49 protein-coding genes and 10 tRNA genes (1 of these 59 running past the window's edge) are annotated in these 57,671 nt (G+C 43.8%); 38 read left to right on the top strand and 21 right to left on the bottom strand.

Annotation, left to right across the window (positions count from 1 at the left end; translation table 11 throughout):
* Positions 1-440 precede the first annotated feature (440 nt).
* The 19 genes from AC1HDP_RS05525 (at position 441) to AC1HDP_RS05435 (ending at position 10,631) form a co-directional block, all read left to right on the top strand.
* The gene (locus AC1HDP_RS05525) at positions 441-2,495 is read left to right on the top strand and encodes a prolyl oligopeptidase family serine peptidase (protein ID WP_479639830.1); all 2,055 of its coding nucleotides are present in this window, start codon (positions 441-443) and stop codon (positions 2,493-2,495) included.
* 128 nt (positions 2,496-2,623) lie between these two features.
* Positions 2,624-3,022, top strand: a complete 399-nt coding sequence (ybgC, locus tag AC1HDP_RS05520) for a tol-pal system-associated acyl-CoA thioesterase (protein ID WP_140932851.1) — start codon at positions 2,624-2,626, stop codon at positions 3,020-3,022.
* Entirely contained in the window at positions 3,012-3,704 is a 693-nt protein-coding gene (gene tolQ, locus AC1HDP_RS05515) for a protein TolQ (RefSeq protein WP_479637964.1), read from the top strand. Before ybgC ends, tolQ begins: the two co-directional genes overlap by 11 nt.
* Positions 3,701-4,141, top strand: a complete 441-nt coding sequence (gene tolR / locus AC1HDP_RS05510) for a protein TolR (RefSeq protein WP_140932849.1) — start codon at positions 3,701-3,703, stop codon at positions 4,139-4,141. Before tolQ ends, tolR begins: the two co-directional genes overlap by 4 nt.
* Positions 4,138-5,160, top strand: a complete 1,023-nt coding sequence (gene tolA / locus AC1HDP_RS05505; protein ID WP_479637963.1) for a cell envelope integrity protein TolA — start codon at positions 4,138-4,140, stop codon at positions 5,158-5,160. Before tolR ends, tolA begins: the two co-directional genes overlap by 4 nt.
* A gap of 9 nt (positions 5,161-5,169) precedes the next feature.
* Entirely contained in the window at positions 5,170-6,498 is a 1,329-nt protein-coding gene (gene tolB, locus AC1HDP_RS05500; RefSeq protein WP_140932847.1) for a Tol-Pal system beta propeller repeat protein TolB, read from the top strand.
* Between the two features lie 31 nt (positions 6,499-6,529).
* A complete protein-coding gene (gene pal / locus AC1HDP_RS05495) occupies positions 6,530-7,066 on the top strand; it encodes a peptidoglycan-associated lipoprotein Pal (protein WP_479637962.1) in 537 nt (178 codons plus the stop codon).
* 17 nt (positions 7,067-7,083) lie between these two features.
* Complete coding sequence (gene ybgF / locus AC1HDP_RS05490) at positions 7,084-7,863, top strand: tol-pal system protein YbgF (RefSeq protein WP_479637961.1); 780 nt, start codon at positions 7,084-7,086, stop codon at positions 7,861-7,863.
* A 259-nt stretch (positions 7,864-8,122) separates the two neighbouring features.
* Positions 8,123-8,198 (top strand) — tRNA-Lys (locus AC1HDP_RS05485).
* Between the two features lie 37 nt (positions 8,199-8,235).
* Positions 8,236-8,311 (top strand) — tRNA-Lys (locus AC1HDP_RS05480).
* 37 nt (positions 8,312-8,348) lie between these two features.
* Positions 8,349-8,424 (top strand) — tRNA-Lys (locus AC1HDP_RS05475).
* Positions 8,425-8,461: 37 nt separating this feature from the next.
* Positions 8,462-8,537 (top strand) — tRNA-Lys (locus AC1HDP_RS05470).
* 37 nt (positions 8,538-8,574) lie between these two features.
* Positions 8,575-8,650, top strand: a tRNA-Lys gene (locus tag AC1HDP_RS05465).
* Between the two features lie 37 nt (positions 8,651-8,687).
* Positions 8,688-8,763, top strand: a tRNA-Lys gene (locus AC1HDP_RS05460).
* A gap of 37 nt (positions 8,764-8,800) precedes the next feature.
* Positions 8,801-8,876 (top strand) — tRNA-Lys (locus tag AC1HDP_RS05455).
* 37 nt (positions 8,877-8,913) lie between these two features.
* Positions 8,914-8,989, top strand: a tRNA-Lys gene (locus tag AC1HDP_RS05450).
* Between the two features lie 37 nt (positions 8,990-9,026).
* Positions 9,027-9,102: transfer RNA gene (locus AC1HDP_RS05445), tRNA-Lys, on the top strand.
* 37 nt (positions 9,103-9,139) lie between these two features.
* Positions 9,140-9,215 (top strand) — tRNA-Lys (locus AC1HDP_RS05440).
* Between the two features lie 264 nt (positions 9,216-9,479).
* Positions 9,480-10,631 carry a DcaP family trimeric outer membrane transporter gene (locus AC1HDP_RS05435; protein ID WP_479637960.1) on the top strand — a complete coding sequence of 384 codons (1,152 nt, stop codon included), beginning with the start codon at positions 9,480-9,482 and terminating at the stop codon, positions 10,629-10,631.
* Positions 10,632-10,677: 46 nt separating this feature from the next.
* Here the strand turns inward: AC1HDP_RS05435 and AC1HDP_RS05430 are convergent, their stop codons facing one another.
* The 3 genes from AC1HDP_RS05430 to acs all read right to left on the bottom strand — a co-directional run bounded on the left by AC1HDP_RS05430 (position 10,678) and on the right by acs (position 14,871).
* A complete protein-coding gene (locus tag AC1HDP_RS05430; RefSeq protein ID WP_479637959.1) occupies positions 10,678-10,935 on the bottom strand; it encodes a GrxA family glutaredoxin in 258 nt (85 codons plus the stop codon).
* Between the two features lie 52 nt (positions 10,936-10,987).
* The gene (gene radD, locus AC1HDP_RS05425; RefSeq protein ID WP_479639829.1) at positions 10,988-12,712 is read right to left on the bottom strand and encodes a DNA repair helicase RadD; all 1,725 of its coding nucleotides are present in this window, start codon (positions 12,710-12,712) and stop codon (positions 10,988-10,990) included.
* A 203-nt stretch (positions 12,713-12,915) separates the two neighbouring features.
* On the bottom strand, positions 12,916-14,871 hold the full coding sequence (acs, locus tag AC1HDP_RS05420; RefSeq protein WP_479637958.1) for an acetate--CoA ligase: 1,956 nt from the start codon (positions 14,869-14,871) through the stop codon (positions 12,916-12,918).
* A gap of 185 nt (positions 14,872-15,056) precedes the next feature.
* On the opposite strand from acs, the gene AC1HDP_RS05415 reads away from it, so the two are divergent.
* From AC1HDP_RS05415 to AC1HDP_RS05395, 5 genes are all read left to right on the top strand, one after another.
* Positions 15,057-18,476, top strand: a complete 3,420-nt coding sequence (locus AC1HDP_RS05415) for a hybrid sensor histidine kinase/response regulator (protein WP_479637957.1) — start codon at positions 15,057-15,059, stop codon at positions 18,474-18,476.
* A gap of 71 nt (positions 18,477-18,547) precedes the next feature.
* Positions 18,548-19,357 carry an alpha/beta hydrolase-fold protein gene (locus AC1HDP_RS05410; RefSeq protein ID WP_479637956.1) on the top strand — a complete coding sequence of 270 codons (810 nt, stop codon included), beginning with the start codon at positions 18,548-18,550 and terminating at the stop codon, positions 19,355-19,357.
* Positions 19,358-19,457: 100 nt separating this feature from the next.
* Positions 19,458-20,723 (top strand): APC family permease, encoded by a 1,266-nt coding sequence (locus AC1HDP_RS05405; protein ID WP_479637955.1) that lies wholly within the window; start codon positions 19,458-19,460, stop codon positions 20,721-20,723.
* A gap of 119 nt (positions 20,724-20,842) precedes the next feature.
* Positions 20,843-21,445 (top strand): NAD(P)H-dependent oxidoreductase, encoded by a 603-nt coding sequence (locus AC1HDP_RS05400; protein WP_479637954.1) that lies wholly within the window; start codon positions 20,843-20,845, stop codon positions 21,443-21,445.
* Positions 21,442-23,343 (top strand): monovalent cation:proton antiporter-2 (CPA2) family protein, encoded by a 1,902-nt coding sequence (locus AC1HDP_RS05395; RefSeq protein ID WP_479637953.1) that lies wholly within the window; start codon positions 21,442-21,444, stop codon positions 23,341-23,343. The genes AC1HDP_RS05400 and AC1HDP_RS05395 overlap by 4 nt, the downstream gene beginning before the upstream one ends.
* Before the next feature lie 6 nt (positions 23,344-23,349).
* Here the strand turns inward: AC1HDP_RS05395 and AC1HDP_RS05390 are convergent, their stop codons facing one another.
* The 4 genes from AC1HDP_RS05390 to ppsR all read right to left on the bottom strand — a co-directional run bounded on the left by AC1HDP_RS05390 (position 23,350) and on the right by ppsR (position 26,934).
* A complete protein-coding gene (locus AC1HDP_RS05390) occupies positions 23,350-24,009 on the bottom strand; it encodes a response regulator (RefSeq protein WP_479637952.1) in 660 nt (219 codons plus the stop codon).
* A gap of 215 nt (positions 24,010-24,224) precedes the next feature.
* Positions 24,225-24,647: an acyl-CoA thioesterase gene (locus AC1HDP_RS05385; RefSeq protein WP_479637951.1), complete on the bottom strand. Its 423-nt coding sequence runs from the start codon at positions 24,645-24,647 to the stop codon at positions 24,225-24,227.
* A gap of 175 nt (positions 24,648-24,822) precedes the next feature.
* On the bottom strand, positions 24,823-25,896 hold the full coding sequence (locus AC1HDP_RS05380) for a 3-deoxy-7-phosphoheptulonate synthase (RefSeq protein WP_479637950.1): 1,074 nt from the start codon (positions 25,894-25,896) through the stop codon (positions 24,823-24,825).
* 225 nt (positions 25,897-26,121) lie between these two features.
* Positions 26,122-26,934: a posphoenolpyruvate synthetase regulatory kinase/phosphorylase PpsR gene (gene ppsR / locus AC1HDP_RS05375; protein WP_140932835.1), complete on the bottom strand. Its 813-nt coding sequence runs from the start codon at positions 26,932-26,934 to the stop codon at positions 26,122-26,124.
* 125 nt (positions 26,935-27,059) lie between these two features.
* Here ppsR and ppsA point away from each other — a divergent pair, with 125 nt between their 5' ends.
* The 4 genes from ppsA to AC1HDP_RS05355 all read left to right on the top strand — a co-directional run bounded on the left by ppsA (position 27,060) and on the right by AC1HDP_RS05355 (position 33,890).
* Positions 27,060-29,429: a phosphoenolpyruvate synthase gene (ppsA, locus tag AC1HDP_RS05370; RefSeq protein ID WP_479637949.1), complete on the top strand. Its 2,370-nt coding sequence runs from the start codon at positions 27,060-27,062 to the stop codon at positions 29,427-29,429.
* Positions 29,430-29,608: 179 nt separating this feature from the next.
* Complete coding sequence (gene ydiJ / locus AC1HDP_RS05365) at positions 29,609-32,671, top strand: D-2-hydroxyglutarate dehydrogenase YdiJ (protein ID WP_479637948.1); 3,063 nt, start codon at positions 29,609-29,611, stop codon at positions 32,669-32,671.
* Between the two features lie 206 nt (positions 32,672-32,877).
* Complete coding sequence (locus AC1HDP_RS05360; RefSeq protein ID WP_479637947.1) at positions 32,878-33,297, top strand: MarR family winged helix-turn-helix transcriptional regulator; 420 nt, start codon at positions 32,878-32,880, stop codon at positions 33,295-33,297.
* Between the two features lie 149 nt (positions 33,298-33,446).
* Positions 33,447-33,890, top strand: coding sequence for a PliI family lysozyme inhibitor of I-type lysozyme (locus AC1HDP_RS05355; RefSeq protein ID WP_479637946.1), 444 nt, complete (start codon positions 33,447-33,449; stop codon positions 33,888-33,890).
* A 73-nt stretch (positions 33,891-33,963) separates the two neighbouring features.
* On the opposite strand, the gene AC1HDP_RS05350 is transcribed toward AC1HDP_RS05355, so the two are convergent.
* Both AC1HDP_RS05350 and AC1HDP_RS05345 read right to left on the bottom strand, forming a co-directional pair.
* Complete coding sequence (locus AC1HDP_RS05350; RefSeq protein ID WP_479637945.1) at positions 33,964-34,314, bottom strand: hypothetical protein; 351 nt, start codon at positions 34,312-34,314, stop codon at positions 33,964-33,966.
* Between the two features lie 247 nt (positions 34,315-34,561).
* Complete coding sequence (locus AC1HDP_RS05345) at positions 34,562-35,593, bottom strand: Leu/Phe/Val dehydrogenase (RefSeq protein WP_140932827.1); 1,032 nt, start codon at positions 35,591-35,593, stop codon at positions 34,562-34,564.
* 276 nt (positions 35,594-35,869) lie between these two features.
* Here AC1HDP_RS05345 and AC1HDP_RS05340 point away from each other — a divergent pair, with 276 nt between their 5' ends.
* Complete coding sequence (locus AC1HDP_RS05340; RefSeq protein ID WP_479637944.1) at positions 35,870-36,319, top strand: DUF4826 family protein; 450 nt, start codon at positions 35,870-35,872, stop codon at positions 36,317-36,319.
* A 126-nt stretch (positions 36,320-36,445) separates the two neighbouring features.
* Here the strand turns inward: AC1HDP_RS05340 and AC1HDP_RS05335 are convergent, their stop codons facing one another.
* The 6 genes from AC1HDP_RS05335 to AC1HDP_RS05310 all read right to left on the bottom strand — a co-directional run bounded on the left by AC1HDP_RS05335 (position 36,446) and on the right by AC1HDP_RS05310 (position 42,235).
* On the bottom strand, positions 36,446-37,576 hold the full coding sequence (locus AC1HDP_RS05335) for a ribosomal protein uL16 3-hydroxylase (RefSeq protein WP_479637943.1): 1,131 nt from the start codon (positions 37,574-37,576) through the stop codon (positions 36,446-36,448).
* 92 nt (positions 37,577-37,668) lie between these two features.
* On the bottom strand, positions 37,669-39,036 hold the full coding sequence (purB, locus tag AC1HDP_RS05330) for an adenylosuccinate lyase (RefSeq protein ID WP_479637942.1): 1,368 nt from the start codon (positions 39,034-39,036) through the stop codon (positions 37,669-37,671).
* Positions 39,037-39,066: 30 nt separating this feature from the next.
* Complete coding sequence (hflD, locus tag AC1HDP_RS05325; RefSeq protein ID WP_140932823.1) at positions 39,067-39,684, bottom strand: high frequency lysogenization protein HflD; 618 nt, start codon at positions 39,682-39,684, stop codon at positions 39,067-39,069.
* Positions 39,685-39,690: 6 nt separating this feature from the next.
* Positions 39,691-40,803, bottom strand: coding sequence for a tRNA 2-thiouridine(34) synthase MnmA (gene mnmA / locus AC1HDP_RS05320; RefSeq protein WP_479637941.1), 1,113 nt, complete (start codon positions 40,801-40,803; stop codon positions 39,691-39,693).
* A 256-nt stretch (positions 40,804-41,059) separates the two neighbouring features.
* Positions 41,060-41,515, bottom strand: coding sequence for an NUDIX hydrolase (locus AC1HDP_RS05315; protein WP_479637940.1), 456 nt, complete (start codon positions 41,513-41,515; stop codon positions 41,060-41,062).
* Between the two features lie 3 nt (positions 41,516-41,518).
* Positions 41,519-42,235, bottom strand: a complete 717-nt coding sequence (locus AC1HDP_RS05310) for a pseudouridine synthase (RefSeq protein ID WP_479637939.1) — start codon at positions 42,233-42,235, stop codon at positions 41,519-41,521.
* Positions 42,236-42,475: 240 nt separating this feature from the next.
* Between AC1HDP_RS05310 and AC1HDP_RS05305 the strand changes: the two genes are divergently transcribed.
* Positions 42,476-44,698: an NADP-dependent isocitrate dehydrogenase gene (locus AC1HDP_RS05305; RefSeq protein WP_479637938.1), complete on the top strand. Its 2,223-nt coding sequence runs from the start codon at positions 42,476-42,478 to the stop codon at positions 44,696-44,698.
* 81 nt (positions 44,699-44,779) lie between these two features.
* On the opposite strand, the gene cspD is transcribed toward AC1HDP_RS05305, so the two are convergent.
* Positions 44,780-44,986, bottom strand: coding sequence for a cold shock domain-containing protein CspD (gene cspD, locus AC1HDP_RS05300; RefSeq protein ID WP_140932819.1), 207 nt, complete (start codon positions 44,984-44,986; stop codon positions 44,780-44,782).
* 193 nt (positions 44,987-45,179) lie between these two features.
* Between cspD and clpS the strand changes: the two genes are divergently transcribed.
* Both clpS and clpA read left to right on the top strand, forming a co-directional pair.
* Positions 45,180-45,488, top strand: coding sequence for an ATP-dependent Clp protease adapter ClpS (clpS, locus tag AC1HDP_RS05295; RefSeq protein ID WP_140932818.1), 309 nt, complete (start codon positions 45,180-45,182; stop codon positions 45,486-45,488).
* A 47-nt stretch (positions 45,489-45,535) separates the two neighbouring features.
* The gene (gene clpA / locus AC1HDP_RS05290; RefSeq protein WP_479637937.1) at positions 45,536-47,794 is read left to right on the top strand and encodes an ATP-dependent Clp protease ATP-binding subunit ClpA; all 2,259 of its coding nucleotides are present in this window, start codon (positions 45,536-45,538) and stop codon (positions 47,792-47,794) included.
* A 205-nt stretch (positions 47,795-47,999) separates the two neighbouring features.
* Here clpA and infA read toward each other — a convergent pair whose 3' ends face one another.
* The 3 genes from infA to aat form a co-directional block, all read right to left on the bottom strand.
* On the bottom strand, positions 48,000-48,218 hold the full coding sequence (infA, locus tag AC1HDP_RS05285) for a translation initiation factor IF-1 (protein WP_026959988.1): 219 nt from the start codon (positions 48,216-48,218) through the stop codon (positions 48,000-48,002).
* A 116-nt stretch (positions 48,219-48,334) separates the two neighbouring features.
* Positions 48,335-49,042, bottom strand: a complete 708-nt coding sequence (locus AC1HDP_RS05280) for an arginyltransferase (RefSeq protein WP_479637936.1) — start codon at positions 49,040-49,042, stop codon at positions 48,335-48,337.
* On the bottom strand, positions 49,032-49,742 hold the full coding sequence (aat, locus tag AC1HDP_RS05275; RefSeq protein WP_479637935.1) for a leucyl/phenylalanyl-tRNA--protein transferase: 711 nt from the start codon (positions 49,740-49,742) through the stop codon (positions 49,032-49,034). The genes AC1HDP_RS05280 and aat overlap by 11 nt, the downstream gene beginning before the upstream one ends.
* 53 nt (positions 49,743-49,795) lie before the next feature.
* Here aat and AC1HDP_RS05270 point away from each other — a divergent pair, with 53 nt between their 5' ends.
* Entirely contained in the window at positions 49,796-50,263 is a 468-nt protein-coding gene (locus AC1HDP_RS05270; protein ID WP_479637934.1) for an outer membrane lipoprotein, read from the top strand.
* 223 nt (positions 50,264-50,486) lie between these two features.
* On the top strand, positions 50,487-51,239 hold the full coding sequence (locus AC1HDP_RS05265) for a Nif3-like dinuclear metal center hexameric protein (RefSeq protein WP_479637933.1): 753 nt from the start codon (positions 50,487-50,489) through the stop codon (positions 51,237-51,239).
* 23 nt (positions 51,240-51,262) lie between these two features.
* On the opposite strand, the gene AC1HDP_RS05260 is transcribed toward AC1HDP_RS05265, so the two are convergent.
* Positions 51,263-52,792 carry a DUF3612 domain-containing protein gene (locus AC1HDP_RS05260; RefSeq protein ID WP_479637932.1) on the bottom strand — a complete coding sequence of 510 codons (1,530 nt, stop codon included), beginning with the start codon at positions 52,790-52,792 and terminating at the stop codon, positions 51,263-51,265.
* Positions 52,793-52,917: 125 nt separating this feature from the next.
* On the opposite strand from AC1HDP_RS05260, the gene AC1HDP_RS05255 reads away from it, so the two are divergent.
* Positions 52,918-53,418, top strand: coding sequence for an aldolase/citrate lyase/malate synthase family protein (locus AC1HDP_RS05255; RefSeq protein ID WP_479637931.1), 501 nt, complete (start codon positions 52,918-52,920; stop codon positions 53,416-53,418).
* 148 nt (positions 53,419-53,566) lie between these two features.
* Here AC1HDP_RS05255 and metG read toward each other — a convergent pair whose 3' ends face one another.
* Entirely contained in the window at positions 53,567-55,588 is a 2,022-nt protein-coding gene (gene metG / locus AC1HDP_RS05250) for a methionine--tRNA ligase (RefSeq protein WP_479637930.1), read from the bottom strand.
* 224 nt (positions 55,589-55,812) lie between these two features.
* On the opposite strand from metG, the gene apbC reads away from it, so the two are divergent.
* The 3 genes in view from apbC to dcd are tightly spaced (at most 29 nt apart) and all read left to right on the top strand, a layout consistent with a single transcriptional unit that may run on beyond the window.
* The gene (gene apbC, locus AC1HDP_RS05245) at positions 55,813-56,925 is read left to right on the top strand and encodes an iron-sulfur cluster carrier protein ApbC (protein WP_479637929.1); all 1,113 of its coding nucleotides are present in this window, start codon (positions 55,813-55,815) and stop codon (positions 56,923-56,925) included.
* Positions 56,926-56,935: 10 nt separating this feature from the next.
* Positions 56,936-57,574, top strand: coding sequence for a uridine kinase (gene udk / locus AC1HDP_RS05240; RefSeq protein WP_140932810.1), 639 nt, complete (start codon positions 56,936-56,938; stop codon positions 57,572-57,574).
* Positions 57,575-57,603: 29 nt separating this feature from the next.
* On the top strand, positions 57,604-57,671 hold the 5' end (the start) of the coding sequence (gene dcd, locus AC1HDP_RS05235; RefSeq protein WP_140934097.1) for a dCTP deaminase. Its footprint extends 514 nt past the window's final position; only the first 68 of its 582 coding nucleotides appear in the window; its start codon is at positions 57,604-57,606; its stop codon lies off the right edge, out of view.

The following is a 57,671-nucleotide window of genomic DNA, read 5'->3' as shown; positions in this document are numbered from 1 at the left end:
CTTTTATAACAATAAATTAGGTAGTTACTCAGATTTAATGCATAAGTAAGCTTTACTGCGCTCATGCTTGGTTGCGTTAATGTTAGGTTGGTTGTCGCGGTAGCCCTTTAGTGAAACACTTTATGACACAAAACTGTTATTGCTATCAGCATGACGCTTAGTATAGTAATGCCAAAGTGCGACTTAAGTGCGGGTTTGATGTTGATTTGTGACTGTGACCAGCGTTAGTTAAATGTAGCCAAGCACTCAGTACTCTTTTGTGTAGCCAATACGCTCAAGTAACCCTAACTACCGGCCTTGAAGAGCCGAATTAGCATAATACAGGATGCAAGATGAAATCACCTTTGTGGGACCGACCGAGTGTCTTAGCGCTGACATTGGCCGTGGGATTAACGGCTTGTCAGCAAGTACCATCAACCTCAACTGATACCGCCAGCACTATGACGTATCCGCTCAGCAGCCGCGAGGACATAGTTGATACTATTCATGGCGTGCAAGTGGCCGACCCGTATCGCCACTTAGAAGAAAACACGCCTGCGACCAGTGCATGGGTGAGCGCCCAACAAGCCTTTGGAAATGATTATCTCGCCGCTATCCCGAATAAGCAGGTGATTAGCCAGCGTATTACTGAGTTATGGGATTACGAGAAAATTGCCGCCCCATTTGAGCATGGCGATAATCAATTTCAATTTAGAAACGATGGTTTGCAGTCACAATCGGTACTGTTTGTGACCCCTAAGCATGGTGAAATGCGGGTATTGCTCGATCCGAATCAATTATCTACGAACGGTACCGTGGCGTTATCTGGCGTTGCCGTAAGCCGTGATGGTAAAACCTTAGCGTATGGCGTGTCGAAATCCGGTTCGGACTGGCAAACCTGGCACTTTTTAGATGTCGCCAGCGGTAAGAAACTGGCAGACAACTTAGAGTGGATTAAGTTTTCAAGTGCCAGTTGGGATAATGACAATCAAGGCGTGTATTACTCGCGCTATGATGCGCCAACAGGTGGCGATGCCTTAGCCGACGTCAATTTTAATCAAAAAGTCTATTACCATAAAATTGGCACTTCTCAAGCTGATGATAAGTTAGTGTATGAGCGCCCGGATCATAAAGAGTGGGGCTTTGGCGCAGAAGTATCTGATGATGGTGACTATTTACTACTGTCGATTTCCCAAGGAACCGATCCGCGTAATCGCGTCTTTTACCAACCCTTAAAAAAGGCCAATGCGGATTTTGTGGAGTTGTTACCTAAGCTTGACGCTGAATATGCTTTCTTAGGCAATGATGGCGAGCGCTTTTACTTTAAAACCGATCTTGACGCCCCTAATGGCAAAGTTATCGCCATCGATATCAATCAACCAGAGCGTCAACATTGGCAAACTATCATTGAGGAATCATTCGATCCTATCGCTAGCGTCGCTATTATTAATGATCACTTAGTGGTGAGTTCATTGCATGACGTGTTAGGCCAAGTGACTATCTATAGTCTGTCTGGTCAAATGCGTAAGCAACTGCAATTACCAGGAAAAGGCGCTATTGCTGGTCCTTATGGTAAGCGCTCAAATGATTATTTTTATTACAGTTATAACAGCTACATTCAAGCACCAAGTGTTTATAAGTATGATTTTAAACAGCAAACATCGAGCCTAGTGGCTGAGGCAAAAGTCGCCTTTGACCCTAATGATTATGTTTCTGAACAAGTATTTTATAAGAGCAAAGATGGTACCTCAGTACCTATGATGATTTCCTATAAAAAGGGACTCGTTAAAAATGGCGCTAATCCAACCATGTTGTATGCCTACGGCGGTTTTGCGATTTCAATGACGCCAAGATTTAACCCTGCCAACATAGCATGGATGGATTTAGGCGGTATTTATGCGGTGCCAAGCTTAAGGGGCGGCGCTGAATATGGCGAAAATTGGCATCAAGCCGGGATGTTAGATAAAAAGCAGAACGTGTTTGATGATTATTTTGCGGCAGCGGAATATCTGATTAATGAGAAATATACCTCTGCTGATAAAATGGGCGCTTATGGCCGCAGTAATGGCGGTTTATTAATGGGCGCGGCTTTAACTCAGCGCCCTGAGCTATTTGCGGCGGTATTACCCGCTGTTGGCGTGCTCGATATGCTGAGATTCCAAAAGTTCACTATTGGCTGGGCATGGGTCAGTGAATATGGCAGCAGCGATGTTAAAGAGCAGTTCCCTACGCTATTGGCATATTCCCCGTACCACAATGTCAGTGAGCGTTCGTATCCAGCAACTATGGTGATGACAGCGGATCATGACGATCGCGTGGTGCCGTTACACAGTTTTAAATTTGCCGCTATGATGCAAGCTAAGCAGCAGGGCAGTGATGCCATTATTATGCGGATTGAATCGAATGCCGGTCATGGCGCCGGAAAACCCACGGCAATGAACATTGCTGAACAAGTCGATATCTATGCTTTCTTATGGCATAACTTCGGTTTGACCTTACCTACTGAGCTGAAGTGATTTAGTTGTAAACGCTGGGAAAATAGCATTTTTCCCAGCGCGTTAATCTTTTATCTGTGACCATTCACAAGCGCAAGTTGGACAGGTATAGTAGGCCGCAATAAATCCTAATATTTTGTATTTTATTTATGTTTATTTGGCCTATATCCGTTTATTACGAAGATACTGACGCCGGTGGTGTTGTGTATCACGCCAACTATCTTAAGTTTTTTGAACGGGCCCGCAGCGAATGGCTCGCAAACATTGGTATATCGCAAACTCAATTGCTGAATGAAGATATGGCATTTGTAGTCAAGCACGTATCAATGGACTTTAAACGCGCCGCGCGTTTTGAACAGAAATTAACAGTGCATTCTGAAGTGGCTTCAATGTCAGGCACTTCCATTAAATTTATGCAGCGATTGTGTGATGATCAACAAGCCTGTTATTGCGAGGCAGAAATAGTCGTTGTCTGTGTTCAGTTATCAAAAATGCGCCCCCAAGGTATCCCATCATTTATTAAGCAGGAGTTGTTAAGTGCACGCTGATATGTCGTTTATTGGGTTGTTTTTACAAGCTAGCCTTTTGGTTAAATTCGTCATGCTGACTTTGTTGGTGTTGTCGATTGCCTCTTGGGGCGTGATCTTCCAACGTCGCGCCTTATTGGCGAAGACGCGCGAACTGTCGTTGCAATTTGAAGACAAATTTTGGTCTGGGGTTGATCTTGGCCGTTTGTATCAAGAAATGTCGAGTCGCGACACGCCTGAACTGGGTTTATCTAACTTATTTGTCAGTGGCTTTAAAGAATACTCGAAATTGCGCGGTCTCAGTAATCGTGTGCCAGAAGCTGTGATGGATGGTACTTATCGCGCCATGCGCGTGAGCTTAAACCGTGAACTCGAAAAACTTGAAAGTCATTTATCATTGCTGGCGACCATAGGTTCAACCAGTCCATACATAGGCCTATTTGGTACTGTATGGGGGATTATGAACGCCTTTATCGCCATTGGTACGGTAGAAAACGCGACATTAGCCATGGTGGCGCCAGGTATTGCAGAAGCCTTGATTGCAACCGCCATGGGCTTATTTGCCGCAATTCCAGCCGTTATTGCTTTTAACCGCTTTACTGCCCAAGTTGAAAAACTGGAAATGCTTTACGCCAACTTTATGGAAGAATTTACCAGTATTTTACATCGTAAAGCATACAGCGAGCGAGACAGTCAGCAATGATGCAAGCATATCAACGTAAACGGCGTCGCCCCGTTGCTGAGATCAACGTGGTACCTTATATCGACGTAATGTTGGTACTACTTATCATCTTTATGGTGACGGCGCCGATTGTGACCCAAGGGGTAAAGGTTGAACTGCCACAAGGTAAAGCGGAAACGCTGCCGGCTGACAGTAAACCGCCCGTGGTGGCTTCAATTGATGCTGATGGTGAGTACTTTTTAGATATTGGCGCTAGTCAGAATCGCGAGCCACTGGATTTAGAAGAAATAGCGATAAGAGTTGCTGCGATTATCCAGTTAGAGCCGAAGCGGCCGATTGTGGTAAAAGCGGATAAAAATATTCCCTATGAACGAGTTATTCAGTTAATGGTGACGTTACAAGGGGCAGGTGTACCTGCAGTAGGTTTGATGACAGATCCCGTGGAGGCAAGTAAGTGACCTCGAAATCTAGTCTGAGATTACCTATGGTAGTGTCGGCGGGCATACATATTACGGTTATTGTGATTTTAATTATTGGGGTTAAGTTTGAGACCAAACCTAACTTACCCCCGCCAAGTAGCACGCAAGCGCTACAAGCTGTCATGATAGATCAAAAACAAGTCACGGCTCAGGTTGAAAAAATAAAAGAGCAAGAGTTAGCGACTAAACGTGAGCAACAACAAAGGCAACGAGACTTAGAAAAGCAAGCCACATTAGCTCGACAAGAACGTGAGCGTGAGCAGCAAAAGATAAAAGAGTTGCAGCAAGAACGAGTTCAAAAGGAAAAAGAAACTCAGTTGGCGCAGCAGCAAGCAAAAGCGGCTCAAGTAAAGCAGCAACAAGAGAATGAAAAAGCTAAACAAGCGGAAGCTGTGCGAGTGGCCAAAGAAGCTGAGCGCAAAGTTGCAGAAGAGGCTGTAGCCAAAGCGCAGCAAAAGCAGAAAGAGCAAGAAGTTGCCGCTAAAAAAGCTGAAGCTGAGCGTAAGCAGAAAGAAGACGCTGCCGCTAAAAAAGCCGAAGCTGAGCGTAAGCAAAAAGAAGAAGCCGCCAAAAAAGCCGAAGCTGAGCGTAAAAAGCAATTGGAAGCTGAGCGGAAACGTAAGGCTGATGAAGCCGCCCGTTTAGCGCAAGAGCAACAGATGCAAGATGCATTAGCAGCAGAGCAGGCATCGTTATCACAAACGCGTAATCGCCAAGTGATGTCAGAGGTAGATCGCTTTACCTCTATGATCAAAGCTACCATTCAACGCAATTTAGCGGTGAATGATAGTATGCGAGGCAAGAGTTGTACGGTTTATTTGCGTTTAGCCAATGATGGTTTTGTAACGGCCAGTAAGACAGTGGGGGGAGACCCTCAAGTATGTCGAGCAACTGAGGCCGCTATTAATAAAGCAGGGCGTTTACCTGTATCATCACAAGCGGATGTGTATAACAAGATGAAAGAAATTAATTTGACAGTACAGCCGGAATTTCAGTAAGGGAATCTAATGAAACGTTTTTCTCAACTAGTTGTTCTCTGGGCACTTTTGCTGGTATCTCCAGCCAAAGCTGCACTAGATATTGTGATTACTGAAGGGGTGGATGCCTCGCGACCTATCGCCATTATGCCATTTGTGTGGCAGGGACAAGGGCCAGCGCCACAAGCGATTGCGGATGTAGTGACAGCTGACTTGGCCCGCAGTGGCAGTTTTAAACCATTAGATGTACGCAGTTTACCGCAGCAAAACATTAGTCAAATTGCTGAGTTTACGCCGAATTTATGGGCAAACGTTGGTGCTGAGGCTTTGCTCATTGGGGCGATTAAACCTTATGGTAATAATCAGTACCTCGTGAGTTTTGAGCTGATTGATTTGTTAAAAGCGCAGATGCAGCAGTCTGGTGCTAATTTAAACAAAGCAGATTTATTAATGGATAGCCGTGAAACCGTCATTAGCGAAGCGCAGTTTCGTCAATACGGTCACAGGATCAGCGATATCGTTTACGAGAAACTGACCGGTGTGCGTGGCGCGTTTTTAACTCGTATTGCTTATGTGGTCGTTAATCATAAACAGTCGGCACCTTATCAGCTAATGATTGCTGATTATGATGGCTATAACGAACAGATGTTACTGCGCTCACCTGAGCCATTAATGTCACCTTCCTGGTCACCTGATGGTCGTCAATTAGCCTATGTGAGCTTCGAGAACAAGCAAGCCGAGATTTTTGTGCAAGACATCTATAGTCAGCAGCGCAAAAAGGTCACTAGTTTCCCTGGTATTAACGGTGCGCCAGTATTCTCACCGGATGGTAAACAGTTAGCCGTGACTTTATCTAAAGATGGCCAACCTGAAATTTATACCGTTACCATAGCCACAGGCGCAGTCAAGCGAGTCACTAATCATTACTCTATTGATACTGAGCCGTCATGGTTCCCTGATGGTCAATCGATATTGTTTACTTCTGAGCGCGGTGGGCGCCCACAAATTTATAAGGTAGATTTGGCCACAGGCAAAGTGAACCGCATGACATTTGAAGGCGAGTGGAATTTAGGTGGAACTATTACTCCAGATGGTCGCAGTATGGTTTTTGTAAACCGCACCAATGGTAAATACAATATTGCTCGAATGGATTTAGATACTCGCTTTATGCAAGTTCTGACATCTACTCGTTTGGATGAGTCACCAAGTGTGGCGCCAAACGGCAGCATGGTCATTTATGGCACGACGCATAATGGTCGCCAATTATTAGCGGCAGTGTCCATGGATGGTAGATTTAAGGCAAGGTTACCGGTGGGAGAAGGGGACGTTAAATCACCTTCTTGGTCGCCGTTTCTTTGAATAAATAATAATTGACAACAAGGAATAATAAATGAAATTAACTACTCTGTTAAAAGCTATGGCTATTAGCATCCCGTTACTGACATTGGGTGCCTGTAGCTCAACTGACTCTGATCTGGAATCAACCGGTTCTGAAGAGTCTGGCTATGAGTCTGGTACTGATAACTACGGTGTTCAAACTGGTGGTGTTGGCGCTATGCTGAGCCCAGAAGAGCAGCAAAGACAGAAAATGGAAAACCTGCGTAAAGAAAACATTATTTACTTTGATTTCGACCGCAGTGACATTCAACCAGAATACGCTGAAATCATTCAGGCACATGGTGAGTACTTAGTCGCTCATCCAAATGTACGCGTATTGATTGAAGGCCACTCAGATGAGCGTGGCACCCCAGAGTATAATATTGCACTGGGTGAGCGTCGTGCTCAAGCGACCGCTAAATACTTACAAGGTATGGGCGTTCAACCAAGCCAAATGTCTATCGTGAGCTATGGCGAAGAGAAACCATTGGATTTCTCAAGCACTGACGATGGCTTTAGCAAAAACCGCCGTGCGGTAATGGTGTATTAAGACAAAGGATGAGTGCAATGAAAAAGTCGTTAATTGCCGCTTTGATCTGTGTCAATTCAAGTGTTGCTTATGCCGCACCTGCGCCTGTGGAAGATTTAGGTTCGGGTTCGAGCGATCAACGTTTGCAGCGAATTGAGCGAGTGGTTAAAGCTAAACAACAAACTGACTTTGCGTTACAGCAACAAGTTGACCGTTTACAGCAAGAGGTTCAAGACCTTAGAGGCTTGATTGAGCAGCAAAACTATCAGTCGGAGCAGATGTTGCAGCGCCAGCGTCAGCTCTATGATGATATTGCTAAGTTACAACAAGCTCCTGTAGCACCACCTGTGGCGAGCATTGCACCTACTGCATCTACTGGAGTCGCTACCCCAAAAGTAGTGGCTCCGGCAACCACTGAGACTGTGATTAATGACACCACTACGCTAAGCGAAACGGCAAGTTATGAAAATGCGGTCAATCTGGTGTTAAAGCAGCGTCAATATGATCAGGCAATACCGGCCTTCAAAGAGTTCATTGCGACTTACCCGCAATCCACTTATGCGGCGAATGCTAATTATTGGTTAGGGCAGTTGTTATTTAATAAAGCTGAGCTCAATGCGGCCAAAGTTGCATTTGATACTGTGGTGACTAAATTCCCTGATTCGAACAAGCGTCCAGATAGTTTGGTGAAGCTTGGCTTGATTGCAGAGAAAACCAATCAAGCTGCTTTAGCAAAAACTTTATATACTCAAGTACGTAAAGAATACCCCGAATCGTCGGCGGCAAGAATTGCCGCTCAACAGTTAGCGGGTTTATAAATTTATCGCAGTTCTAGGGCTGCGATTTTTCGTTATAATTCTGAATAAGTTTTATCACTTCTGTGGCAAATTCCTATATTTATTAACTAATGTAGATGCTAAACATATAAAAAATAAACTGTTAGACTGTTTTTGCTGCAAACAGTTAGAAAATAGGAATTTAGGCTTGCATGGGATTCTGAAAACGGTATTATAGGCGCCCTCAGAACGGCGAAGGTCAAAGTGAGAAACGAAAGGTGTGTCTAAGCCTTTCAACGATGGGTCGTTAGCTCAGTCGGTAGAGCAGTTGGCTTTTAACCAATTGGTCGAAGGTTCGAATCCTTCACGACCCACCACTTCTTCTACTAGTGGTTAAATAAGTAGGCACTGTATGGGTCGTTAGCTCAGTCGGTAGAGCAGTTGGCTTTTAACCAATTGGTCGAAGGTTCGAATCCTTCACGACCCACCACTTCTTCTACTAGTGGTTAAATAAGTAGGCACTGTATGGGTCGTTAGCTCAGTCGGTAGAGCAGTTGGCTTTTAACCAATTGGTCGAAGGTTCGAATCCTTCACGACCCACCACTTCTTCTACTAGTGGTTAAATAAGTAGGCACTGTATGGGTCGTTAGCTCAGTCGGTAGAGCAGTTGGCTTTTAACCAATTGGTCGAAGGTTCGAATCCTTCACGACCCACCACTTCTTCTACTAGTGGTTAAATAAGTAGGCACTGTATGGGTCGTTAGCTCAGTCGGTAGAGCAGTTGGCTTTTAACCAATTGGTCGAAGGTTCGAATCCTTCACGACCCACCACTTCTTCTACTAGTGGTTAAATAAGTAGGCACTGTATGGGTCGTTAGCTCAGTCGGTAGAGCAGTTGGCTTTTAACCAATTGGTCGAAGGTTCGAATCCTTCACGACCCACCACTTCTTCTACTAGTGGTTAAATAAGTAGGCACTGTATGGGTCGTTAGCTCAGTCGGTAGAGCAGTTGGCTTTTAACCAATTGGTCGAAGGTTCGAATCCTTCACGACCCACCACTTCTTCTACTAGTGGTTAAATAAGTAGGCACTGTATGGGTCGTTAGCTCAGTCGGTAGAGCAGTTGGCTTTTAACCAATTGGTCGAAGGTTCGAATCCTTCACGACCCACCACTTCTTCTGCTAGTGGTTAAATAAGTAGGCACTGTATGGGTCGTTAGCTCAGTCGGTAGAGCAGTTGGCTTTTAACCAATTGGTCGAAGGTTCGAATCCTTCACGACCCACCACTTCTTCTACTAGTGGTTAAACAAGTAGGCACTGTATGGGTCGTTAGCTCAGTCGGTAGAGCAGTTGGCTTTTAACCAATTGGTCGAAGGTTCGAATCCTTCACGACCCACCATCTTTTGCTTCGCCTCGAAATCTAAGATTCAATCTGGTTTATCTTCAGCATATTGTTACCGTTATTTAATTAGTTTCGTATTATTGAATCCTACTGCTTAAATTCCAATAGAATCTGACCGCTTATTGCAATCTATCATTGTTTTGCACTCCAATATCCATCAAAAATCACCAGTAGACATTTAGCTAATAGACTTATTGCTAATATAGTAAATTAGTTACTTGGTTCAGAGTGGCCTCTATTAAATAATAATGAGGAAGCACTATGAATAAAGGGTTATTATCTGGCGTGGCAAGTCTAGGATTATTATCGCTCAGTTCAGCGGTACAGGCTGGTACGTTAGAGGATACTAAGGTGACATTCGGCGGATACGCTAAAGCTGTCGTAATGTTCAGTGATTATAGTAACGGCGCACCGGATTCAGGTGATTTATCTCGACAATTCTATGTGCCTGGCACTATTTATGGTGTTCCTGGTAATGGTAATCAAGTTGTCGATTTTCAGGCTCGTGAGAGTAGATTTAACTTTCAAGCAGTGAATGATATTGATGGTCATAAGATCACAGGTTTTATTGAACTTGATTTTATGACAGTGCCAGGTGGTAATGAGCGCGTCTCGAACAGTTATTCTCCAAGGCTTCGTCAAGCCTATATTAGCTATGACAATTGGTTAGCTGGGCAAACGTGGACGACCTTTCAAAATCCAGCGGCATTACCGGAAAATTTAGATTTTGTGGGTGCAGCGGATGGCACGCCTTTTGTTCGTCAAACTCAAGTTCGTTATAGCCATGGGTCGTTACAGTTCTCCCTAGAAAACCCAGAGACAACATTAACCCCTAATGGCGGTGGCTCACGTATTACCAGCGGTTCTGGTGTTATCCCCGATGCCGTTGCTCGTTATAACTTTGAAAGTTCAGGCGGCGCTAAATTTGCGTTAGCGGGTATTGTCCGTCAACTTAAAATAGATCAAGCAAACCTTGACGATAATACCTTAGGTTATGGCGTCAGTTTTTCTGGCGTGGTTCCCGTTGGTAAAGATGATTTTAAATTTACCGCGACCTATGGCGATGGCTTAGGCCGTTATTTAGCTCTCAATTTTTCTAATGGCGGTGTGGTGAATAATAGCGGTGATATTGAAACGATTAAATCGTATGCCGGATTTGCAGCTTACCGTCATTGGTGGAATGAGCAGTGGCGTAGCAGTGTGACAGTGTCTGGATTTATAGCGGATAATCAGCTGGAATATACCGGTGGTACGGCCAATAAAGAGGCTTATTCAGCTAATATAAACTTATTATATTCGCCAATAAAACCATTAACTGTGGGGGTTGAATATATGTATGTGAGCAACAGCCAAGAAAGTGGATATGATGGCACGTTAGATAGAATTTTATTTTCGGCTAAATATATGCTGTAAAAAACAACGGAGGCTTAAGTGTTTTCACTAAGCCTCCGTTTTTACATTAAAGTAATTGCTGATCTTTAACGTACTGTTCAAAATCCGTGCAGCCACCAACATGAATTTTATCGACTAAAATTTGCGGCACTGTTGCTACAGGCTTGCCAATCGTTATTTCTAAATCTGCTTTACTGATCCCTTCGGCATACATGTCTATGTATTCAAACTCGAAATCGTCACGTTTTTCGGCCAATGTTTCGGCTAATTGAACTGCTCTAACGCAGTATGGGCAGCCTGGGCGACCAAAGATAACAACGTTCATTACAACTCCTTCATTCTAGGTTTGTGGTGTTATATCACAGCTAAGCTCAGTGTCAAAGTGAGCTATGGGTTTGATACCTGCCTTGGTAATCAAAATAGCTTTGTTGCAGATCCCAGCCTTTTTTATTTTTTTTCAATAAGAGGAGATCGGGTGCTCTAAAGGTATGTTGGTCACTGACAATTTGTTGTGCTTGTTGGTAGCGTGGTGGTTTGATCCCGGGAATGCGGCTATGAGGATAGATAAATAGGGCATACAAGGCTCGTAGTTGCGCTGGTGTTTGCATACTAAAGCGGCGACAGTAGTCATTGCCATCAATATCTAGATAGCGCGCAGTTAAGCCCGTAGGGTTCACTTCAAGGTGCATTTCATGCACTTTAAATAAATGATGCTGCTGTTTTTTCAGAATTTGTTTCAAGTGAGTATCAGGATCAACTAACACTGACTTGCATTGATGACATTGACGGGCGGCAATATCATTTTCAGCGCCGCAGTCAGGACAAATACGTGCGCGAAACCGATACTGACATTGCTGATTATCATTCAATGCCAGACATCGGCGACCATAATGCTCAATAATAGCGCCGTCACTATCTGTTTTACCCCAAAAGGTATTAGCGAAATCACAAGCAGGGCAGATGACTTGTACGGGAACCGATTGACTATCAGGCTTAGGGCGACCTATTTCTGGATAAAATAGTGAAAAACCATTGGCAGCATAATCTATGACTAAACAATCGGTTTTATCTGGCGCTAATCGTAAGCCTCGCCCCACCATTTGTTGATATAAACTCACAGATTCTGTTGGGCGTAATATGGCAATAAAATCCACGTGCGGCGCATCAAATCCTGTGGTCAATACTGACACATTGACTAAATATTTAATTTTCTGAGCTTTAAAGTCGATGAGCAAGGTATCGCGACTGGCATTATCAGTATCTGCAGTCACAATCGCTTTGGTTTCATCTCCGAGTAATTTCATGATCTCCTGCGCATGCTTTACTGTGGCCGCAAAAATAATCACGCCCTTGCGTTCGGTTGCTAACGCCTTAATTTGTTTCACTATGGCTGTGGTTGCGCGGCCACTGGTATTGAGAATATGACTGACCTGCTGTTGATTAAAATAGCCGTCACTATTGCGCTCTACTTGAGTGAAATTGTACTGAGCTTCAATGGCGTCAAATACCTTCGGCGGCGTTAAATAGCCTTGCTTGATCAAGGGACGCAGTGGTAACTCAAAAATACATTGCTCGAACATCGCTCCATCAGGATTGCCGACTTTGCCATGATAATGGTGACGAAAAATAAAGCCTTGGCCTAAACGATAGGGAGTCGCTGTGAGTCCAAGCACTTTAATATTGGGATTGATGCTACGCAAATGATGTAAAAATGCTTGGTATTGGCTGTCTTTGTCATCGCTTATACGGTGACACTCATCAATGATCACTAAGCTAAAGGGCTCATTGAAACTATCAAGTGCGCGGCAAGCGGATTGAATACTGGCTACCACAGTTTTGTGCTGGGTCTGTTTGCTGTTAAGTCCGGCAGAATAAATACCTGCACGTTCGGTTAGTAGGTTGATTTTCTCTGCATTTTGAGCCACTAACTCTTTAACGTGAGTTAACACTAATACTCGCCCTTTAGCGAGTTTAGCTAATTCTGCAATCACTATGCTTTTACCCGCTCCCGTCGGTAAGACGATAACGGCTGAACCGGATGAGCGGCGAAAGTGTTCAATGGCAGCGTTAACGGACGCTTGCTGATAATCTCGAAGTTGTATGGAAGACAAGAGCAATAATAGTCAAAAAATAATGAGCGATTGTAGCATGAGACACGCATGAGTGAAGTCTCAGTATGTTTGGGTGACAGGTATAACTTATCGCCTTAAAAAATGAGATGTCATAAAAAAGGATAAGTCGATGACTTATCCTTTTTTTGTAGTGCGAGCTCTATAGGTTATTTGGGAGCTATATAGGCCCTCGCTTAGCTATCGCTGCGGTTTAAGCGCGTATCAATCAAGCTATCTATGACAGATGGATCCGCTAAGGTAGAGGCATCACCCATGTTAGTGACTTCATTAGCAGCAATTTTGCGCAGGAAGCGGCGCATGATCTTACCTGAACGTGTCTTTGGTAATCCTGGCGCAAATTGAATTAAATCTGGCGTTGCTAACGCGCCGATTTCTTTACGCACCCATTGGCGTAACTCTTGGCGTAGTTCTTCACTAGGCTCGCTACCTCTGGTGAGCGTGACATAGGCGTAAATACCTTGTCCCTTAATATCATGGGGATAGCCCACAACCGCAGCTTCGGCTACTAATTCGTGTGCTACTAATGCACTCTCAACTTCAGCAGTACCTAATCTATGGCCAGAGACGTTAATCACATCATCGACGCGGCCAGTGATCCAGTAGTAGCCATCTTCATCACGTCTAGCACCATCTCCTGTAAAGTACATGCCTCTAAAGGTTTTAAAATAGGTCAGCACGAAGCGTTCATGATCGCCATACACAGTGCGCATTTGTCCAGGCCAAGAGTCGAGTAACACCAAATTACCTTCTGCGGCGCCTTCAAGCAGGTTACCCATGTTATCGACTAATGCCGGTTGCACGCCAAAGAAGGGGCGAGTAGCGGAGCCTGGTTTTGTATCAGTGGCACCAGGCAGTGGTGTAATTAAAATACCGCCGGTCTCGGTTTGCCACCAAGTATCGACAATCGGGCAATGCTCATGACCAATCACTTCATGGTACCAGCGCCAAGCTTCAGGATTAATTGGCTCACCGACAGAGCCCATAATGCGTAAACTTGCGCCGCTAAAGTTGGCAAATTGTTCTTTACCTTCGGCCATTAGTGAACGAATTAAGGTAGGGGCGGTATAGAGGATATTGACTTTGTGGCGGTCAATTATCTCACCTAATCGTGCTGAATTTGGATAGTTAGGTACTCCTTCATGCATCAGCATAGTGGCACCATTAGCCAGTGGTCCATAGACTATGTAGGTATGACCTGTGATCCAGCCTATATCCGCGGTACACCAGTACACTTCGCCAGCTTTGTAATCGAAGACATATTCATGGGTCATAGCAGCATATACAAGGTAGCCACCAGTGGTATGTAACACGCCTTTTGGGTTGCCGGTTGAGCCTGAAGTGTAAAGCAAAAACAATGGGTCTTCAGCGTGCATTTCTTCAGCAATACAGTGAGTTGATGCGGTAGCAGTTAACTCGTGCCACCACACATCACGGCCTGTTTGCCATTGAATGTCACCACCAGTGCGCTTAAGAACAATCACGCGCTCAACGCTAGTTACATCAACTTTATTGAGGGCTTCATCGATATTGCTTTTGAGTGGGATTTTTCGGCCAGCGCGCAAACCTTCATCTGAAGTGATGACGACTTTGGATTTACCGTCAATGATACGTGAGGCAATTGAATCAGGAGAAAAGCCACCAAAGACAACTGAATGCACGGCGCCTATTCGGGCACAAGCCAGCATAGCGACTGCGGCTTCTGGCACCATAGGTAAATAAATAGTCACCACATCGCCTTTTCGTACCCCTTGGCTGCGTAGCGCATTGGCAAATTGACATACCTGAGTATGAAGCTCGGCATAGGTAATCTTGCGCTGCTCGCTGGCATCATCACCTTCCCAAATAATGGCGGTGGTGTCGCCTTTGGTTGCTAGATGTCTATCTAAACAGTTAGCCGAGGCATTAAGTGTGCCATCATAAAACCATTTAATGAATAAATTATGATCATCATAGGAGGTATTCTTTACCTTAGTGAATGGCTTGATCCAATCAATTCGTTGACCATGTTCACGCCAAAATCCTTCAGGGTTAACCACAGATTCTTGATACATCTTTTTATAGCTAACTTGATCTATATGGGCTGTTGCAGCTATGTCCGCGGGGACTGGGTAAAGTGACGGCGCGCTCATAAGGGCTTCCCTTTAAAGGTGTTAAATGTAGTTTGAGTATCCAATGCACTGCGGCTCAACTCCATTAGACCTTGGTCTAGTGCCATTTTTCCTTTATTTTTTAGCCTGTTGCAAACGTTTGCTGACTAGATTTTATTCGCTTTTTACCGCACAATCGATGCGATTCTCTCTCCAAGGAAAATGACATGAGCTTGACGTTGGCCGTAGGTGTAATTGCCATTTGCTATGTGTGTTTGCTGTTCGTCTTAGCGTACGCAGGTGAACGTCGAGTCGGGCGGTTGCCACTGCGGATCCGAGAAATCATTTATGGCTTGAGCCTAGCTGTCTATTGCTCGTCGTGGAGTTTCCTTGGTATGGTTGGCCAAGCCGCCAACGATCTTTGGTCTTACATTCCCATTTTTTTAGGCCCGATTTTAATTTTTACTTTTGGTTTTGGTCTCTTGCGCAAAATGGTGCTGGTCTCTAAAGCGCAGCATATCACCTCAATTGCTGATTTTATTGCCGCTCGCTATGGCAAGTCCCAAAAATTGGCCGCGCTCGTTACCTTAATTTCCGTGATTGGCATCATGCCGTATATCGTCTTGCAACTTAAGGCGATGGTTGCCAGTCTGTCATTATTTCAAACCCAAGCACCCAGCGATAATGTATTGGTTCCTTTGGTGATTAGTGCGCTTCTGGCTATTTTTGCGATTTTATTTGGCACTCGTAAATTGGATGCGACCGAACATAACCCTGGGATGATGCTGGCCATTGCCTTTGAGTCCGTAGTTAAGCTCGCGGCGTTTTTATTACTTGGGCTAGTCGTTAGTTTTTACATGTTTAACGACATAGGTGATATTTGGCGCCAGGCCAGCGCGCAAGGCTTAATTCATGGTTCTAGCCTTAATATCGGTAATATGCTGCCTGAGTTAATTGTGGGAATGGCTGCTTTCTTATGCATACCGCGGCAATTTCATGTGATGGTCGTTGAATGTGAAAGCGATAGCATGTTAAAGCGTAGTCGCTGGATTTTTCCTGCTTATTTAGTCTTATTTGGAATTTTTGTGGTGCCGCTCGCGCTTGCTGGAAATTTACTGCTTGGGGCGAGTGTTGCCCCTGATTCCTATGTGATTAATTTACCGCTTAAACATGACATGTCTTGGTTGGCAGTTACTGCCTTGCTTGGCGCCATATCGGCCGCAACGGGCATGGTGATTGTGGCTGTAGTGACTATTAGTACCATGATGAGTAATGAATGGTTACTGCCACTGATGCTACGCACGGGGGGGATTAAGCAAAAAAGTTTTGGTCAGTTTTCACACCTGCTGCTTAATAGCCGTCGTATTTCTATCGTGTTACTCCTATTGCTTGGCTATATCCATTATCTGTGGCTAGGTGATAGTGACAGTTTATCCAGTCTGGGTATGTTGTCTTTTGGCGCTTTCGCCCAATTGGCACCCGCTGTGATTGGTGGTTTATATTGGAAAAAAGCTAACCGCAAAGGTGTCTTTCTCGGGCTGACTACAGGTTTTACACTCTGGGGGTTTATCTTAATCGATAGCATGCATGCCCATCAATTAGCCATCAATTCAGCCTTAACCTTTGACAGTTTTACGCCTGAAGTCAGTGATACCTTGTGGGCGCTTATCGCTAATGCTGGCGGCTATATTTTGGGTTCCTTGTGGTTTAGAGCCGGCGTGGCTGAGCGTATACAGGCCAGTAGCTTTGTGAGTCCTAATAATTTCAAGCGCACTCAAACTAAACGCCAAGTGATAATTTCGCAGCAAGACTTATTGATCCTTGCGAGCCGCTTTGTATCACCCACTAAAGCCTATGAAAGTTTTAGTCGTTTCTCTGCGGATGCTGTGAGTCCCGATAGTTGGCACAAAGCAGCCCCTGACAACTTAGTGGAACATACCGAACACATGTTGGCACGGGTGTTAGGTGCTTCTAGCGCGGGGCTGGTGATGGATACTGTGCTAGAAGGGCGCGAGTTAGGCCTAGATGAAGTGATGAACTTGGTGGATGACGCTTCTACTAAAATTATCCTTAGCCAAGATATGCTAAGAGGCGCCATCGATCATGCTTACGAAGGCATGAGTGTGGTCGATAAAGATTTCAACTTAGTGGCGTGGAATAAACAATATGTGGAGTTATATCAATACCCAGAGGGTTTTTTAAAAACCGGAATGGGAATTAGTGACGTCATTCGCTTTAACGCTTCGCGGGGATATTGTGGACCTGGCGATGTTGAGCAGCAAGTGAGCACTCGGATGCAGCATATGAAAGACGGCTCAGCGCATAGTTCAGAGCGTAAGCGCCGAGATGGCAGGGTTATTAAGATACAAGGCAATCCTATGCCTAATGGCGGCTTTGTGATGACCTTTACTGACATTACTCAATACCGCCATCAAGAGCAGGCACTGCGTGAAATGAATGAAACGTTAGAGGTGCGGGTATCTGAGCGTACTCGGGAATTAGCTTTGCTCAACACTGAGCTAATTTCGGCCAAAGCCCATGAAGAACAAGCCAATGCCTCTAAGAGTCGATTTTTGGCCGCCGTTGGTCATGATTTAATGCAGCCTCTGAATGCTGCGCGCTTATTTACCGCCTCGTTAGCCCAATATTCGGCGCTAGATGATGAAGCGCGCAAAACAGTGGGACATGTTAATCAATCTCTTAAAATTGCAGGCGAATTGCTGACCGATTTGCTCGATATTTCAAAACTTGATTCCGGCACGGTTGAAGTCAACCGTCAGGATTTTGCCATTGCCGATTTGCTCGATAACTTGAGCGTAGAATTTAGTGCTATGGCGGCTGACTGCCATATTGATTTCACTCTAGTTAAATCCTCGTTAGTGGTGCATAGCGACATCGCCTTACTAAGGCGTATTTTGCAGAATTTTCTGACTAACGCTTATCGTTATGCTCGCGGTAGTAAAGTGTTACTGGGATGCCGTCGCCGAGGTGATAACGTGGAAATTCAAGTAATAGATACTGGCTGCGGAATTGAACATGAGCATATTCAAGACATTTTTAGGGAATTTAAGCGCTTAAATCAAAGTGGCAGTGAACAAGTGAGCGGCCTAGGGTTAGGTTTAGCCATAGCTAAGCGCTTAAGTATCATACTTAATAACGAGCTTAAAGTGAGTTCAGTCTATAGTTCAGGTTCCATGTTCTCGGTAGTGGTACCTCTTGGCAGTCAAGATAAAGTGGCGGCGCCAGTTATCATTAGGCCGTTAATGCCGACCTTAGCCGGCGTTAAAGTGTTATGCATAGATAATGAAGAAGCGATTTTGGCCGGGCTGAGTAGTTTATTGTCGCGCTGGCAGTGCATAGTCGTATGCGCGCCAAATTTAGCTGAGGCTAAAATCAATTTAGGCTTAAAAGGCATAGCGCCTGACATTGTACTTGCCGATTATCAATTAGATAAAGGCGAAAATGGGTTAGATGCTATGGACGCCATTCGTGCCCATTATGGCGCCAATATTCAAGGGGTATTAATTACCGCTAATACCAGTCAGGACTTAATTGATGACGTCCGCGCGAAAGGGTTTCATTACATGGCCAAGATGGTTAAACCCGCGGCGCTGCGCGCCTTGATATCGAGCTTAGTGCAAAGATAGCTAGCAGATATTCAATTTAAGCTTTCAGGCAAGAGATAAAAACTCAACCATACTTAGATTTTGGAGGGCGTATGATCCTGGAAAATCTGAGTAATTATTTTTGCTGTGGCGGTAAACTCAAGCGCTATCGATATCATGCCGACTGTCTTGAAACTGATGTTTTCTTCAGCCTTTTTTTACCTGCTAGCGCTGAAACGACACGTTTACCTGTACTTTATTGGCTGGCTGATTGCGGTCAAGATGATCAGGATATTATGCGCTGTGGTCAGTTATTATCGTTAGCTGCGCGTAATAAAATGGTGGTAGTCAGCCTTGCGGGTATTCCTGCCTCGAGTCTGCTTGGTCGAAGCATGAGTCCATTTTTATATCTCAATGCCACTAAGTGTCCTTGGCAACAGCATTATCAGTTGTTCGATTTCATTCATAAAGAAATGCCACAAGTGATTGAAAGTCATTTCCAAGTGCAAGATTATCGCGCCATTGGTGGTATTGGGGCGGGTGGCCATGCCGCGCTTGTGGTGGGCTTAAGTCAGCATAAACGGTATAAAGCCATTTCAGCGATTAATCCGATTATTTGTCCAGCCAACAATTTTTCAACTCGTAAAATCCTTAATGAATCATTAGGTGAGCAAAATGGTAGTTGGCGTCAATACGATGTCTGTGAATTACTAGCGCTTGCTGTGAATCAACGGCCGGTATTGATATCGCAAGCAGAATTGGATCCAGAACAAGATATGCAAGGCACGGCGTCTTTGATTGAACAAGCAAGAAAAATTGGTTATCCACTTGATTACCGTATGCATCTTAATTATGACGCTAGTCATTGGTTTACTATGTCAATAATTGAATCACATATGCAATTTCATCGACTCTACAGTTGATGGTGAATGTTTCATGTCAAGCTATCCCAATATTCATTATCTGCCTAGCTGATTTGGACTATCCTTAGCAGATCCTTGCGAATAACAATTAGTGAGTTAGATGCATTCTCATAAGCAACTTGGAGTCTTCAGTGTCGCGGCTTTAGGCATAGGGTCAATGATAGGGGCAGGGGTATTTGCTCTATTAGGACAAATTTCCATGGCAGTGGGTTCCCAAACCTACCTAGTTTTCATCATTAGCGGAATTGCAGCCGTTCTCTCTGGTTACTCTTATGCGCGCTTAAGTGCTCATTTTCCGAATAAAGGCGGCGTAACTTATTATTTTAGAATTGGTTTACCGTCACAACGTCTGGCCAATGCCTTAGCCATTTTATTCTTTGTAACCTTAGTGCTGACGATTGCTATGGTTGCTAAGGCGTTTGGTGCTTATGGCGCGAGATTTGCCCATGAGTCGCAAAGTGTAGTACTTGGCGATAGTATCGCAACGGCTGGTATTATTATTTTAACTTGGCTTAATGTTATCGGCCCTAAAGCTGTAGGCCGGGTGGAATTGTGGTTAGTAGCCATTAAACTCGCCATTTTAGCGGTGTTTGTGGTGGCTGGCAGTTGGCAATTGCAACCGGATAAATTGGTTGTTCATCAAGCAGTGCCTATGGTCAATCTATTAGCGAGTTTAGGCTTAGCATTTTTTGCTTATTCAGGTTATGGCATGATGGCTAATGCCGCTGCCGATGTTAAAAATCCAGAAAAAACAATGCCACGGGCGTTTATGTTAGCCATCTTATTAGTCATGGTTGTTTACGTCTTGTTGTCTTTGGTGGTGCTTGGTAATGTATCACCTGCGCAATTATTAAAATACTCTGATACTGCAGTTGCTCAAGCCGCGGAGCCCGTACTAGGTAATGCAGGTTTTATTATGGTGCTACTTGCGGCCTTAATTGCCACGGCATCCTCGGTCATAGCCAATATCTTTGCGTTATTTAATGTCAGTGATGATTTAGTGGAACAAAGATTGCTGCCTAAGATGTTTAAAAAAGGCGATGCTTCAATTAGCCTCGGGATGTATTTGGTGTTAGCAGTGACTTTGATATTGACCAATTTTGTTGATCTTGCTTCTCTGGCTTATGTTGCCAGCGCGACATTTCTGCTGTGTTATTTAGCTGTGTTTATTTGCGCTTGGCGCCTTAGACTGGTCTTGCATGCCAATAAAATCTTATTGCTATTAGGTTTCAGCCTGATGGTATTGATCATGGTGATGTTTATTTACAATCTTATTATCACTTTCCAATATACAGCGTTGATTATTTTAGGGATGAGTTTATTAGTGAGTGCTTGGTTAGGTGGGATACGCCATAGCCATGATTAATGAGCGCGACTCACAGTGCACTGATTAATTGAGTGTACTGATAAATTGAGTGTAGTCATAAATTAAGCGACTTGAATGTCATTCAATTTTCCATAAAAACTAGCAAGGATGAACCCTCTGTGTCATTAACATCCTCCGTATTGGTTATTTGCGCCCATCCAGCTATGCATAGATCGGAAATAAACCGTCCTATGTTTGATATTGCCGCCACTATTAATGGCGTCACAGCGATTGATCTTTATGCTTTATATCCTAATTTTCATATTGATATTGTGACTGAGCAGCGGCGCTTACTTGATCATCAAGTGATTATTTTTCAATTTCCCTTGTTTTGGTATTCAATGCCAGCGTTGTTAAAAGAATGGCAAGATTTGATTTTGCAATACGGTTTTGCCTACGGTAAGGGGGGAAATTCATTAGTGGGTAAACAGCTTATTTGCGCCATTTCGGCAGGAGCTCAAGCGAGTGCTTATAGCGTTACAGGCGATAACCACTATCCAATAGCTAATTACTTACTCCCTATTGAACAAACCGCACGCTTAACCCAAATGCAATATCATCAACCCTTAGTGTTATATGGCGCAGGGCTTGCGAAAGAAGATCAACGCTTAGCGAGTCATTTACATCATTGGCAGGAATTTTTAATCGCTTGCATAAATCATGCAGGGCAAGCATCAAACCTTAGTGAAGTGTTGGCTGGGTTGAAGGATAAATCACAGTGACGGATTATTTTATACAAGCATTTATTTATTTGTTCGCGGCAGTGATTACTGTGCCTTTAGCTAAGCGTTGGGGCCTAGGTTCGGTACTTGGCTATCTTATTGCAGGGGTATTTATCGGCCCAATTTTTGGATTGGTTGGGCAAGAAACTGAAACAATTCAACATTTTGCGGAATTTGGTGTGGTGATGATGTTGTTTTTGGTTGGGCTTGAACTGGAACCTAGAATGTTATGGCAAATGCGCCATAAGTTACTTGGTCTTGGCGGGCTACAGTTAGTACTAACAGCTATTGCGCTAACTTATGGAGGCTTATTCTTTGGCTTAGCATGGGAAACGGCGCTCGCTATTGGTTTAATCTTGGCCTTATCGTCAACCGCCATAGTATTGCAAACCTTTAGTGAAAAAGGCCTAAGCCAAACCCATGGGGCCCGCAGCGCATTTTCCGTATTACTATTTCAAGATATTGCTGTGATCCCCATGTTGGCGCTGTTGCCATTATTAGCAGTGGCCGAATTTGGACATCACAGTAATATTCAAGAGGCTGTTTCGTCGAGTTTATCCATAGTCTCGGGTCTATCTGGTTGGGCATATACCTGCGTTGTGGTTGGCGCAATTGCTGTAGTAGTGATAGGTGGTCATTACCTTAGTCGACCATTGTTTAAATTTGTGGCGAGTGCGGGGTTAAGAGAAGTGTTTACAGCGACCGCACTTATGCTAGTTGTCGGTATCGCCGCTTTGATGAGCCTAGTGAATTTATCCCCAGCACTGGGGACTTTTTTAGCTGGCGTAGTGCTTGCCAACTCTGAATTTAAACATGAATTAGAGTCAAATATTGAGCCATTTAAAGGCTTGTTATTAGGACTGTTCTTTATGACAGTTGGCGCTAATATTAACTTCTCCTTATTGTTTTCAGAATTTTTCTTAGTGCTACTGCTTGTTTTAGGCTTAATAGTAATTAAAGCCTTAGTGTTATTAGTGCTGGCGAGATTGTTTTCCGTGCGTCAATCTGATGGTTGGTTATTTGCCTTAAGCTTGGCGCAAGCGGGAGAATTTGGCTTCGTGTTATTAGCCTTTACCCAGCAGCAGCAAGTGATCGATAGCCATATTGGCGGGCTGCTATCTTTGGTGGTGGCTATTTCAATGTTTTTAACCCCAGGGCTATTTGTCTTATATGACAAGTATATTTTACCCAGGTATCGAGATAATACTAATCAACGTGATGCCGATGATATTGATATCAAAGGTAAAGTGATTATTGCTGGTATAGGTAGATTTGGACAAATAATCAATCGTTTGCTGGTGGCAAGTGGTGTTTCTACTGTGGTATTGGATCATCAGGCGCAGCAAGTGGATCTAATGCGACGAATTAATATGAAGAGCTTTTTTGGTGATGCCACCCGCCCAGACCTGTTACACACAGCTGGCATAGACGAGGCCGCATTATTAGTGGTGGCCATAGATAACAAGGAGCAAGCCGTTAGCTTAGTGGAATATGTCAAAATGACCTATCCACATATAAAAGTATTTGTGCGAGCCTATGACCGCGGTCATGGCTATCGGCTTAAACTGGCTGGCGCTGATTTTGTGGTTTCTGAAACTTATTATTCGGCCTTAGAAATGGCCAAGCAAAGCCTAATTAGTTTGGGTGAACATCCATTTCAAGCGAGAAATAAGCAGCTGACCTTTGCGAGTTTAGAAGCTAAGCATCAAAAGCTCTTGTTTGAATTGTGGCGTAAATCTTCAGCGGATGACAAATATAGTACTGATTTTAAGGACTTATTTTTACAGTTGGAAGTCGCTATGAGTGAAACCTTATCAGAAGTTGAGCAGCCCCATGGGCCGCATCGGTCGTGGGCTCCCCCCCCTAAGGATTATCAGGCGCCAAGCGATAATCATTAATGTGAACTAAATATCTACTTTATCACGCTCAAGTTGTTGCAAGGCAATAACGGCTTGGGTGCGATTACGTACATTGAGTTTTCTGAAAATGGCGGTGGCGTGAGCTTTAATCGTCGCTTCTGACACCCCTAAGTCATAAGCTATCTGTTTGTTTAATAACCCCTCGGCAAACATTTGCAACACCTTGTATTGCTGTGGCGTGAGTTCTGCGAGCTTATTGGCCATAGGGTCTTGATTATCATTGGTAATGGCATGTAACTCTACGCCCGCTGGCAGCCAAATATCGCCATCTAAAATCGCGGTTAAGGCTTCACATAAGGTTTCCATTGACGCGGATTTTGGAATAAATCCAGAGCTGCCATAATGCACTGCGCGACTAATGGTGAGGTTGTCTTCATGGGCGGAAATCACGACTACAGGTATGTGAGCAAAGTGATTGCGAAGATGAATTAACGTGGAATAGCCATGAGAGCCTGGCATTTGTAAATCGAGTAATACTAAGTCGTAATTGATGTGCGATACATCTAACAATTGCTGTAATGCATCGGCACTGTCTGCTTCAAACCACTGAGAATCTGCAAAAGCATTCGTTAACGCTTGGCGCAGCGCATTGCGAAACAGCGGGTGATCATCGGCAATAATGATAGTTAAGTTTTCAAGCTTCATGGCTTTATATTAGTTATGGTTGCACTCGAAGGTGATTTTAATGTAACAGAAAAGATCCTTGATAACATAACAAAAATTGAGCAAATTTAGATTTTAATTGATAACTAAAAGCGTGACTCTTAAGATCGAGTGGATAGATGGTCGCTATGAGTGCACTAATGTCCTCTTCTGCGCACTCATACGATAACTAAGACTAAACAGACATGTAAGTGTAATTATTCCGCCAGTACTTTTGTCGGTTTACGGTTTTCATCCATGGCAACAAAGGTAAATACCCCGCGAATCGCGTGCTCACGATGATCGCTATACATATCCTCAATAAAGATATTCACTTCAACCTTAAGCGAAGTATTACCAACATGAATAACCCTAGCAATAATTTCAGCTAAGCTGCCAGCAGGAATAGGTTTATTAAAATCGATTTTATCTGTGCTTACTGTGACTAAGTTTTTACGGCAGAAGCGAGTGGCGGCGATAAAGGCTGTTTCATCCATCCACGCTAAGGCTTCACCACCAAAGAGGGTATTATGATGGTTTGTAATGGAAGGAAACACGGCTTTAATGACCCGCGATTCAGAATGATTAATACGTTGTTCAATCGCGTTAGAGCAACCGGTGCGAACTTGCGTCAATGGCATACTGCGGCCTTATTGGTACTGATAAAAAAGAGTGCCAGTATAAAGCAAATAGTCAGTTCGAGTGATGAGTGGGGCGTGATAAACCTAAGATTCGACGAATATAAGATAATAAAAACCCCTGATTAACAGGGGTTTTTAGCAAGCATGAATTTAAGTTTATCAGTGGATTTTAACGTTAAACTTCCGCTTGCTTGAGTAAATTGATGCGATCACGAGAAGCTCTTGCAAGTTTACGCAGTAACACTTCAGAGTCGGCCCAATGTAAGCACGCATCAGTAATACTCTTACCATACTCTAACGGCTTATTAGGTTTAACTTTCTGAGTGCCTTCTTCAATAAAGCTTTCTGCCATGATACCAGCAATGACGGTATTGCCGTGACGCATTTGTTCCATGATGGAATCAGCAACATCAAGTTGTTTCAAATGCTGTTTTTGACTATTGCCATGGCTAAAATCAATCACTACTCGCTCGGTTAAGCCCACATCATGCAAACGCTCACGAATAGACTCGATATCGGCTGGCGAGTAATTAGGCTGCTTGCCGCCGCGTAAAATGATGTGTCCATACGGATTACCGTGAGTGCGATAAACTGACATTTGGCCATCTTTATCAGGCGAATAGAAAATATGCGGTACTTGCGCTGCTCTCACTGCATCAACAGCGATGTCGATATTTCCATCTGTGCCGTTTTTAAAGCCGACAGGGCAAGATAAGGCCGAAGCCATTTCTCTGTGGACTTGGCTTTCAGTGGTGCGTGCGCCGATAGCGCCCCAAGTCACTAAATCAGCGATATATTGGCCATTGACCATATCTAGAAATTCAGTGGCGATTGGCAAACGTAACTCAGTAATTTGCTGCAATAATTGACGCGCTAGTTTAAGACCTTTATTAGGGCTAAAGCTGCCATCGAGATCCGGATCAGAAATTAATCCTTTCCAGCCAACGATGGTGCGTGGCTTTTCAAAGTACACGCGCATTAATATGCAGATATCGTCTTTCAATTCATGGTGTAGCTTGGCTAAACGCGCGGCATAATCCAGCGCAGCTTTAGTATCATGAATCGAGCATGGGCCTACTATGACCAACAAACGCTGATCGGCTCCAGATAAAATGGCCTCAACTTCACGACGTTGCGCAAGCAGATAATCAGCTGCGCCTTGTGTTAAAGGAAATTCCGTCGCCAGTTCAGCTGGGGAAATAACTTTACAAAGTAGAGATGTGCGTAGTTCGTCAGTTTTAGTGGTCATTCAATTTACCAGACTTGAAAGCAAGTCAATTTAAAACATATTGCGCAGGATTATAACGAATATCACAGTCATGCACAGTCTCAGTTGTTTGAAATTTAGGCAGCCATTCAATTTATTTCGATTAATCGCTGCCAATGACAAGTATCCGTTCGAGCAATCGTGCGTAAATTTAGCTTTTACCCGCGACGACTGATTTATACCTATCATTCAATATCGAGTGAAATGCTAAAACATATGACGTTTCATTCCTGTCATATCTAAAATTTTGGCGGCAATTTCTTCAACAGATTGATTGGTGGTATCCAAAAAAGGAATGCGTTCCTTTTTATAAAGCATTTCCACTTCTTTGACTTCAATACGACATTGGCGCAGCGATGAATAACGGCTATTTTCAAGACGACTTTGACGTATTTCATGTAAACGGCTGGGTTCTATGGTTAAGCCGAATAACTTATGTTTATTACGTTTAAGATCTTCAGGTAAACGTAAGCTATCCATATCATCTTCTGTGAAAGGGTAGTTGGCGACTTTAATGCCAAATTGCATGGATAAGTACAAACTAGATGGCGTTTTGCCGCAGCGCGATACGCCAAGCAAGATAATTTCGGCGTTATCCATGTTTTTCATGGTTTGGCCATCATCGTTATCCATGGCGTAATTAATCGCATCAATACGGGTGTCATAGCTTTTATTGCTCTTACCATGGGTGCGATGCATAGCTGGTGTTGCTTGAACGCCTAATTGTTGCTCAAGTGGTGCCACAAAGGTGTTTAAAAAATCATAATCTAGGCCTTCGCTGGAGTAGATTATGTCGCGAATTTCCGATTTTACGATGGAATGAAACACTAAAGGGCGTTCACCTGTGGTAATAAAACTATCATTGATTGTTTTCTTCACCGACTCTGCTTTCTGAACTGTCTCAACAAACGGAATTGTAAGTGCATCAAATGTAATAGGAAACTGGGAAAGTACTGCGTGCCCAAAAATCTCGGCTGTGATCGCCGTCCCATCTGATATATAAAATACTTTACGCGACATTCTGACCTCGTTGTAGTAATAAAATTACAAACAAAATTATACATTTACGCTAATTGTCATGGAGTGTAAAATGTCCGTGCCCCGGTGTGAAGGGGCCAACGAAATAAACATGCGGAGATAGAACTGTGCAGCAATATGTACTCTGGTATCAGGAATTAGGCATGGGTGACGTCAATCTAGTGGGTGGCAAAAATGCCTCTCTTGGTGAGATGATCAGTAACTTAGCAAATGCAGGCGTACAAGTCCCCGGTGGTTTTGCCACGACTTCGTTTGCTTTTAACGAATTCCTGGAACAAAGCGGACTTAACCAGAAGATATATGATGTCCTAAACACACTGGATGTGGACGATGTCAAAGAATTGGCAAATGTCGGTGCACAGATCAGACAATGGATCATCGAAACCCCTTTCCAGTCGACACTAGAAGAGGCAGTAAAAACAGCCTACGCTCGACTCGCTTCTGAAACCCACAATGCTTCTTTTGCTGTAAGATCTTCTGCCACCGCAGAAGATATGCCTGATGCCTCGTTTGCAGGTCAACAGGAAACTTTCCTAAACGTTAAAGGTTATGATGCAGTAATTGTTGCGATAAAACATGTATTTGCTTCTTTGTTTAACGACAGAGCCATCTCTTATCGCGTTCATCAAGGCTATGAGCACCACGGTGTTGCCTTGTCAGCGGGCGTCCAATTAATGGTGCGTTCTGACAAAGCATCATCGGGCGTGATGTTCTCTATCGACACTGAATCTGGCAATGAAGATGTAGTATTTATTACCTCATCTTACGGCCTAGGTGAAATGGTCGTACAAGGCGCGGTTAACCCTGACGAATTCTATGTGCATAAGCCAAGTTTAAAAGCTGGCCATCAAGCTGTAGTGCGCCGCAATATCGGTAGTAAGCTTATCCAGATGGTGTATTCGGACGATGCTTCTCACGGTAAGCAAGTCAAGATTGAAGATGTGGATGCAAGTTTGCGTCGTCAATTCTCAATCACTGACGCGGAAGTGATGGAACTTGCTAAGCAAGCTGTGATTATTGCTGAGCATTATGGTCGTCCTATGGATATCGAATGGGCGAAAGACGGTAACGATGGCAAGCTGTACATAGTGCAAGCGCGTCCAGAAACTGTTCGCAGCCGTGAAGATGTGCAATTGATTGAACGTTACCACTTAAAGACCCGTGGCGCCGTCATTACTGAAGGCCGTGCTATTGGTCATAAAGTCGGTAGTGGTGTTGCTAAGGTATTGAAATCGATTGCTGATATGGATCAAATTCAGCCTGGTGATGTGTTAGTCACTGACATGACAGACCCTGATTGGGAGCCTATCATGAAGCGCGCTAGCGCTATTGTGACTAACCGTGGTGGTCGTACTTGTCATGCGGCGATTATCGCCCGTGAATTAGGTGTGCCAGCAGTCGTGGGTTGTGGTGATGTCACCTCTCGCATCAAGCACGGCCAATTAGTGACAGTCTCTTGCGCTGAAGGCGATACCGGCTTCATTTATGAAGGTAAGCAAGAGTTTGAAATTATCACTAATCGGGTGGATGATTTACCGAGCTTACCGATGAAAATCATGATGAACGTCGGTAATCCAGACCGTGCATTTGATTTTGCCCGTTTACCAAATGAAGGCGTAGGCTTGGCGCGTTTGGAATTTATCATCAATCGTATGATAGGTATCCACCCTAAAGCCTTGTTGGAATTTGATACGCAAACGCCGCAGTTGCAAGCAGAAATTACTGAGATGATTGCAGGTTATTCATCTCCAGTAGAATTTTATGTTGCTCGTCTGGTTGAAGGTATTGCATCTATCGCCGCAGCTTTCCATCCGAAAAAAGTGATTGTGCGTATGTCTGACTTTAAGTCTAACGAATACGCTAACTTAGTAGGTGGTGATCGATACGAGCCAGAAGAAGAAAACCCTATGTTGGGCTTCCGCGGTGCGAGTCGTTATATCTCTGATTCGTTTCGCGATTGTTTCGCATTAGAGTGTGAAGCAATTAAGCGCGTGCGCCATGATATGGGTCTGATTAACGTCGAAATCATGATCCCATTCGTGCGGACTGTGTCTGAAGCTGAGCAAGTGATAGCTTTGCTTAAAGAACAAGGTTTAGAGCGTGGTAAAAATGGCTTACGTGTCATTATGATGTGTGAATTACCATCGAACGCTTTATTGGCTGATCAATTCCTCGAGCATTTTGATGGTTTCTCCATCGGCTCTAACGATTTAACTCAGCTCACCTTAGGTTTAGATCGCGATTCTGGCATTATCAGTCATTTATTTGATGAACGTGATGAGGCCGTTAAGGTGTTGCTGTCTATGGCAATTAAAGCCGCGAAGGCCAAAGGCGCTTATATTGGTATTTGTGGTCAAGGTCCATCGGATCATGCCGACTTTGCTGCTTGGTTAGTTGAGCAAGGTATTGATACCGTGTCGCTTAACCCTGATACAGTGATAGATACTTGGTTGTATTTAGCAGGAAGTGCCAAATAATCAATATGCTCGCGAGTTAACTTCAGCTAATTATTGATTATTTTTATAAAAAGCCGCATTTTGCGGCTTTTTTGTTGGTAAATTATTGCGGCCATGTGTGATAACAGGTTAACTATTAAGCCTAAACGGCGCTGTGCTTGCGGGCGCTTTTACTGACATCACAGGTTAACACTGACGTTATGACCAAACCTTTGCCAAGAATTACTCACGAACACACCCAAGAAACCATCTTTAGTGTCTATTTAACGGCATTGGCAAGCGAGTGGGGCGGTGACATCGATAATAGCTATGCGGCTAGACTAGCGCAGGCGACGGATAACTCTGTCTATCAATTCTTACCGCAAGCGGTCATTTATCCGAGAAATCAGCAAGATATTCAACGTGCATTAATGCTTGCCAATCAACCTCAGTTCGCTAAGGTCTATTTTAGTGCGCGCGGTGGCGGCACTGGCACTAATGGACAGTCACTGACCCACGGCATAGTGATGGATTTATCGCGCTACCTTAATCAAGTGCTGGAAGTGAATGTCAACGAAGGCTGGGTTAGAGTGCAAGCTGGGGTAGTTAAAGATCAACTTAACGATGTACTGCGACTCTATGGTTTTTTCTTTAGTCCAGATCTGTCTACCTCCAATCGCGCCACTATTGGCGGCATGATCAATACTGACGCGTCGGGTGCCGGCTCTCTGGTTTATGGAAAAACCTCAGATCATGTGCTGGGTCTAACATCCGTGTTAAGCGATGGATTTGTGCTTAATACATCGCCTATAGCTGCAGCTGCGCTCCCTGATCACATAGAGCAATTAGACAGTCCTATCGCTCAGACATTAGCCCGTAATATAGCAAATCATTGTAAAGCGCAGCGCAATCTTATCCTGCAGCAGTTTCCGGAATTAAATCGTTTTTTGACGGGTTATGATTTAAAACATGTATGGAATGATGAGTTAACTGTGTTTGATCTATCAAGAGTCATTACCGGCTCTGAAGGTACCTTGGCCGTTGTCACGGAAGCTAAATTAAACATAACGGCACTGCCTAAATGCCGCTTACTGGTCAATATCAAATATGATTCGTTTGAGTCAGCATTAAGGCATGCACCAACCTTAGTTAATGCTCGTGCCACAGTGGTTGAAACCATAGACTCTAAAGTGCTGGATCTCGCGCGCCAAGATATCATTTGGCACTCAATTGCCCCCTTAATTACTGAGGTTGAAGGTAAAACCATCATGGGGCTTAACATGGTGGAGTTTGCCGGTGATAAAGAGCAAGTTGAGGCCAAACTCAAGCATCTTGAACAGTTGCTACAGCAAGACAATCATGGGGTGCTTGGATGGCAATCTTGTGATGATTTAGCCAACGTTGAATTAATTTATAGTATGCGCAAGAAAGCTGTGGGTTTATTGGGCGCTACCAAAGGGCGGCGTAAACCCATTGCCTTTGCCGAAGATACCGCTGTACCGCCGCAATCCTTAGCGGATTTTATTCTGGAGTTTAGGGCATTATTAGACAGTAAAAATTTAGAATACGGTATGTTTGGGCATGTGGATGCCGGTGTCTTGCATGTGCGCCCAGCGCTTGATATGTGCGATCCTATTGATGAAGCCCTTCTGAGAACCTTGTCGGATGAAGTGGCCGCATTGACCCGTAAATACGGCGGTTTAATGTGGGGGGAGCACGGTAAAGGCGTGCGGGGAGAATATGGCCCAGCAGTATTTGGTGACGAGTTATACGGCTTATTGCGTCAGATTAAAGGTTGGTTTGACCCCAATAATCAGCTTAACCCTGGTAAATTAGTGAGTCCACCAGACGCTGGAGTGCTTAAATATAATATCGACAGTATTAAGCGTGGCACCTTTGATAGACAAATCCCTATCGCAGTGCAACAGGCTTATCCTGATGTGATGAATTGTAATGGTAATGGCTTATGCTTTAACTACAGCAATTTATCTCCTATGTGCCCATCCTTTAAAGTGACTGGCGATAGAATACATTCGCCCAAAGGCCGCACTGGATTAATGCGTGAATGGTTACGCTTACTTGAGTTACAAGGTGTTGATGTTATTGAATTAGCTAGGGCCAAGCCTTTGCCTTTATGGACGCGCTGGCGTAATTCTTTAGCCAAACATAAAGAATACGATTATTCCCATGAAGTCATGGCATCCTTGCAAGGCTGCTTGGCTTGTAAGGCCTGCTCTAGTCAATGCCCTGTAAAAGTGGATGTACCTAAGTTTAGAGCTGAATTTTTTAATATCTACTATCAAAGATATCAGCGGCCGCTAAAGGATTACCTCGTAGCAGGGCTTGAAGATGGCATTGCTGAACTGGCGAAAACACCTAAGCTTGTTAACGCCGTAAGCAATAACACCGTTAGCCGCTGGTTGATAAAGCAGACATTGGGCTATGTTGATACCCCAGATTTATCGTCACCTAATCTTGTTAACCGCCTGCAAGGGCACGCCTGTTTAGGTTATGACTTAGAAGATTTACAAGCCATAGCTGAACGCGATCGCCATCAGTATGTGCTTATTGTGCAAGATCCTTTTAATAGCTTTTATGATGCTGAGCTGATGTATCGCTTGGTATTGTTAATTGAAAAACTTGGGTTTAAGCCGGTATTACTGCCATATACCCCCAACGGCAAGCCTGCGCATATCAAAGGTTTTTTATCAAAGTTTGCCAAGATTGCTCAAAACAGCGCAGATTTTCTTAACCAGTTATCGCAACTAGGCATGCCATTAATCGGGGTTGATCCGGCGCTTGTGCTTTGTTATCGCGATGAATATCGCCAAGTCCTAGGCGCTAAGCGTGGTGATTTTAATGTGTTGCTAGCCAATGAATGGCTAATGACGGTATTGGCTACCCGTAAAATCCCTACCAAGTTATTATCTAAAACAGATAAAGAAGCGTTAGCAAAAACAGCGAGTTTCGTATGGTTGAGCCATTGCACTGAGTCCACGGCGAAGCCTGAAACGGGTAAACAATGGCAGCAAATTTTTAGTCATTTTGGTGCCACGCTCACGGTTAAAAATTTAGGTTGCTGCGGTATGGCAGGCACTTATGGCCATGAACTGGTGAATATCAATCGCTCCAAAACCTTATTCAGCCTTTCTTGGCAGCCGAGCCTAGTTGAAATACCCGCGGAACAAATCTTGGTCTCTGGCTATTCATGCCGTAGCCAAGTGAAACGTTTTGCCCACTTTAGACCAAGGCATCCAATCGAGGCGTTATTAGATTTGTGTTAACGCTGTAATACTTAGCTTTTTACAAGCTTATGGAATCATTAGAGCAAAATAAATGGCGCTGCTAAGCCATAAACTAAATGAAAATCTCAGCTAGTTTATTGCGGGCAAGCTGATAGTATTAAATTAGGCACAGGACTTGTCTGGCTAATGTAGGTCTGGTTGGTAACGACAATTCTCGTTAGCCGCAACATGATAGGAGGTGACTTTTGAAGCATTATGAACACCTTGGATATTTGATTAGTCACCTTAATGTGGCTCTTCAACATGAATTGGATGAGCGCTTAAAACGCTATCAATTAGATATTAAGCTTTGGCCTGTGCTGTTCGCTTTATGGCAGGAAGAAGGTATTAGTCAAACTGAGCTGTCGAAACGCTGCGATGTCGCTAACTATACGATGACGCGTTTATTGGATCAGTTACAGCTGCTGGGCTACATCACTCGTCATCAAGAAGCCGACAATCGTCGCACCTTTCAAATATTTTTAACCGTTGAAGCTAAAGCGCTTGAGCAAGATTTGGTGTATGAGGCTGACAAAGTGAATCAAAAATATTTACTAAGTTTGTCCGCAGAAGAGCAAACTCAATTAATTGCCTTATTAAGTAAAATCAATCGCTCACTGAAATAGTGTGGCGCTAAATGAGTGAACAAATAAGGCTGATATTACGCCCGTTTTTATCTATCGCTATGATTAGTTGAGCTTCTGCTTTGTCACCTTTACTTCTTTATCGCCTAAGCTTTATTTCAATCATTTCACTATCAACATGGACGTCGATTATGTTATCTCTCTGCAAAATAGAACCTGCTCGTAAAGTATCTCCTATTTCTTCATCAATTCGGGGAGTGTTTTTTGGCTTGATTACTGTGTTGAGCGTCGCACCTTTAGCGGCAACAGACGTAAGCGACACACCTTGTGAGTCAAATACTGAAGCGGCTTTTTTTTCTCAATCTATGCCGCTGAATAATGGTATGAGTGTGGTGGTCAGTGAAGGTCAGTATGAGCCTCGCTCGATTGGAACTATGACTGTGATTTTATATCAAGATCTTAATGTCGGTGACTTAGCATCTGGGCTGGTGATTAGCCGCGATGGCTTCATTACTAAAACGGCCCTTAATGCTGCCCGGTCACAATTAACTATTACAACGTCTACGGCGGGTAGTGGTGACTACAGTCAAGCCTACCAAGTATGTATTGATGGTAAGCAGCTTAAGCTATGTTAAACCACTAAACCACTAAACCACTAAACCACTAAACCACTTCCACAAGATGGCAAGTGGCATAGCAAATTTAATATCATGGCATGAGTGACATCATGGTCAACAGTACGAGTAATGAGCTGATGACCATGACTTGTTTGGTTTGCTTTTGACTCATTTTAAGATGCTCAGCACTTGGGAGTAAGCTAGTTAATAAATGTTGGTTTTTATAAATCCGGCAACGCAATTGCTGGCTAACGGGGTCAAGGTGTAAGGTCAATGAGCATTGTTGGCCGTTTAAGAGTTCAAAATTGTGTTGGCTTTGGTCCGTGAAATTAAATTTTGATGAGACTACTTTGCCATTAAGCAGTACTCTTTCAAGTCCACACCAATTGCTAGCCTCAATTTTCAGTGCTTGTTGATTGATAAAATAATCAAAGTAAACCATACACAATCCTTAGCTTTTAGGTATTGATTTAATTCAAGCAAAGACTTCAGTCGGTCGCCATGATTGTGAAATATTTATTCTGAAGCGGCACTAGGGCAATGTTGATAGAACCACTATGGCTGTGTGTTGTGGCAAGCTAGACATAAAAAAGGCCATAGGTTTACTATGGCCATCATCGAAGCGCTAGATAGTGTTTTTAACTTAAATGACTAGAAAGTTAAAGACTATTAATTACTCGCGCTAACACTTAAGCGGCGGCGTTAATGATTTTACGTGCCATCTCATCGGCTACAGAATTAGTAGTACGGTTTTGTGCGTCAGCTTGAACGAAAATAGTTTCTAGGGTTTGATAAATCTGCTTCACTTTTTCCGTTGATAGCGCGGCATCATAGTTATTTTCAAAGGAGACGTTAATAATCCCGCCAGCATTAATTACATAATCTGGAGCATAAAGAATACCCATAGCTTTTAACTGTTCACCATGGCGTAATTCAGCCAATTGATTATTGGCGCAACCTGCCACAATTCCGGCTTTCAACAATGGCAGGGTCGTATCATTTAGAGTGGCACCTAGCGCGCAGGGTGAATACACATCCACTTCTTGATGATAGATATCTTGCGGAGCGACAACTTTAGCGTCAAATTCTGCTGCTACTTGCGCTAGCGCGGCTTGATTGATATCTGTCACAATCAGTTTGGCGCCTTCGTTATGCAGATAGCGACACAGATGGTATCCCACATGACCTATGCCTTGGACTGAAATCTTAAGTCCAGCCAAGCTATCGGAACCATTTCTATGCTTGTTGGCCGCCTTAATGCCTAAATAAGTGCCAAGTGCAGTAAAGGGGGAGGGGTCACCACTTTTACCTTCTAATCCAGCTACATAGGGTGTTTCTTGACGGGCAATCATAATATCTTTAGGGCTAACACCAACATCTTCAGCTGAATAATATTGGCCACCTAAGCTATGAACAAAACGCCCAAAAGCCTTAAATAGGGCTTCACGGTCGGTGATCTTAGGGTTAGCGATAATGACAGATTTACCGCCACCCATAGCCAATCCGGCCAAGGCATTTTTATAGGTCATGCCACGGGAAAGACGCAAGACATCATTAAGGGCGTCATCATCGTTTTGATAGTTCCACATTCTACAGCCACCAAAGGCTGGACCAAGATTAGTGTTATGAACGGCAATAATGGCTTTTAAGCCACTGGCTTGGTCGTGACAGAAAACGACTTCTTTATGATCATCATAAGAAACATGATTAAAAACAGCCACTGATAATACCCCTGTGGTGAAATGCCTACAGATAGACGATTGTTGTGAATTTGCTTAACGATAACATTTTGCTAATGTCGCACCAAGCCCAAAGATAACTGGTTGGCACTTTTTGCGGCAACTTTATTTGCCATATTTATACAGCATTAACAACTTCATCAATGACTTGATTACTTACGCGATTAAATGAGGTTTGCTTGTGTCTGTTTTGTTGCGGCAGGCGCTGGCTTGAGGCAGTATGTTGTTATCAAAATAAAAAGCAGTAAGGAATGTGTGATGACTGATAAATCTGCAGTGCCGGAAACATTAACGCCTGAGCAACAACAAGCGTTAGAGCAACAGCGTGAAATTTGGATCCGTGAACAATTTCAAAAGGCCAATCGATTTTTAGCCGAAAAAGGCATTATTCCGGGTAAGGTACTGGTCGATCAGAGTCGCTACCTTGCGCCTTATGTTGCTGTATGGAAAATGGAAACCTCTAAACCGGCTAAAAAAACCTACTGGGTTATTTCTGGTGACTTACCTACGGATGTGGTTGAAGTTGGCGCAGCGGCCAATCCCCGCGAAGTGCTACGTCATTTTTCACTCAATTGGCAATTAAAGGCTGAGAATCTCATTCGCTCGGGCGCTGTGCGCGATAAAACCCAAGCTAAATTTGCCAACTTATTGATTTCAAGAGCCCAGAGCTTATATCTGATGCAAAACGATGAGGCCTTATGGGCTTAGCCTATTGCTTTATATAACAAAAAAGACAGAAGCTTAGGCTTCTGTCTTTTTATGTAGGTTGGCAGTGATGCTGATCTCAATGGGTCTGCATTGCGTTAACAGCAAGCGTTAGCATCCACCATGTTATTATTCAGTCAAATAATAATAGCCAGCGTTTATCCAAGATAATAATAAGGCTTTAATCGCATCTTGCTCACACAGTAAGGTCAGTTGCTCAGCGCTTAAACAGCGAGCTTCGGCCAATTGACTCAATTGCTCTGGAGTCGCTTGTGGCAATGGGAAAATATCGCCGTTGGCAAACAGTCGCAACTGATTATCATGTTCAAGCAATAATACCTTTAAGCCACCAATGCGCTGCAGCGTTGCACCATCTGCGATGGCATCATCTAGTTCATCTTCAGTGAGTTCAGGCTCCATCTCGTTAATATCAAGATCAAAACGGCTTTGGCTAAGTAAGCGTCCAAGCACTGACTGATATTGACGCGGATCGGTTGCTAAATCAGCAACTAGTTGCATGATCCCCTGTTGCTGCTGCTCGCTTAAGATTGCGGCTGGTAAGGTTTCACTTTTTGACACAAAGCGCTGCTGGCCTAAATGGTTATCAAGCATATAGTCCGCGAGTTCACCTAACAATTCTTGCTGTGATGGCGCTCTAAAGCCCATGGAGTAGCTCATGGATGGCTCGAGGGTGAAACCACGATGCGGGAATCCTGGTGGAATGTATAAAATATCTCCAGGAGCCAACACTGTATCTATGATAGGCTCAAAATCTTCAATCAATGGGCTGTTGGCATCATTGTTGCGTTGTTGATATTGACCTAAAGGACCTACGGTCCAACGACGGCTGCCACTGCCTTGAATGATGAATACATCATAATTATCAATATGTGGACCAACCCCGCCGCCTGGCATAGCAAATGACACCATCAGATCGTCAAAGCGCCAATCAGGCAGGAAACGGAAACTGTCGCAAAACGGGTGAGTTTGCTCTGCAAAATGATTAACCGCTTGCACCAATAACTGCCAATTTTGCTCGCCTAACTGGCTAAAGTCAGTGATAGGACCTTGCTGTATGCGCCAATTGTCACCTTCGGTAAACACAAGTCGTGAGCTAATTTCTTCTTCCATCGCTAAACCAGCCAGTTCATCGGCCTCGATGGGATCAACAAAGTTAGTAAACCCTTGGCGAATGACCGTAGGTTGTTGTTGCCAGTATTGACTCAGGAAGTCAGCTTTATCGAGATGGAGTTGATACATAGATGGATTTACCAATACAAGAGGCCAAGAACTGGCACTGAAAAACATAAACGGCAACCCTAAGGTTGCCGCCAATGGGTTAGGACACTCTATTATAGCTCGTCAACAAATTGTGCTGCACGGCCAATATAGTTTGCGGGTGTCATCGCTTTTAATTCAACTTTAACCGCGTCAGGCAGATTTAAGCCATCGATAAATTGAGCCAGTTGCTCAGCATCAATACGCTTACCACGAGTCAACTCTTTCAGTTTTTCATATGGCTTCTCAATGCCATAACGACGCATTACTGTTTGTACTGGTTCAGCCAATACTTCCCAGTTATGGTCTAACTCGTTACGCAGGTTCGCTTCATTGACTTCAAGCTTGCTCATGCCTTTTAGCGTTGATTGATAAGCAATCAACGCATGGGCAATACCTACGCCTAAATTACGTAAGACAGTTGAGTCAGTTAAATCGCGTTGCCAGCGTGACAGCGGTAACTTAGCGGCTAAATGCTGCATAATGGCATTGGCGATACCTAAGTTACCTTCTGAGTTTTCAAAGTCGATTGGGTTAACTTTATGCGGCATGGTTGATGAGCCAATTTCACCAGCAATGGTTTTTTGCTTGAAGTGACCCAGAGCAATATAACCCCAAATATCGCGATCAAAGTCGATTAAGATGGTGTTAAAGCGCGCGATAGCATCAAACAACTCAGCAATGTAATCATGCGGCTCAATTTGAGTGGTATAAGCATTCCAATGCAAGCCTAAGCTGGTAACAAAGCGCTCTGACAGTTCATGCCAGTTTACTTCTGGGTATGCTGAAATGTGGGCGTTGTAGTTACCTACGGCACCATTAATTTTACCCATGATTTCAACGGCTTTAATTTGCTTCACTTGACGCTCTAACCGCACTGCCACGTTAGCCATTTCTTTGCCCAATGTCGATGGGGTCGCTGGCTGGCCATGGGTGCGCGACATTAATGGCACGTCACGATAGTCTTTGGCTAACTTCTTGATACCGACAACTAATTGTTGGCAATAAGGCAGAACAATTTGCTCGCGGGCTTCAGTTAACATTAAGCCGTGAGATAAGTTGTTAATGTCTTCAGAGGTACAAGCAAAGTGAACGAATTCGTCTATGGCGACTAATTCAGCGTTGCCTGCGATTTTTTCTTTAATGAAATATTCAACCGCTTTAACGTCATGGTTAGTCGTGGCTTCAATGGCTTTCACGCGCAGCGCATCAGCTTCATTAAAGTTATCTTTAATCGCATCTAACAGGGATAACGCGGTTTCACTGAACGGCGGAACTTCGGTGATTTCTGGGCAGCTTGATAACAGCTTTAACCAGTTGATTTCAACTTGAACACGGTATTTGGTCAAACCGAACTCGCTGAAAATCCCTCTAAGTGAGGCGGTTTTACTACCATAACGACCGTCTACAGGGGAGATAGCAGTTAGTGCGGATAGTTCCATGAAAAGCTCCTTGGTGAACCTAAATAAACATTAAAGGGAAAGAGATTGGGTTGCCGCATTAACCATCGCTTTGCGGGCAAATACTAGATGGCGACGTTTGCCACCTAGTTGTCGCCATAACACAGCGCTACGCATAGCTGACAAGAGTAGGGCACGAATTTTCTGTTGCACCAAGGGACGCTGCAGACAGTTAGGGTTACCTGTTATTTGTATTTTAGGCCCTAATTCGCTGATGATATCACTGTAAATCGAGGCTAAATTGGCAATAACCTGCTCATCAGTAATAGCAAAATGGTGAAGTTGTCTTCCGACTTGATTAATCCGCTCGGCCAACATGCCTAAGGCTTTTGGATTGCGGCTTAATTTTCGCTCTAATGCCAAAATGCCGATTAAATAGCGTGTAAGCTCGACATCTTTATTGCCTTGCTCACCTAATTGGCTCTGAATGAGCTGCATGCCACGGCGTTGAGAAAATTTATCGGGATAGACATCGGCCACCGACTCTGGGTTGGTGACCAAAATGCTGTTGAGGCTGGCGGCCAACATCTCTTTATCGGATTCACCGTGGCGAGATAAGTGTTGAACTTCTGCGACCGCTTGAAGCAGGCCCGCAAAGGCCTGAATACGTTCCATGATGGCGTCACTCACTGTGATTTATTCTTTAATTAACGCGTCAATAATGCCGCCACCAAGACAAACTTCGCCATCATAAAACACAGCAGATTGGCCTGGGGTAACGGCACTCACTGGGAGGTCGAAACGAACGCTAATGCGGCCTTCATCCAATATATGTACTTGGCAAGCCACATCTTGCTGGCGATAACGGGTCTTAACGCTAATACGCGCACCATCGCTAGGACCTTTGCTATCGACCCAATGCAGTTGGTTGACTTCCATACCAACAGACATCAGACGCGGATGTTCATGGCCTTGGCCTATGATTAACACATTGCGCTCAACATCTTTATCGACCACATACCAAGGGTCATCATTGCTGTTTTTCATGCCGCCAATGCCTAAGCCTTTACGCTGGCCTAAGGTGTGGTACATCAAGCCTTCATGGCGACCAATGACTTCGCCTTCTGGGGTTTCAATGTTGCCTGGTTGGGCTGGAAGGTAAGTCGCTAAAAAATCTTTAAACTTACGTTCACCAATAAAACAAATACCCGTACTGTCTTTCTTATTGGCAGTAATTAGGCCTTGTTCTTCAGCGATACGGCGTACTTCAGGCTTTTCCAATTCCCCCACAGGGAATAAGCTGCGAGCGACTTGCTGCTCGCTTAAGGTATATAGGAAATAGCTTTGATCTTTATTGCCATCAACACCACGCAACATCTGGGTATGACCTTGGCTATCATGGCGGCGCACATAGTGACCCATGGCAATATAATCGGCATCGAGAATATCATCAGCAAACTCTAAGAATGCTTTAAATTTGATTTCTTTATTGCACATGATATCGGGATTAGGCGTACGACCCGCCTTGTATTCTTGAAGAAAATATTCAAAAACATTGTCCCAATATTCAGCGGCAAAGTTGACGGTATGAAGCTTAATACCAAGTTTGTCACACACGGCCTGCGCATCTTTAAGATCGTCAGTGGCGGCGCAATAGTCATCGGTGTCGTCTTCTTCCCAGTTCTTCATAAACAGGCCTTCGACATCATAACCCTGTTGCTGCAGAAGATAGGCAGATACCGATGAGTCAACACCGCCGGACATACCGACAATGACTTTAAGGGGTTTTGTTGAAGTGCTTTCTGTCATGAAATCAAACCTGAAAAATAAATCAATAAACAAAGTTTAGTGGCATTAATCTTAGCGCTAGTGCTTACGTTTACGGTGAAACTTAAGCCTTATTGACTGGCGCAAATGAGTGGTTAAAGCCAATAAAAACGGTGGCATATTCTAGCATGCTTTGCTGGCAACGGCTATTGCGAGCTGTTCTGATATCCGAGCTCAGTGTTCGGGCAATATCTTTGGCGCTAAGTGTTGGCTGTTAAACATGATGTGGACATAAGGGTTAGATTAAGTCATCACAGTTAAGGAGCGATAAGTCGATGTGTTGCCCTTGGCGAAAATCATCGATGGATTTGAGTACTAAGGGACTACGCAGCTTATCCTTAAGTGCCACTATGCTGGCATAATCAAGCCAATGGGCGGCGCGAATTTGTGAGTCTTGCGGCGCAGGCACTGTCATCTCAGTGAGTTCAAGCGCAAAAGTAAAGCGCAAAAAAGCAAGTTCAGGACTGGCACTGAACTGATAAATACCGACTAAATGACTTGGACTAATCTTAAGCCCCGTTTCTTCAAACACTTCGCGGCAACAGGCCTGCTCTAGATTCTCATGAGCTTCAAGGTGGCCTGCGGGTTGATTAAATCGCTGCTCGCCATCAATTATTTCTTCTACGACTAAATAGTGCTGCTGGCAATAAATGACGCAGGCAACCGTCACATTGGGGCGATAGCGTTCTGTCATGAGTTAACCTTTAACGTTGGCATTAATGTTAATGCCCACATCAGTGTCGTTATGAGTTAAGACGCGAAATTCGCCGTTAGCTAAATCCTGTAAATGATATTCACCAATGGCAGCTCGAATCAGCCTTAATGTCGGGAACCCTACATGTGCCGTCATACGGCGGACTTGGCGGTTGCGACCTTCACAAATTTTAATTTCCAGCCATCGAGTGGGGATGGCTTTGCGCTCTCTCACCGCGGGTGTTCTTGGCCAGATATTAGGTTCTGCTATCAGCTTAACTTTGGCAGGTAAGGTCATGCCATCTTTAAGTTCAACGCCCTGACACAAAGCGTTAATCGCATCATCAGTAGGTTCACCTTCAACCTGTACCCAATAAGTTTTCCATGTTTTTTTATTGGGTTGGGTGAGTTTTGCCTGTAGTAGCCCATCATTGGTGAGTAATAATAAGCCTTCACTGTCTCTATCGAGTCGCCCAGCCGCATAGACATCAGCAATATCAATATAATCTTTTAATGTTTTTCGGCCGTTTTCATCGGTAAATTGGCAAAGTACATCAAAGGGTTTATTGAATAACACTATGATGGGATTGGCCGCCCGTGGCCGCCGCGGTTTTTTAGCCGTAGCGCGCGCTTTACCCGCGCTTGTTGTCGTCAAGGATCGTTTAGTCGACTGAGTTGCGGGCTTATTGATGCGTTTTTTCCAAGAGTTTGAGACTGTCACTGCGATTTATCGTCATTCGGTTTGTTAATAGTTTACTTGTGATTGATGATGAGTGGAATTTGAATCTTGCCTTGAATGCTCTATGATGTGGGCTGTAATTGTGACTTTAGTTGATATTTAATGTTTTTTGTGAAGTAACGTTGGGCGGTTGGTTGGCAATGAGTGTCAAACGTAAAGAAAGCTAACAAGTGCTTTATGTGGCCGCCCTCAGGAAATCATTATAATAAAGTAGGACGTAAAATGGACGTAACAAGACCGACAATCATCTATACCCAGACCGATGAAGCTCCAGCATTAGCGACATATTCATTACTCCCGATTATTCAATCGTTTGCTCATAAAGCCGGTGTTCACATTGAGACTCGCGATATTTCCTTATCTGGTCGGATTATTGCTAATTTTGCTGAGTATTTATCGCCAGAGCAGCAAATCCCTGATGATTTAGCCCTGTTAGGAGAATTAGCGACGTTACCGCAAGCCAATATCATCAAGCTGCCCAACATCAGTGCTTCTGAACCACAATTAAAAGCCTGCATTAAAGAATTACAACAACAAGGCTATCCATTACCTGATTATCCTGATGATCCGCAAGATGCCAAGCAACAAGCCATCAAGATAACCTATGACAAGATTAAAGGCAGTGCGGTTAATCCCGTATTGCGTGAAGGCAATTCTGATCGCCGCGCGCCTTTGTCTGTAAAAAATTATGCGCGCAAACATCCGCATAGCATGGGCGCATGGCAATCAACATCCGCGACTCATGTGGCTCATATGCAGTCTGGCGATTTTTATGGCAGTGAGCAATCAGTCACTCTTGCCAAGGATGATTCAGTTTCAATTATTTTTGAACACCAAGGCAAGCAGCAACCCTTGCGTGCGCCAGTAAAGGTGCTTGCTGGCGAAATCATTGATGCCGCGGTGATGAGTAAGCGTGAGTTAATCGCGTTTTATCAGCAAGAAATCGCCAAGGCTAAAGAGCAAGATGTGTTGTTATCTTTGCATCTTAAAGCGACCATGATGAAAGTATCTGACCCAATATTCTTTGGTCATGCGGTGTCGGTATTTTATCAAGAGGTACTGACCAAGTACGCCGGTGTGATTGAGCAGCTTGGCGTTGATGTTAACAACGGCATTGGTGACTTATATAGCAAGTTAGAAACCTTAGACACAGAAACCAAAAACGCTATTTTGACCGATTTAGCTGAGGTTTATCGCAAGCAGCCTGCGCTTGCTATGGTTAATTCCGATAAAGGTATTACCAACTTGCATGTACCTAGTGATGTGATTATCGATGCCTCTATGCCAGCGATGATCCGCACTTCTGGTCAAATGTGGGGCCCTGATGGTCAACCAAAAGACACTAAAGCTATGGTCCCAGATCGCTGTTATGCCGGTGTTTATCAAGCCACCATAGATTTTTGTAAGCAGCATGGCGCCTTTGATCCTCGTACTATGGGCAGTGTGCCAAACGTGGGCTTAATGGCACAAAAAGCGGAAGAATATGGTAGCCATGATAAAACCTTTGAAATGCAATCCGCGGGTGTGGTTAAAGTGATTGATAGTCAAGGGCAAGTGCTTATGCAACATAGTGTTGACACTGGTGATGTATGGCGCATGTGTCAGGTAAAAGACGCTCCTATTCGAGATTGGGTAAAACTTGCGGTTAACCGTGCGCGCTTGTCACAAACTCCCGCGATTTTCTGGTTAGACAGTGAACGTGCTCATGATAGTCAGTTGATTGTAAAGGTTGAGAAATACCTTAAAGAGCACGACACCAAAGGGCTAGATATCAAAATTCTAGCGCCAGTGGCGGCGACTTTGCAGACCTTAGCACGAATTAGAGAGGGTTTAGACACCATTTCAGTGACTGGCAACGTGTTACGTGACTATCTCACCGATTTGTTCCCCATTTTAGAACTAGGCACCAGTGCTAAAATGCTGTCTATTGTGCCGTTAATGAATGGTGGCGGTCTGTTTGAAACTGGTGCTGGTGGCAGCGCGCCTAAACATGTTGAGCAGTTAGTGCAAGACAACCATTTACGCTGGGATTCGCTCGGGGAGTTTTTAGCGTTAGCAGCCTCATTAGAGCATTTAGGTCAAACCACAGATAACCCTTCGGCGCTGATTATGGCAAAAGCGCTCGACATAGCTATCGGCCGTTTCCTTGAACAAAATAAGTCACCTACGCGCAGAGTCGGTGATATTGATAATCGCGGCAGTCATTTTTATCTTGCTATGTATTGGGCGCAGGCCATGGCTCAACAAACGGATGATACTGATTTAGCCAGTGATTTTAATGTGTTAAGCCAAGCGTTAGTGGATAATGAAGTGGCGATTGTTGAGCAGCTTAATAGTGTTCAGGGCAAAACCGTAGATTTAGGGGGTTATTATCGTCTTGATGATAATAAAGCCAATGCTGTGATGCGCCCTAGTGCTATTCTCAATCAACTATTATCTATTTGATTGATTTAAAATAATAAAAAAGGCAGGAATAACCTGCCTTTTTTATCTGTTCATTCCTCAGTGAAGAGGAAGCACCTATGCTTATAATACAGGTGATATTGCTGAAGCATGCATGCCTTTTGGGCCTTGCTCCACTTCAAACTCAACCGGTTGGCCTGCTTTTAGAGTTCTATAGCCTTCCATAGTGATTGTTGAGTAATGCGCAAATACATCTTCACCGCCTGCGTCCGGACAAATAAACCCGAATCCTTTGGCGTTGTTGAACCATTTAACAGTTCCGCTAGCCATACTTCCACTTCCTTCTATTGTCTACTTCCCAGTAAAATAGTAAAACCTAGTAAGCGGTTCCTTTTTCTCCGCCTAAGTAACAGAATGAAAGCAGGCCTGTTGGATGTCAAGCAAAAGTTAACAATTGGGTAACAACTGTTTTATTTCTATTTATCAATTGGTCGCAACCAATTTTAGAGGCTAATATTGCAATATGGGAAAAGTTGGAAATATTGAAAAGCTTCAGGAACTTCAAATAGCTGAAGTTACACCACCTTCTATGTATTTGGTGATCCTGAATAATGATGATTACACTCCAATGGATTTTGTCATTGAGGTGTTGAAGTTGTTTTTTAACCTAACTGATGAAAAAGCGACAGACATTATGCTGACAGTTCATCATCAAGGGAAAGCTGTCTGTGGTATGTATCCTTTTGATATTGCGGAGACTAAAGTGATGCAAGTAAATCAATTTGCCAGAGAGAATGATCATCCGTTACTGTGTTCTTTTGAGAAAGCGTAAATCTGGTAGTCAACCGCACAAGTCTTGGCATTTTTTAGGGGGTGCGTATGCTGAACAAAGATCTTGAAGTCACCTTAAACCTGGCGTTTCAGCAAGCCAGAGATGCGCGTCATGAGTATATGACCGTAGAACATTTGTTGCTGGCATTAATTGATAATCCAGCTGCTCAAGAAGCTTTAGTCGCTTGTGGTGCTAAGCTTGATAAGTTGCGTCTTGATGTAGAGCAATTTATCCAACAAACCACTCCTCTGATCCCGCAATCAGATGCAGAAGGGCGCGAAACTCAACCAACGCTCGGTTTTCAGCGGGTACTGCAACGTGCAGTATTTCATGTGCAATCTTCTGGTCGACAAGAAGTGACTGGTGCTAACGTATTAGTCGCCATTTTTTCTGAACAAGAATCACAAGCCGTTTATCTTTTACGTCGCAGCGATATCAGTCGTCTGGATGTAGTCAATTTCCTCTCTCATGGCTTTAACAAGCAAGATGAAAACATGAATTTTGATGAAGAACCAGCCAGTGAAGAAAAATCGGAAGAGTCTGAAGATAACAGTATGTTGTCGCAGTTTGCTAGCAATCTGAATGCAGCGGTGTTAGCGGGTAGTATCGATCCCTTGATTGGTCGCGATCTGGAGATTGAACGCACGATTCAAATTTTATGCCGCCGCCGTAAAAATAATCCACTGTTAGTGGGTGAAGCCGGAGTGGGTAAAACGGCGATTGCTGAGGGCTTGGCGTATCAGATAGTCAATAAGAACGTGCCAGATATTATGGCAAAGGCTACTGTGTATTCGCTAGATCTTGGTGCGTTACTCGCGGGTACCAAGTACCGCGGTGATTTTGAAAAACGCTTTAAAAGTTTATTAAAAGAATTAATGGCTGATAAACATGCCATTTTATTTATCGATGAAATTCATACCATTATAGGTGCAGGAGCCGCATCTGGTGGCGTAATGGATGCCTCTAATTTACTTAAACCGTTGTTATCGGGTGGTAAACTTCGCTGTATGGGCTCGACCACTTTTCAGGAATATCAAAGTATTTTTGAAAAGGATAGGGCTCTGGCTAGACGCTTCCAAAAAATTGATGTTAATGAACCAAGCATTAGTGAAACCACGCGGATTTTACAAGGCCTTAAAAGTAAGTATGAAGAGCATCATGGTGTGCGTTATACCCACGCCGCGTTGGTGAGTGCCGCTACCTTATCAGCTAAGCATATTAATGACCGTCATTTACCGGATAAAGCCATTGATGTGATAGATGAAGCGGGCGCTAGAATGGTGATGCTGCCATTGAGTAAACGTAAGAAGACGATTGGACAGGCCGAGATTGAATATATAATTTCGCGCATGGCCAGAATTCCTGAAAAATCGGTTTCAATGTCTGATAAAGAAATGCTGAAGAATCTTGAGCGAAATCTCAAGATGGTAGTATTTGGTCAAGATAAGGCGATTGAAACGTTAAGTGCTTCTATTCGTCTCTCTCGCAGCGGTTTAGGACACGAAAATAAACCTGTCGGCAGCTTTTTATTTGCCGGTCCCACAGGCGTTGGTAAGACGGAAGTCACCAATCAGTTAGGCAAGTGCTTAAATCTGAAGGTTATCCGTTTTGATATGTCAGAATATATGGAATCCCATGCGGTATCACGCTTGATAGGTGCGCCTCCTGGTTATGTTGGCTTTGATCAAGGTGGTTTGCTTACTGATGCCGTGATCAAGAGTCCTCATTGTGTGATTTTGCTCGATGAAATTGAAAAGGCTCACCCGGATATTTATAACCTGCTATTACAGGTAATGGATCACGGTAAACTGACTGATAATAACGGTCGCAAAGCTGATTTTAGGCATGTGACAGTCGTCATGACCACTAACGCAGGCGTGCACGAAACCATTCGTAAATCCATTGGTTTCCAGCAACAAGATCACACTTTAGATGCGATGACTGAAATTAACCGGGTCTTTTCACCGGAATTTAGAAATAGACTTGATGCGATAGTGTGGTTTAACCATCTCGATATGGCCATCATAGCTAAAGTCGTTGATAAGTTTTTAGTGGAGTTGCAAGCACAGCTTGATGATAAACGTGTGACACTGGAAGTAACCGATGAAGCCAGAACTCTGTTAGCTGAAAAGGGATACGATAAGACCATGGGAGCTCGTCCAATGGCTCGTGTGGTCACTGAATTAATCAAGCGCCCATTAGCGGATGAGATTTTATTCGGTTCATTAGAGACCGGTGGCACCGCGTTTGTAGATGCCATCAATGGTGAGATTGTAGTAAAAGTCGAAGCCTTAGTCCCAGCATAAGATTTAGCATATGTCCCTGTATGGGCAATAGTTAGTTCACGAGTAAATACCTAGCTAATATTATAGGTAATAAAAAAGGTCGCTTCGGCGACCTTTTTTTATGACAGCGTATTTTAACAACTGTTTTACCAACCTGCTGATGCAATAAAAAAACCCGGTTTTACCGGGTTTAACAATACGATATTTCGCAGGCGTGGCGTAGAAATTAACGTGCGCGGAAGACGATACGACCTTTGCTCAGATCATATGGAGTCAACTGAACGGTAACTTTGTCGCCGGTCAGGATGCGGATGTAGTTTTTGCGCATTTTGCCTGAAATGTGTGCGGTCACAACATGACCATTTTCCAGTTCTACGCGGAACATTGTATTTGGCAAGGTCTCCAAAATGGTGCCTTGCATCTCAATGTTGTCTTCTTTCGCCATTAATTAATTGTCCCATAGCCTTCGAATATTAAAAACGGGCGTATCATGCCGCAAAAAGCCGCTGCTGTAAAGCGCTGCGTGAGCAGGAGAAGCCACTTGTGGCTCTCGTCGGAACATCAGATTTCTGCCGACGTCACCCATCCCTGTGTTGTCAGTATTTCATACGGACGGAATTGGCGTTTATAGCACATTTTGCGGTTAGCATCTATCTGGTAACCCAAATAAACGTAATCTTTTGCTAACTGTTTGGCCATGGCTAACTGTTTTAATATTAATAAATTTCCTGGAGATAAGGCTTCATAATCTGGATCGAAGTAGCTGTAAACCGCTGATAAACTATTCATAGTGCAATCAGTCACTGCAACCCCTATTAATTTGTCACCGTCATAGAGTTCAATGTATAACTGCTCTAACCAATTGCATATTAAAAAATCCTGATATTGCTCCAGGCTTGGAGGGAACATGGCACCATCTGCATGGCGTAAGCGGATGTATTTTTCATAGAGTGAATAATGATCATCACAAGGGGTATGCTTGATTTGCCAACTAAGGTCACTGCCTTTACGGACATTACGTTTCTGCCTCGATGATGGCGTAAATTGTTGACTATTTATTCGTATGGGTTGGCATGCGGAGCATTGAGGGCACCTTGGTTGATAGATAGATTGACCGCTGCGCCTAAAGCCTAGCGCCATCAAACGTTCATACAATTGTGGGGTGACAGACTGCTGGATAACTAATAATTGCTCTTGTTGGCTCGCTAGGTAGCTGCAGGGAAAGATTTGGCTTATGCCTATGGCAACTGTCATGGTTTCAGAGTTCAAGAGTAATCTCCTGCGGTTGCCAGCATTCTGCAGATATAGTGGTTTGCCTTAATCTATAAAGTTGCTGCAAGAATTCGGAGCGTTTAATCGTTCTTGCCCCTAAGGATTGCAGATGCGGGTTCATTACTTGCGCATCTATTAATTGGCAGTTAAAGCGCAATAGATGTTGTTGCAGTATGATTAAAGCGGCTTTTGAGGCGTTGGTTTCAGTATGAAACATAGATTCACCACAAAAAACTTGCCCGATATTAATCCCATAAAGACCACCAATTAATCTGTCTTGCTGCCAGACCTCAAATGAATGTGCACGTCCTTGATGATGCAATTGCTCATAAGCTGAAATAATCTGCTCACTTATCCAAGTTCCAGCCTGTTTAGCTCTTGGGGCTGCGCATGCGTTGATGACATCACTGAAGCTATGGTTGATGGTAAAACGCCAGGATTGTTTTTTGAGGGATTTTTTTAAACTGGCACTGATATGTATCTCGCCGGGGATAAAAATGGCTCTGGGATCGGGAGACCACCACAGGATAGGATCATCTTGATTGAACCAAGGGAAAATGCCATGGTAATAGGCGCTAAGTAAACGTTGGCAACTTAAATCTCCTCCGATAGCAAGCAAACCATTAGGTTCAGTTAATGCCCGCTCTGGAGAAGGGAAAGAGCTTAATTGATGATCAAGATAAGACAGGGTGTTCACTATTAGGTCTGCGAGCCTTGGTGACTTTATTATAAATTAGCGGAAATTAGCTTATGTTGAAACCTAGAATGTTCATTCTTTTAGTTTTATGGATGAGTTTTGCAGCATTTGGGCAAAGTGTGTACCAAAGGGATCAAGCTCTCCCAGTCAATAAAGTTGTTTACGGTGATATTCAATCTAAACGATTGATAACGCAAAGTGAGCTGGTGGAAGATAGTCACTTAGGGTGGAAAACCTTTGGTGGCGCGTTATTAGGTGGTGTTATTGGTCATCAATTTGGCGGTGGTAGCGGTCAAGATGTGGCGACTGTGTTAGGTGCATTAATTGGTGGTGGTTTAGCCAATCAGCAAAATCAGGCCTTTACGGTCTCTTATCAGCTAATTGAATTACTTATTAAGCAAGATGATGGCCAAGAAGTGATGGTCATTCAGACTCCTGACCCGGCGATGCCATTGGCTACTGGTGATAGAGTGAGAGTCGTGTATTTTCCATCCTCTGTGCGTGTAGATATCGCAATGTAATATGCACTTAGCCAAGAGAATAATCTTGCATGGAGGCCATTGATGCTGGCTATATTAATGGTTTCTTTCTTTGAAACCTGGGTCCTAGGCGATTGTGTATTTATGGATAGCGGCATTTTTCAGTCACACATTCAATAGTGGCAAGTGCAGGCTTGGCTGATGAATAATGAAACCTAGGCGTTTTATTAGTACAATAGGCTTAATGTTATTAAGGTTTATCACTATGAATCGTCAAGAGTTACTGGATTACTTACAAGACTTCCTTAGCATCAGCAATTATCAAGATTACGCGCCTAACGGTTTGCAAATCGAGGGTAAAGCGACAATCTCAAAAATCGTTACTGGTGTGACAGCATGCCAAGCGTTAATTGACGCAGCGATTGCTGAAAAGGCCGATGCGATTTTGGTCCACCATGGTTTTTTTTGGAAAGGCGAAGACCCGTGTATTGTTGGCATAAAACAAAAGCGTATACAAGGTCTGTTAAATAACAATATCAATTTATTAGCTTATCATTTGCCATTAGATGGTCATGCCACTTTGGGTAACAATGCAAGACTTGGGCAAGTGTTAGGTTTAACTAATATGGCGGCAATTAGTGGTGTTGCTCAGGGATTAGTGTGGAAAGGTGAATTGCCAAGTGCAATGTCTGCGGTCGCCTTTGGTGAGCATATTAGCGAGCGGTTAGCTAGAGCACCACTTGTGCTTGGCGATCATCAAAAAGCGATGAAAACTGTCGCTTGGTGCACTGGCGGCGCGCAAGATTATATTGATATCGCGGCACGTTTTGGCGTTGATGCATTCATCAGTGGTGAAGCATCAGAGCGCACCTTCCACACCGCCAATGAGCTCGATATCGTCTATTTTGGTGCGGGCCATCATGCCACTGAGCGTTATGGCATTGAGGCCTTAGGCGAGCATTTAGCCGCTACCTTTGGTCTTGAACATGTCTTTATTGATATCAACAACCCAGTCTAATCCATAGGCTTTCATTGCGATTGTCAGTCAGTTTGGCACTGGCTATGACCTTGATGATAGCAACTCGGTTGGCGAGGGCAGACATTACCCCTGGAACAGATTAATTTTGCAGAGGTATTTATGCCCCTTTCTATCCAGTTAATATTGAGTATCTTAGCCACTGAGGTGAGTTTGCGTTTGATGTTGGCAGGTATGGCACTCTCGCCACCACGTTCAACACATAAGCGCTGTAATTCTGCGGCCATCTCTTGGCTATCACCCGATTGCGCATCGATGGCTGGATTCAAATCAATGCCAGCGCACAATACGTGCTGATTTCCCACCATGTCTTGTACCCGTAATGACTCACAGCAATAAATTCTTGGTTTATCATCAACATTTAAAATAGAAATTTGGGCGCTTGAGCCTTTAGCTTCAGCGTTAATCATTCTAAACACTGCCCAGTGTTGGCAAGGATCGGCAACCTCTCGCATATTACCCCAAGGGAGCGGGATCCCATTGCCACGATACACAGCTTTTAATTTCCCAGGTGCATAAGCATCAAAATAATGCCAGTGAGGGTAAGGTGAGGCCACCGTCATTCGCCGCATGGCAACAGACGCTGAAACACCGATTTTTTCATGGATATTAATTTCATAGCCATGACGGTCTAGTAACTGGCGATAGGGTACTTTCGGGCATAATAATGCGCCAGCAAAGAAGCTCGATTCAAAATCTCGCCATGCTTGTAAAATGTCTTGAGCGTTAGGAGTCAATGAGGTTTGGCTATCATCATCTTCAAGTAAGTGGTTACGGCCTACATATAATACGCTTGGACTCGATTCATTGTTATGTAGCACTCTATGACCAATATGTACGGCTAAATCGTATTTAAGACGGGTTGGAAACTGTTTTAATAAAGGATTGATACATAAGGTATGAGGCGGATCAAAATAAGAGGTCATTATCTGTTGTGACCGTAGGCCTAACTCTTTGCCTAATGACTGCGAGGCATGTTCAATCCAACGAATGTTAAGTCCTTGGGCGATACAGAGCGAAAATAACTCATCAACACTTAATCCTAAATTTTTAAGTCCTATGGATTCAGCCGCTCTTTCAATATCAGGAAAGTGATTTTGATTGTGCTCTTGATGTGCACGAATTAATAGATGTGCAAATTGGCGCCCACTAATACCTGTCTGCGATAACATTTCTGGAATAGCGATTTGTAGAATGTCTTGTGAAAATAAAAAACTAGGCTCTAATGCCATGCCTGTAATACCACCTTTGCGACCCTTGTTAGGCGTGATGTCGCTGGTTTGCGGCATATCATCTAAAAACCAATGGATATCTTTTTGAAAGACGGTGGCTATCACTTCAAGCATAGCGTTGCTAGGTACTCGTTTACCGCGCTCAATCATAGACAGATAAGACACCGAAGGAGCTGCATTGGGGTTAACGCGGATACAGCGAGATGATAAGTCCTCTATGGTCAGGTGATTGCGCTTACGTAAGTTTCGAATTTTAGTTCCTAAGAAATGTGACTGACGAATCAAGCTGGTAGATGTCTTCATTTGTAAAATTCACATTGTAAAATTTTTATTGTGAAATTGTAGCGAAATTTGGCGTAGACTTCAAATTAAGCAAGCAAAAGCTCGTGTAACAATAAAATCTGGCAACTTAAGGTGAGGATATGGTCATGATAACAACAATAACTTCAGAACAAACGCAATCAAGAGTTTCATCGCGCAGCGGTCAAGCCATGTCGGTAACCCCGCAGGATAAACTTGCTCAAGCTAAGGCTTTTTTAGATGTTCATTGTCCATTAACTCGCTCAAGTCATCAGCAGGTCGTTAGCTACTTAGTTTACTATCAACACCTGTTAGCTTGTTTTGCAGACGGTAGTCACTGTGGTTTAGTCGCGCCGCAACAATTTGTAGCATTATGCGGTCATAAAGAAGCGCCTAGTGCGATTTTATTAAAGACTGGTGCCGTGCATGTTGAATTAAGTTTTGATAGTGCAGGCTTAGTGGGACAGAGCGATCTTGCTAACATCGAAGATATTCAGCTACAAACTCGAGTCGGTGAGGGCTGTGATATTTGGGTGAGCTTATTACATGGACAAACTCAGACCAAAGGTATTAAGCAGAGTGCCAAGCAATACACGGCCAAAGATGGCGAAGATTATTGTTTGCTATAACAGCTAATTTTCTTAAACATGGATGTTTGCCAGAAACTCATGGTTTAAGAGACGAAAAAATGCCAGTCGTGATGACTGGCATTGTTGTGTTTTACATTAGGATGTTAAACAGTTAGCGTTAAAGTCTATGTAAAAGCCTTGATTGGCTTTACTTCACTTTCATGCCAGCTTCTGCGCCTTCATGGGGCTCTAAGATCCATAAATCTTGGCCACCTGGGCCTGCGGCCAACACCATGCCTTCAGATAAACCAAAGCGCATTTTTCTTGGTGCTAAGTTGGCGACCATGACGGTCAGCTTGCCTTCAAGATCTTCTGGAGCATAAGCGGATTTAATGCCAGCAAATACTTGGCGAACTTCACCACCAATATCTAACTGTAAACGCAGTAATTTATCAGCTTCAGCGACATGTTCAGCTTTGACAATGCGCGCAATGCGTAAATCAACCTTGGCAAACTCATCAAAACTGATGGTTGGCGCAATCGGAACATCAATCAACGGACCGGTGGCTGGTGCCTGTGGCTGTAAGTTTTCTTGTGAGGCTTCAACCATAGCTGCGACTTTTTCAAGATCAACGCGCTGCATCATAGCTTTAAAAGTCTTAATTTCATGACCCGCTAAGTCGGCATTAAGGTTATCCCAACGCAGTTCAAGGTTCATAAAGTCCGCAACGTCAGCCGCTAAGCGTGGTAATACTGGCTTGAGATAAGTCACTAAGATACGGAACAAGTTCAGTGCATTAGAACAAACTTGATGAGCTTGTTGCTGCTGATCCTCTTGCTTGACTAATTGCCACGGCGCTGCATCGGCAACATAAGCATTGGCTATGTCAGCTAATGCCATGATTTCACGCATGGCTTTACCGTACTCACGACCTTCATAGAATTCGGCAATAGTTTCTTGTTTAGCTAAAAACTCATTGGTGAGTGACATATCGCTGATGGCGGCTAATTTGCTATCAAAGCGCTTAGTGACAAAGCCTGCGGTACGAGAGGCTAAGTTAACTAGTTTACCCACTAGATCTGAATTGACACGCTGGGCAAAATCTTCAAGATTTAAATCAAGGTCATCGATGCGATTAGACAGTTTTGCAGCGTAGTAATAACGCAAAAACTCGGGGTCTAAATGATCTAAATAAGTACGTGCCTTAATAAAGGTGCCCTTAGATTTAGACATTTTAGCGCCGTTAACTGTGACATAACCATGAGCGAATACACTGTTAGGCTTACGTAAGCCAGCGCCTTCTAACATGGCAGGCCAGAATAAGCTGTGGAAGTAAACAATGTCTTTACCGATGAAATGATACACTTCAGCCGTTGAATCTTTTGCCCAAAAGTCATCAAAGTTTATGTCGTTACGTTTATTACAGTAGTTTTTGAATGAGCCCATGTAGCCTATTGGGGCATCCAACCACACATAAAAATACTTGCCTGGCGCATCTGGGATTTCAAAGCCGAAATAAGGCGCATCACGAGTGATGTCCCATTGTTGTAATCCTTGCTCAAACCATTCGTTGAGCTTATTGGCCATTTCAGTTTGCAGTGAACCTGAGTGAGTCCATTCTTTCAACATGTCTTCAAAGGCTGGCAAGTCAAAGAAGAAATGTTCCGTCTCTTTAAGGACAGGAGTCGCACCTGAAACCACTGACTTAGGGTTGATCATTTCAGTCGGGTTATAAGTGGCGCCACAAACTTCACAGTTATCGCCATACTGATCTTCTGCGCGACACTTAGGGCAAGTACCCTTAACAAAGCGGTCTGGCAGGAACATCAATTTTTCGGGATCAAATAACTGAGAAATGGTGCGACTTTTGATATAACCATTGTCACGCAGCTTAATATAGATTTCACTGGCTAATTCACGGTTCTCAGGGCTATGAGTGCTGTGATAGTTATCAAAAGCGATATTAAAATCAGCAAAATCTTGCATGTGTTCTTGTTGAACTTGAGCAATCATTTCTTCAGGCTCAATACCCAGTTGTTGAGCTTTGAGCATAATTGGCGTGCCATGGGCATCGTCAGCACAAATATAATGACACTCATGGCCGCGCATTTTTTGGAAACGAGACCAAATATCGGTCTGAACATATTCCAGCATATGACCTAAGTGAATTGGACCATTGGCATAAGGTAATGCACTGGTCACTAGAATCTTACGGGTTGAATTTGCCATCTTGTCTTAAAACTCAGCTTATCAGGACTTAATGAGGTAGATACTAACCGAACTACAGCATATTTTCATCAAGACAAACGCTAACTGGGGTATTTCTACACTAATGTTTTTGCCAATATCTGATACACTTGGCCAAATTTATTGGAAATTTAGTTTAGGTTGATAGCATTTGCGGTCTAATTGACCAAACATGATGCATGACAACCCGCCATTGGGATCACTAGATGTCTGTTACATTACCGGATTTTCGTATTGCTGAACCCTTGCTCTCGCAAGTTCTCATGATTCTTGACCAACAAATTGACCCTTATCTTAATCAAGGTTTTGTGGCGGCTAACATGGTCACGCGTCTTGCTTTAGCAGGGAAAAGATTACAGTTGGGCTTAGTCTACCGTTATCCTTGTCAAAGCAGTTATCAGCAACGCGTGATGAGTTTAACTAAGGCGTTAGCTGTACTGGATGAAATCGATGAAGTGGAATGTGAGATTGATTTCCAAGTGCCAGCCTATGCTCAGGCGCCAGATTCCAGTTTAAAACAGATAAAGCAAATTATTGCAGTAGCTTCAGGCAAAGGTGGCGTTGGTAAATCGACGACAGCCGTTAACTTGGCCTTAGCCTTAGCCAGTGAAGGCGCTAAGGTCGGGATTTTGGATGCCGATATTTATGGGCCATCTATTCCGCTCATGCTTGGCGTGACCTCCTTTAGACCGCAGTCTGCCGATGGTAAATCGATGACGGCGGCAACGGCGCATGGCATTACGGCGCAGTCGATAGGCTTTATGCTGGTGGACGACCAAGCGGCCGTGTGGCGTGGTCCGATGGCAGCAGGAGCGTTAATTCAATTAGTGAATGATACCTTATGGCCTGAGTTAGACTACTTGGTCATAGATTTACCACCAGGAACGGGTGATATTCAGTTAACATTATCGCAAAAGGTGCCAGTGAGTGGCGCCGTGGTGGTGACCACCCCACAAGATGTTGCCTTAATGGATGCCAAAAAAGGCATCACTATGTTTCAAAAGGTGAATATTCCAGTATTAGGGGTAGTGGAAAATATGAGTTTCCACGTTTGCTCTGAATGTGGTCACAAAGATCATCCATTCGGCGCCGACGGCGGCAGTGAGATAGCTAAGCGCTATAACTTACCGTTGCTAGGATCTATGCCACTACAGCTAACGTTAAGAGAATCCATGGACAAAGGCACACCAATTATGGTGGCTAACCCTGACAGTGATGTCGCCGGAATTTACCGGGAAATCGCCCGCAAAGTGGGGGCGAGCCTTGCGACATTGCAACGTCAAGCGCAGGTTTCAATCAGTGTTGAAGATGATGAGTAAAGGGTAAAGTATGAATTCGTCGCAGTGTGTCATTATCGCAATTGCTGGGGCATCAGCCTCTGGTAAGAGTCTTATTGCCAATACCATTTATAAAGAGTTATGTCGTGACTTAGGCACCGATCAAATCGGTGTGATCAATGAAGATGCTTATTATCGTGATCAAGGTCATTTGTCGATGGACCAGCGCGTAAAGACCAACTATGACCATCCTAAAGCGTTAGATCATGAATTATTGTGTCAACACTTAACCGCGCTTAAAGCGGGTCAAGCCGTCGATGTTCCTGTGTATTCTTACACTGAGCATACACGTTTACCGCAAGTGATGACCATGACCCCTAAAAAGGTCATTATTTTGGAAGGTATTTTATTACTGACTGACCCATGTCTGCGTCAACTGATGGATGCGAGTGTATTTATGGATACTCCGCTGGATATTTGTTTCTTACGTCGCTTAACTCGCGATGTTGAAGAACGTGGCCGTACGATGGAATCTGTCATTGACCAATACAAAAAGACAGTACGTCCAATGTTTTTACAGTTTATTGAACCTTCAAAGCAATATGCCGATATTATCGTTCCTCGTGGCGGTAAAAACCGTATTGCAACCGACATTTTAAAGGCCAGAATTCAGCATTTATTGGCCCGATAACGACAATCCCTTTGGGAGTGAAAGGCATTATGCGTTTGACCGATATCGAAATTGAACAGGCTTTAGATAATGGTGACATTATTATTGAGCCAAGACC

The organism is Shewanella sp. ISS20 (assembly GCF_056522965.1).
This window is presented reverse-complemented; position numbering and strand designations above follow the sequence as displayed.

Excerpts from the sequence above, each read along its gene's own strand:
- AC1HDP_RS05525 (WP_479639830.1), top strand. The coding sequence starts at position 441 with ATGACGTATCCGCTCAGCAGCCGCGAGGACATAGTTGATACTATTCAT.
- ybgC (WP_140932851.1), top strand. The coding sequence starts at position 2,624 with ATGTTTATTTGGCCTATATCCGTTTATTACGAAGATACTGACGCCGGT.
- tolR (WP_140932849.1), top strand. The coding sequence starts at position 3,701 with ATGATGCAAGCATATCAACGTAAACGGCGTCGCCCCGTTGCTGAGATC.
- tolB (WP_140932847.1), top strand. The coding sequence starts at position 5,170 with ATGAAACGTTTTTCTCAACTAGTTGTTCTCTGGGCACTTTTGCTGGTA.
- pal (WP_479637962.1), top strand. The coding sequence starts at position 6,530 with ATGAAATTAACTACTCTGTTAAAAGCTATGGCTATTAGCATCCCGTTA.
- ybgF (WP_479637961.1), top strand. The coding sequence starts at position 7,084 with ATGAAAAAGTCGTTAATTGCCGCTTTGATCTGTGTCAATTCAAGTGTT.
- AC1HDP_RS05435 (WP_479637960.1), top strand. The coding sequence starts at position 9,480 with ATGAATAAAGGGTTATTATCTGGCGTGGCAAGTCTAGGATTATTATCG.
- AC1HDP_RS05430 (WP_479637959.1), bottom strand. The coding sequence starts at position 10,935 with ATGAACGTTGTTATCTTTGGTCGCCCAGGCTGCCCATACTGCGTTAGA.
- acs (WP_479637958.1), bottom strand. The coding sequence starts at position 14,871 with ATGAGCGCGCCGTCACTTTACCCAGTCCCCGCGGACATAGCTGCAACA.
- AC1HDP_RS05415 (WP_479637957.1), top strand. The coding sequence starts at position 15,057 with ATGAGCTTGACGTTGGCCGTAGGTGTAATTGCCATTTGCTATGTGTGT.
- AC1HDP_RS05410 (WP_479637956.1), top strand. The coding sequence starts at position 18,548 with ATGATCCTGGAAAATCTGAGTAATTATTTTTGCTGTGGCGGTAAACTC.
- AC1HDP_RS05405 (WP_479637955.1), top strand. The coding sequence starts at position 19,458 with ATGCATTCTCATAAGCAACTTGGAGTCTTCAGTGTCGCGGCTTTAGGC.
- AC1HDP_RS05390 (WP_479637952.1), bottom strand. The coding sequence starts at position 24,009 with ATGAAGCTTGAAAACTTAACTATCATTATTGCCGATGATCACCCGCTG.
- AC1HDP_RS05385 (WP_479637951.1), bottom strand. The coding sequence starts at position 24,647 with ATGCCATTGACGCAAGTTCGCACCGGTTGCTCTAACGCGATTGAACAA.
- AC1HDP_RS05380 (WP_479637950.1), bottom strand. The coding sequence starts at position 25,896 with ATGACCACTAAAACTGACGAACTACGCACATCTCTACTTTGTAAAGTT.
- ppsR (WP_140932835.1), bottom strand. The coding sequence starts at position 26,934 with ATGTCGCGTAAAGTATTTTATATATCAGATGGGACGGCGATCACAGCC.
- ydiJ (WP_479637948.1), top strand. The coding sequence starts at position 29,609 with ATGACCAAACCTTTGCCAAGAATTACTCACGAACACACCCAAGAAACC.
- AC1HDP_RS05355 (WP_479637946.1), top strand. The coding sequence starts at position 33,447 with ATGTTATCTCTCTGCAAAATAGAACCTGCTCGTAAAGTATCTCCTATT.
- AC1HDP_RS05350 (WP_479637945.1), bottom strand. The coding sequence starts at position 34,314 with ATGGTTTACTTTGATTATTTTATCAATCAACAAGCACTGAAAATTGAG.
- AC1HDP_RS05340 (WP_479637944.1), top strand. The coding sequence starts at position 35,870 with ATGACTGATAAATCTGCAGTGCCGGAAACATTAACGCCTGAGCAACAA.
- AC1HDP_RS05335 (WP_479637943.1), bottom strand. The coding sequence starts at position 37,576 with ATGTATCAACTCCATCTCGATAAAGCTGACTTCCTGAGTCAATACTGG.
- purB (WP_479637942.1), bottom strand. The coding sequence starts at position 39,036 with ATGGAACTATCCGCACTAACTGCTATCTCCCCTGTAGACGGTCGTTAT.
- mnmA (WP_479637941.1), bottom strand. The coding sequence starts at position 40,803 with ATGACAGAAAGCACTTCAACAAAACCCCTTAAAGTCATTGTCGGTATG.
- AC1HDP_RS05315 (WP_479637940.1), bottom strand. The coding sequence starts at position 41,515 with ATGACAGAACGCTATCGCCCCAATGTGACGGTTGCCTGCGTCATTTAT.
- AC1HDP_RS05305 (WP_479637938.1), top strand. The coding sequence starts at position 42,476 with ATGGACGTAACAAGACCGACAATCATCTATACCCAGACCGATGAAGCT.
- cspD (WP_140932819.1), bottom strand. The coding sequence starts at position 44,986 with ATGGCTAGCGGAACTGTTAAATGGTTCAACAACGCCAAAGGATTCGGG.
- clpS (WP_140932818.1), top strand. The coding sequence starts at position 45,180 with ATGGGAAAAGTTGGAAATATTGAAAAGCTTCAGGAACTTCAAATAGCT.
- clpA (WP_479637937.1), top strand. The coding sequence starts at position 45,536 with ATGCTGAACAAAGATCTTGAAGTCACCTTAAACCTGGCGTTTCAGCAA.
- infA (WP_026959988.1), bottom strand. The coding sequence starts at position 48,218 with ATGGCGAAAGAAGACAACATTGAGATGCAAGGCACCATTTTGGAGACC.
- AC1HDP_RS05270 (WP_479637934.1), top strand. The coding sequence starts at position 49,796 with ATGTTGAAACCTAGAATGTTCATTCTTTTAGTTTTATGGATGAGTTTT.
- AC1HDP_RS05265 (WP_479637933.1), top strand. The coding sequence starts at position 50,487 with ATGAATCGTCAAGAGTTACTGGATTACTTACAAGACTTCCTTAGCATC.
- AC1HDP_RS05260 (WP_479637932.1), bottom strand. The coding sequence starts at position 52,792 with ATGAAGACATCTACCAGCTTGATTCGTCAGTCACATTTCTTAGGAACT.
- AC1HDP_RS05255 (WP_479637931.1), top strand. The coding sequence starts at position 52,918 with ATGATAACAACAATAACTTCAGAACAAACGCAATCAAGAGTTTCATCG.
- metG (WP_479637930.1), bottom strand. The coding sequence starts at position 55,588 with ATGGCAAATTCAACCCGTAAGATTCTAGTGACCAGTGCATTACCTTAT.
- apbC (WP_479637929.1), top strand. The coding sequence starts at position 55,813 with ATGTCTGTTACATTACCGGATTTTCGTATTGCTGAACCCTTGCTCTCG.
- udk (WP_140932810.1), top strand. The coding sequence starts at position 56,936 with ATGAATTCGTCGCAGTGTGTCATTATCGCAATTGCTGGGGCATCAGCC.